Annotated in this window: 41 protein-coding genes; 16 read left to right on the top strand and 25 right to left on the bottom strand. The window is 54.8% G+C overall.

Translation table 11 applies throughout. From position 1 onward, the window contains the following. Positions 1–197: 197 nt before the first annotated feature. Positions 198–1,349 carry a glycosyltransferase family 4 protein gene (locus tag VAE57_RS18105; RefSeq protein ID WP_322823226.1) on the bottom strand — a complete coding sequence of 384 codons (1,152 nt, stop codon included), beginning with the start codon at positions 1,347–1,349 and terminating at the stop codon, positions 198–200. Next, positions 1,349–2,737 carry an FAD-dependent oxidoreductase gene (locus VAE57_RS18100; RefSeq protein ID WP_322823225.1) on the bottom strand — a complete coding sequence of 463 codons (1,389 nt, stop codon included), beginning with the start codon at positions 2,735–2,737 and terminating at the stop codon, positions 1,349–1,351. Before VAE57_RS18100 ends, VAE57_RS18105 begins: the two co-directional genes overlap by 1 nt. Before the next feature lie 1,576 nt (positions 2,738–4,313). Between VAE57_RS18100 and VAE57_RS18095 the strand changes: the two genes are divergently transcribed. Then, a complete protein-coding gene (locus VAE57_RS18095; protein ID WP_322823224.1) occupies positions 4,314–4,796 on the top strand; it encodes a hypothetical protein in 483 nt (160 codons plus the stop codon). A 464-nt stretch (positions 4,797–5,260) separates the two neighbouring features. On the opposite strand, the gene malZ is transcribed toward VAE57_RS18095, so the two are convergent. From malZ to VAE57_RS18075, 4 genes are all read right to left on the bottom strand, one after another. Beyond that, positions 5,261–7,123: a maltodextrin glucosidase gene (gene malZ, locus VAE57_RS18090; RefSeq protein ID WP_322823223.1), complete on the bottom strand. Its 1,863-nt coding sequence runs from the start codon at positions 7,121–7,123 to the stop codon at positions 5,261–5,263. Next, positions 7,120–8,631: a glutamate--tRNA ligase gene (gltX, locus tag VAE57_RS18085; RefSeq protein WP_322823222.1), complete on the bottom strand. Its 1,512-nt coding sequence runs from the start codon at positions 8,629–8,631 to the stop codon at positions 7,120–7,122. The genes malZ and gltX overlap by 4 nt, the downstream gene beginning before the upstream one ends. A 121-nt stretch (positions 8,632–8,752) precedes the next feature. Then, positions 8,753–9,859, bottom strand: coding sequence for a glutamate 5-kinase (gene proB / locus VAE57_RS18080; protein WP_322823221.1), 1,107 nt, complete (start codon positions 9,857–9,859; stop codon positions 8,753–8,755). A 134-nt stretch (positions 9,860–9,993) separates the two neighbouring features. Then, a complete protein-coding gene (locus VAE57_RS18075; RefSeq protein ID WP_322823220.1) occupies positions 9,994–11,787 on the bottom strand; it encodes an aldehyde ferredoxin oxidoreductase C-terminal domain-containing protein in 1,794 nt (597 codons plus the stop codon). 117 nt (positions 11,788–11,904) lie between these two features. Here VAE57_RS18075 and VAE57_RS18070 point away from each other — a divergent pair, with 117 nt between their 5' ends. Further along, positions 11,905–13,338, top strand: a complete 1,434-nt coding sequence (locus tag VAE57_RS18070; protein ID WP_322823219.1) for a cyclic nucleotide-binding domain-containing protein — start codon at positions 11,905–11,907, stop codon at positions 13,336–13,338. 15 nt (positions 13,339–13,353) lie between these two features. On the opposite strand, the gene VAE57_RS18065 is transcribed toward VAE57_RS18070, so the two are convergent. The 9 genes from VAE57_RS18065 to VAE57_RS18025 form a co-directional block, all read right to left on the bottom strand. Beyond that, entirely contained in the window at positions 13,354–14,469 is a 1,116-nt protein-coding gene (locus VAE57_RS18065; protein ID WP_322823218.1) for an MraY family glycosyltransferase, read from the bottom strand. A gap of 108 nt (positions 14,470–14,577) precedes the next feature. Continuing rightward, on the bottom strand, positions 14,578–15,207 hold the full coding sequence (gene upp, locus VAE57_RS18060; protein WP_287158446.1) for a uracil phosphoribosyltransferase: 630 nt from the start codon (positions 15,205–15,207) through the stop codon (positions 14,578–14,580). A gap of 65 nt (positions 15,208–15,272) precedes the next feature. Next, the gene (locus VAE57_RS18055; protein WP_416208477.1) at positions 15,273–16,010 is read right to left on the bottom strand and encodes a response regulator transcription factor; all 738 of its coding nucleotides are present in this window, start codon (positions 16,008–16,010) and stop codon (positions 15,273–15,275) included. 69 nt (positions 16,011–16,079) lie between these two features. Next, on the bottom strand, positions 16,080–17,369 hold the full coding sequence (gene clpX / locus VAE57_RS18050) for an ATP-dependent Clp protease ATP-binding subunit ClpX (RefSeq protein WP_322823216.1): 1,290 nt from the start codon (positions 17,367–17,369) through the stop codon (positions 16,080–16,082). A gap of 55 nt (positions 17,370–17,424) precedes the next feature. Next, entirely contained in the window at positions 17,425–18,090 is a 666-nt protein-coding gene (locus VAE57_RS18045) for an ATP-dependent Clp protease proteolytic subunit (protein WP_322823215.1), read from the bottom strand. A gap of 10 nt (positions 18,091–18,100) precedes the next feature. Further along, the gene (locus tag VAE57_RS18040) at positions 18,101–19,564 is read right to left on the bottom strand and encodes a trigger factor (RefSeq protein WP_322823214.1); all 1,464 of its coding nucleotides are present in this window, start codon (positions 19,562–19,564) and stop codon (positions 18,101–18,103) included. A 161-nt stretch (positions 19,565–19,725) separates the two neighbouring features. Beyond that, positions 19,726–20,166 (bottom strand): NUDIX hydrolase, encoded by a 441-nt coding sequence (locus VAE57_RS18035; protein WP_322823213.1) that lies wholly within the window; start codon positions 20,164–20,166, stop codon positions 19,726–19,728. A 7-nt stretch (positions 20,167–20,173) separates the two neighbouring features. Beyond that, the gene (locus VAE57_RS18030) at positions 20,174–21,097 is read right to left on the bottom strand and encodes a cytochrome c biogenesis CcdA family protein (protein WP_322823212.1); all 924 of its coding nucleotides are present in this window, start codon (positions 21,095–21,097) and stop codon (positions 20,174–20,176) included. After that, positions 21,094–21,396: a hypothetical protein gene (locus tag VAE57_RS18025; protein WP_322823211.1), complete on the bottom strand. Its 303-nt coding sequence runs from the start codon at positions 21,394–21,396 to the stop codon at positions 21,094–21,096. Before VAE57_RS18025 ends, VAE57_RS18030 begins: the two co-directional genes overlap by 4 nt. 716 nt (positions 21,397–22,112) lie before the next feature. Between VAE57_RS18025 and VAE57_RS18020 the strand changes: the two genes are divergently transcribed. Beyond that, a complete protein-coding gene (locus VAE57_RS18020) occupies positions 22,113–23,252 on the top strand; it encodes a glycosyltransferase family 1 protein (RefSeq protein WP_322823210.1) in 1,140 nt (379 codons plus the stop codon). A gap of 12 nt (positions 23,253–23,264) precedes the next feature. Here the strand turns inward: VAE57_RS18020 and VAE57_RS18015 are convergent, their stop codons facing one another. Both VAE57_RS18015 and VAE57_RS18010 read right to left on the bottom strand, forming a co-directional pair. Next, positions 23,265–23,855 carry a hypothetical protein gene (locus VAE57_RS18015; protein ID WP_322823209.1) on the bottom strand — a complete coding sequence of 197 codons (591 nt, stop codon included), beginning with the start codon at positions 23,853–23,855 and terminating at the stop codon, positions 23,265–23,267. After that, on the bottom strand, positions 23,845–24,438 hold the full coding sequence (locus VAE57_RS18010; protein WP_322823208.1) for a PH domain-containing protein: 594 nt from the start codon (positions 24,436–24,438) through the stop codon (positions 23,845–23,847). Before VAE57_RS18010 ends, VAE57_RS18015 begins: the two co-directional genes overlap by 11 nt. Before the next feature lie 531 nt (positions 24,439–24,969). On the opposite strand from VAE57_RS18010, the gene VAE57_RS18005 reads away from it, so the two are divergent. Together VAE57_RS18005 and VAE57_RS18000 are read left to right on the top strand one after the other, a co-directional pair. Continuing rightward, positions 24,970–25,827, top strand: coding sequence for an alpha/beta hydrolase (locus tag VAE57_RS18005; RefSeq protein ID WP_322823207.1), 858 nt, complete (start codon positions 24,970–24,972; stop codon positions 25,825–25,827). A 305-nt stretch (positions 25,828–26,132) separates the two neighbouring features. Then, complete coding sequence (locus VAE57_RS18000) at positions 26,133–28,988, top strand: helicase C-terminal domain-containing protein (protein WP_322823206.1); 2,856 nt, start codon at positions 26,133–26,135, stop codon at positions 28,986–28,988. A gap of 490 nt (positions 28,989–29,478) precedes the next feature. On the opposite strand, the gene VAE57_RS17995 is transcribed toward VAE57_RS18000, so the two are convergent. Together VAE57_RS17995 and VAE57_RS17990 are read right to left on the bottom strand one after the other, a co-directional pair. Next, a complete protein-coding gene (locus VAE57_RS17995; RefSeq protein ID WP_322823205.1) occupies positions 29,479–30,219 on the bottom strand; it encodes a response regulator transcription factor in 741 nt (246 codons plus the stop codon). After that, entirely contained in the window at positions 30,201–30,938 is a 738-nt protein-coding gene (locus VAE57_RS17990; protein ID WP_322823204.1) for a Maf family protein, read from the bottom strand. Before VAE57_RS17990 ends, VAE57_RS17995 begins: the two co-directional genes overlap by 19 nt. 413 nt (positions 30,939–31,351) lie before the next feature. Here VAE57_RS17990 and VAE57_RS17985 point away from each other — a divergent pair, with 413 nt between their 5' ends. From VAE57_RS17985 to VAE57_RS17955, 7 genes are all read left to right on the top strand, one after another. Further along, on the top strand, positions 31,352–33,253 hold the full coding sequence (locus VAE57_RS17985) for an ABC transporter substrate-binding protein (RefSeq protein ID WP_322823203.1): 1,902 nt from the start codon (positions 31,352–31,354) through the stop codon (positions 33,251–33,253). A 131-nt stretch (positions 33,254–33,384) separates the two neighbouring features. Next, positions 33,385–34,578, top strand: coding sequence for an ABC transporter permease (locus VAE57_RS17980; RefSeq protein ID WP_322823202.1), 1,194 nt, complete (start codon positions 33,385–33,387; stop codon positions 34,576–34,578). A 74-nt stretch (positions 34,579–34,652) separates the two neighbouring features. Further along, positions 34,653–35,645 carry an ABC transporter permease gene (locus VAE57_RS17975; RefSeq protein WP_322823201.1) on the top strand — a complete coding sequence of 331 codons (993 nt, stop codon included), beginning with the start codon at positions 34,653–34,655 and terminating at the stop codon, positions 35,643–35,645. A gap of 44 nt (positions 35,646–35,689) precedes the next feature. Then, the gene (locus VAE57_RS17970) at positions 35,690–36,703 is read left to right on the top strand and encodes an ABC transporter ATP-binding protein (protein WP_322823200.1); all 1,014 of its coding nucleotides are present in this window, start codon (positions 35,690–35,692) and stop codon (positions 36,701–36,703) included. Positions 36,704–36,757: 54 nt separating this feature from the next. Continuing rightward, positions 36,758–37,756, top strand: a complete 999-nt coding sequence (locus VAE57_RS17965) for a dipeptide ABC transporter ATP-binding protein (protein ID WP_322823199.1) — start codon at positions 36,758–36,760, stop codon at positions 37,754–37,756. A gap of 437 nt (positions 37,757–38,193) precedes the next feature. Further along, positions 38,194–39,420: an exonuclease SbcCD subunit D gene (locus tag VAE57_RS17960; protein ID WP_322823198.1), complete on the top strand. Its 1,227-nt coding sequence runs from the start codon at positions 38,194–38,196 to the stop codon at positions 39,418–39,420. 721 nt (positions 39,421–40,141) lie between these two features. Beyond that, entirely contained in the window at positions 40,142–41,044 is a 903-nt protein-coding gene (locus VAE57_RS17955) for a glycosyltransferase family 2 protein (protein ID WP_322823197.1), read from the top strand. 66 nt (positions 41,045–41,110) lie between these two features. Here the strand turns inward: VAE57_RS17955 and VAE57_RS17950 are convergent, their stop codons facing one another. Then, positions 41,111–42,223, bottom strand: coding sequence for a glycosyl hydrolase (locus VAE57_RS17950; protein ID WP_322823196.1), 1,113 nt, complete (start codon positions 42,221–42,223; stop codon positions 41,111–41,113). Between the two features lie 419 nt (positions 42,224–42,642). Between VAE57_RS17950 and VAE57_RS17945 the strand changes: the two genes are divergently transcribed. From VAE57_RS17945 to VAE57_RS17930, 4 genes are read left to right on the top strand one after another with little or no spacing between them, the layout of a single operon-like run. Further along, positions 42,643–43,185, top strand: a complete 543-nt coding sequence (locus VAE57_RS17945) for an acyltransferase (protein ID WP_322823195.1) — start codon at positions 42,643–42,645, stop codon at positions 43,183–43,185. 4 nt (positions 43,186–43,189) lie between these two features. Beyond that, positions 43,190–44,194 carry an exopolysaccharide biosynthesis glycosyltransferase EpsD gene (epsD, locus tag VAE57_RS17940; RefSeq protein ID WP_322823194.1) on the top strand — a complete coding sequence of 335 codons (1,005 nt, stop codon included), beginning with the start codon at positions 43,190–43,192 and terminating at the stop codon, positions 44,192–44,194. 11 nt (positions 44,195–44,205) lie between these two features. Beyond that, positions 44,206–44,787, top strand: a complete 582-nt coding sequence (locus VAE57_RS17935) for a serine O-acetyltransferase (RefSeq protein ID WP_322823193.1) — start codon at positions 44,206–44,208, stop codon at positions 44,785–44,787. Positions 44,788–44,799: 12 nt separating this feature from the next. Then, positions 44,800–45,900 (top strand): glycosyltransferase family 4 protein, encoded by a 1,101-nt coding sequence (locus tag VAE57_RS17930; RefSeq protein ID WP_322823192.1) that lies wholly within the window; start codon positions 44,800–44,802, stop codon positions 45,898–45,900. 302 nt (positions 45,901–46,202) lie between these two features. Here the strand turns inward: VAE57_RS17930 and VAE57_RS17925 are convergent, their stop codons facing one another. From VAE57_RS17925 to accD, 5 genes are all read right to left on the bottom strand, one after another. Further along, positions 46,203–47,423, bottom strand: coding sequence for a hypothetical protein (locus VAE57_RS17925; protein ID WP_322823191.1), 1,221 nt, complete (start codon positions 47,421–47,423; stop codon positions 46,203–46,205). 195 nt (positions 47,424–47,618) lie between these two features. Further along, a complete protein-coding gene (locus VAE57_RS17920; protein WP_322823190.1) occupies positions 47,619–48,869 on the bottom strand; it encodes a hypothetical protein in 1,251 nt (416 codons plus the stop codon). A gap of 116 nt (positions 48,870–48,985) precedes the next feature. Next, complete coding sequence (locus VAE57_RS17915) at positions 48,986–50,173, bottom strand: PatB family C-S lyase (protein WP_322823189.1); 1,188 nt, start codon at positions 50,171–50,173, stop codon at positions 48,986–48,988. Positions 50,174–50,254: 81 nt separating this feature from the next. Further along, positions 50,255–51,103 (bottom strand): acetyl-CoA carboxylase carboxyltransferase subunit alpha, encoded by an 849-nt coding sequence (locus tag VAE57_RS17910; protein ID WP_322823188.1) that lies wholly within the window; start codon positions 51,101–51,103, stop codon positions 50,255–50,257. Positions 51,104–51,121: 18 nt separating this feature from the next. Then, positions 51,122–52,039 carry an acetyl-CoA carboxylase, carboxyltransferase subunit beta gene (gene accD, locus VAE57_RS17905; protein WP_322823187.1) on the bottom strand — a complete coding sequence of 306 codons (918 nt, stop codon included), beginning with the start codon at positions 52,037–52,039 and terminating at the stop codon, positions 51,122–51,124. Between the last annotated feature and the right edge of the window lie 164 nt (positions 52,040–52,203).

Raw genomic sequence — 52,203 nt, 5'->3', positions numbered from 1 at the left:
CGCATCCAGCCCCTGCTGCTCCGCCCTGAACCGTTCACCCCTGCCCCCAGCGGAGTTGGGAGCGGGTTAGAACTCCTGGGCGTGTGCGCTTCCGGCGCACTTATCATCTACCGTCCCTGAACAGTGGTAATGTAGCGACGCACTGCCTTGCGCTTCTGCTCGTGATCTGCAAGTGTGTGTCAGGAGAACAGTGCCGCTCATCGCAACACCGATTGAGCAACAGCATACCTGTATGCCTGCTCGGCAATTGGTGCCAGGTTCTCCCAGCGTAGCCGTTGGGCAGCGGCCAGGGCAGCCATCCGCAAACGTGTGCGTGCTGCCTCATCAGTCAGCAAATGAAGCGTAGCCGCCGCCAGTGCAGATGCATCACCCGGAGGGACGAGCAACCCTGCATTAGGCGCAAGATAATCGCGGGCAGTTCCGACATCACTCGCTACGATTGGCAACCCGGCTGCCAGCAGTTCGACCAGTTTCGCCATCCCACGCGCCCGGTTGATCAGCGTGTCATGAATTGGGGCCAACGCCACATCAGCCCCAGCCAGAATGGCTGGAATAGCCGTTGGCTCTTGCCAGCCCCGATAATCGATCATATCGGCCCACCCCTGATCGGTGGCAAGTGCCAGGAGTTGCTGTTCTTCACCCCGTTCTCCCTTGCCGATCAGTACCAGACGGGCGTCAGGCCGGCTACGCTGAATCAGCGCCAGCGCTGTTGCCACTTCCGCCAGATCGAGTTCCCAAAAACGGGTGTAGAGGATAATGGTTGGTTGCGATGATGGTGATCGGGCAGGGGTCTCAAAATGCGGTGCGCCGTTCGGCAGGTAGAAGACACGTTCGGGTGGTACGCCCATTGCCCAAATCAATGTCTCCAATGTGTGAGACACAACCGTGACTGCATTCGCTCGTCGCGGTAGATCGCGCTCTTGCCATGCGAAGAGGGCTTTAGCTGGTGGTGGATAGGGTAGCAGATCATTCCAACCCCCTGGACCTTCCCAATCGTCACAATCAACCACCAGGGGAATGCGACCACGCGCCAGAACCGCTAAGCCGCCGAACCCCTTGGGCTTGAAAAGATGCATCACATCGGGTTGAGTCCGTCTTGCCCATTGCCACAGGGCCACGGTGTGCCAGATGGCTGCCGCCAGACCGCCAATCGGTGGGGTCGCGGTATGCACAACCATCACGTCACCGGCATAACGCGCTGTACCACCATCGGCAGGGTTGTGGATCGGGGGCGCGACAATCGTAACGATGTGCCCGCGTTGCTGCAAAGCCTGAGCGAGAGGCAGCATGCGGGCAAGTAATGTGCCCTTCGGCCTGATGCCGAAGGGCGCAATCATAGTGACTCGCATTAGCGACCAGCGCGAATAATGTCCATCATCTCGTTGACGCGCGTGACCTTAACCCGTGGTCGGCCCTGGGCTGCCCCCTGTGCCGTCTCGTAAGCATCGAGCCGCTGCCAGTCGGCGTAGGTCACGAAGTCAACACCGCGTGAACGAAGCAAATCGGTAATATCATCATGTTGCGGCGCACCGGGCAGAGCGGGAAGATCGGCCAGCATGCTATTGACGGTTGCTACTGCGTCAGGCTTATTGGTGCCGATGACCCCTGACGGCCCGCGTTTAATCCAACCGACCACATACTCACCGGGAACCGGCTCACCGTTTGGTCCATTCAGCACGCGCCCATCGCGATTAGGGATCGTACCACTTGCTTCATCAAATGGCACATCAGGGAGTGGTTCACCACGATAACCAACCGAACGCAATACCATCCCGCAGCTCAATTCCTCGGTCACGCCGGTTCCTTTCGGGCGCAGACTGCCATCAGCAGCCTGTACCAGGCGGTTGCGCTCGATAGTGACACCTGTTACCCGTCCATCAACACCGTGAATTGCAATTGGTGAAACCAGGAAGCGCATCACAATCCGGCGCGGTGCACCGGTATCGCCACGAGCTGCATATGCGCACAGCAACTCAACATTCTTTGCCGCAGTCTTGTCCTCGGCCAGTGCCGCTTCACTCAGGGGATCGAGTTCGAGGTCTGCGGGATCGACAATCACGTCTACCCCACGCAACTCGCCAAACTCTTTCAGTTCGGGATTGGTGAATGCGGCTTGCGCCGGGCCGCGCCGACCGAGCATGACCACTTCGCGCACCTTGCTCTGGCGCAGTGCTGCCAGCGCATGATCGGCAATGTCAGTCTTCGCCAGATCATCGGGATCGCTGACCAGAATGCGGGTTACGTCCATCGCCACATTCCCATTGCCGACGACAACGACCCGCTCGACGTTCAAATCTACTTTCAGATCGCGATAATCGGGGCGTCCGTTGTACCAACCGACAAACGCCGTTGCCGGCATACTGCCAAACAGGTCTTCGCCGGGAATGCCCATCCGCCGATCTGATTGGGCGCCGACTGCATACACGATTTGATCGTAACGGGCACGCAGATCGGCACGGGTAATATCCACGCCGAAGGTCACATTACCAAAGTAGCGCACGCTGCTATGCGCTGCCAGTTTATCGTAGATGCGGGTTACCGCTTTAATGGACTGGTGATCAGGAGCCACTCCCTCACGTACCAGACCGTAAGGGGTGGGAAAGCGGTTAAAGATATCGATCTGGCAAACGAGATTTTTTTGTTTGAGTAGCGCTTCAACGGTGTAGAAACCGGCAGGACCGGCGCCGATAATTGCAACACGCAGTGGGCGCTGGGCGCTTCCCAAGGGTTCACTCACGGTGCACTCCTTTGCTGTCGTTTTGGTTTGCCTGATAATCCGTTTGTGATTTACAGCACAGATTGACCGAAATGTACCATGCCTGTTGCGTTGTGTCAAACAGTTATAGTGAGTGCATGCAGCCCAGTGATAACGGTGATAACGGTTGTGCTGCTCGTTCTACTCACACGAGATGAGCGATTCTAAAGGGTAAGATTTCTACACACGCGGACATGCGTATGCAATGGGAAGATACAGTGTAGTTTATTATTCAGGTCAGGATGTTCAGATCAAATCTCGATAGATCATATCATGACAGTTGAGGCTTCCCGGATGCCCTGCAACAGCCGGTATCGTTCCTTCAGCGTGTCTCACTGCGTGATGTCAAATCTGGTTTAGTCATGGCACGCGGTCTTCCGTCACGCTCATGCTGAACCCTTGAGTGATCTATCGTGGTAGACAAGCCTGGAAGCGCACATCTCCGGCTCGCAGGCACCAGCCATATGGTGCCTGCGTCCTGCGAGGTGTCGTACCCCCAGACCATTGCACGACAGCGGGAGACATCCGACATCAGCGGTTCCCGCCCCAGCGAGGACGGGTGAGGATGGGGGAACGGCACACTGCTAAATGCAGCGCCCGAACGTGACTGACCGTGAACGTTCGGGTGCCTCTGGTGACCAACCAGCAGCCTGCCTGTAGTATGTGTAGGGTTTCTGCACCAGTCTGACAATCTGAATCATGCACAGTGTCGATCAAGATTTGATATGACACCCTCATCCATTGCGTAGTGTGCATATACGATTGTCAGTCTAACCCAAGTTGCTACCCACGCTGTGAGCAAGCTACGTAGCTGACTGCCATGATGAACAGCACGACGCTGTACACAATACCATGCAGCGTACCTGTATGAACCATGTGGATAGCAGTCAGTTCCCATCGACGCACTACATCACGCCTCAAGGTGGCAGCTTGGGTTATACCCGTCCTCTTTGTCCTCCGTGCCTCTGTGGTGATTAAAGGTGGCAACTTTGGTGTTAGTCTATCAATGAAGATTGTAGAACCTATTTCAAAAAGCACTAGAAGTCATCTCATTCATTGCCGTGATCGTGATAAGCACCCACAACATCCCCGTGTCTAGCCGGGTCAACGGTATGACCCGCGCCGGTTGTGAGCACGGCTGGTGCGGCAGCCATGCTGCCGCACTCCACACCCTGCACCACGCGCATGATAGGCGAGTAAGGCACGCCATCCCACGAGTGATGGTCCTGGCGATGGTCGTCAGTCCTTCGCGCTTCTCATGGCATACCGCTCTTCGATGTGCTATCATTTTCTGGAAACCCGTTTGGTATGTAGACCGTATATCATGTCGAAATGAGTGCTTCGGGTAGGATTAGAAATACGTCCTGAGTTCAGCAGGTTGCCGTTCCCAAAGTGACGAGGTGCACGCTGAGCGAGCCAACGACATTGCTGTTCATTTGTTCCAGGGCTGTACGGTTGTTGGCTAAGAACGAGCAGGTTGTTGTATCCGGTTTGTTGCCTGTCGAATTGCTTCGTCTATTCGTTGATAGTCTCACCATAACAGAAAGGACAACTGGTGATGAATGATCCACAACGCCCGGACGAGTACGGTAGCTATCAACCTGGTCAGCCACCCTACCAGCAGCAGCCCTATCAACCCTATCAGCTTCAATACCAGCAAGTACCTGGAGCACAGGAACATCCCTCTGAGGTCATGGTCATTGCGATCATGGCAATTGTGGATGCGGTGATCAGCGGTCTGGCTGGTGTGGGCTGGATATTCACTCTTTGCGGGATTCCACTCGGTATCTATTCAATTGTCGTAGCGGTGATAGCCGGTATGTATGCCTACAGGTTGCTGAGTCGTCCGTTACAGCCGGTGCAGCCGAACAAGACGCTGGCGATTATGCAAATTGTCAATATTATCACCGGTAATATCTTCTCGCTGGCATTTGGGATCATTAGCCTGGTGTTGTATAGTCAGCCGAAAGTACAGGCCTATTTTGCCCATCGAAACGGGCAGCCAGTCCCACCGCAGCAATACCAGCCGCCATCATTTTAGACCTTATTAAAGCTGTGCTGTCGTGTTCCCATCTTGTCGCCCAGGCGCATGAACGCTTGCCAATCACCGACGACGGCCTACCCGGCTCCTGGTGTTGGTAGAGCGCAGCTCCAGTCTTACCATCACGCGCCGGATAGGTTGCCTTGCCCGCTCGTCATACACGTGTCGCGGTGTTTGGCGTGCGGCTGCCATGCTGCCGCACGTCGCCGTGCTCACGATCCGGCGCATAGCACGCCGTTGACCCTGCTGGGATCGCGGATGCCGGGTGTGCTCGTCACGAGCATAGTCTCTGCCGGGAATGAACGAGATTACTTTAGGAGATGTTTTTTTAAATAGGTGAGTTCGAGGTGTTCGTCTCGTGTAGCTGGCGTGCGGCAGCCACGCTGCCGCACCTACCTGCCGTCCTCATTACCCAGAGCGCAGGGTCAGCGTTTACCCGTTGCTGATCGCTGCCTGTCGGTCCCTTAAAACACGTCGTCTTTGTCTGTGGTTTGCCAGATTTGAGCACCGGTAGCCGGCAAATTTCCAATATCCAGCATCCCGTTGCGCACAACCGTCTCGGTACCGCTAAAGAGTTCCCGCAGGTGAACACCATCAGCCAGCCCACCATGACGCACCGGCAGCAGGCGTTGCCCATCATCACTCCGCCGTACCACGATGATCATGCGCTCCTCGGGTGCTTCGCGTTGGAAGGCAATCGTTTCCCCGTTTGCGTAGAGCTGCTGAAAACCGCCCCAACGCAATGCCGGTGACTGACGCCGTAAGTGCGCCAGCCGCTGCACAAATGCCCGTAGGTCGTGATCCCACTCTCGTTCGTCCCACGGCATCGGTCGCCGACAATCAGGATCACCGCCGCCCGTCAGCCCAATTTCGTCACCGTAGTAGATACACGGCACCCCCGGATAACAGAAGAGTAACGTCATCGCTACCCGCACTCGCGCCAGATCGTCTCCCACGATTGACCGCAGACGCGGGGTGTCATGACTTCCCAACAGGTTGAATTGCTGACTGGCGATCTGCCATGGTATCGCTGCCCGAAATGCCGTCCATTGTGCAACAACCGTCTCGGTTGCAATCGGTCGTGGATCGGCTTCAGGCCGTTGTGGATTGAACTCAAACCCTCCCAACCAGCGCCAGATGGGAAAGGTAAAGCCTTGATAGTTCATTGTGGCATCCAGCTCTTCACCTTGCAGATGGGGAGTACCATCAAAGAAGTGTTCACCGAGCAGATAAGCTTCTGGTTGTTCTGACTTCACTGCCCGCCGAATCCCACGTCCAATCTTGTGTCCAAGGTTGTCTGTTCCCAACCGCCCCAGCATATTGGCAACATCGATCCGCCAGCCGTCGATCCGGTAGGGTGGCCGCAACCAGTAGCGCATAATCGCATCCTGGCCTGCATACATTGCTTCGCGGAGGCGGACACTACGGTAATTGAGTTTAGGCAGGGTCTTGACCCCCAGCCAGCTTTCGTAGTCGTCGGGATGACGACGAAACATGAAGAACTCGGCGGTGGGTGCTCGTGGATTAGCCTGGGCGGCTACAAACCATGGATGGGTCACCCCACAATGGTTCGGTACGATGTCAAGCACCAGCTTCATCGCTCGCTCGTCAAGCACCTCGCGTAAGAGGAGTAACCCTGCTTCACCTCCTAGGTGTGGATCGATGCTGGTATAGTCTTCGACATCGTATTTGTGGTTCGACGGTGCTCGAAAGATAGGATTGAGATACAGCGCCGAGACACCCAGATCAGTCAGATAATCGATGCGCTGCGCGATCCCTTGCAAATCGCCACCGTAGAACTCTATCGATCCGGTCGCACGGTTGGGTCGTTCATCCCAGTGGCGTGCGACAACCGGTTGCCCGTGGTAGAGATACGCTCCATTGCGGACATTATTTGTCGGGTCACCATCGGCAAACCGATCCGGAAAAATCTGGTAGAAGACCGCATCACGCACCCAGGCTGGCGCATGATAGTTGGCCAGTACCACGAAATCATTTGCGTCAGTGGGGTAGTGACGGGTGATGCCGCCGGCACTGTACCAGCGTGAACAGTCGTCGGCGCGGATCAGGAAGCGGTAATTGGTGCGAAGCATGCGGATTGGTAGCTCACCTTCCCACCATCGGCATACCCCGCGCACTCCCAGATCGCGTAGTGGCGTAAAATGCTGTTCTCCATCCGGGCATGTGCGGAGGAAGACCCCTCTGACCGGTGCGTCTGCGGCCATACGGAGCCGAAATACCGCTGTGTCACCCGCTCGGCCACTGAAGCGCAGATATGTTGGTGATCCGTCGTGATGAATACTGGCTTCCCAGTGTACGGTGCTCATGCCGGGTTCTCCAGTGCGGCAATCGCCGCTGCTAGTCGCGAGAGACTCCGTTCGCGTCCTACATCGGCGAGCGTATCAAATAGTGGTGGTGCCACACTGCGCCCGGTAATGGCGACGCGAATCGCCCCAAAGAGCGGCCCTGGCTTGACCTGTAATTGTTCGCAAAGGGCGCGCAGAGTTGTCTCCAGCGCGGGTGGTGTCCAATCGGTTTGCTGACTCAGGGCTTCGTGCGCAGCCCGCAGCAAGACGATGGTTTGTACCGCGTCGTGCTTCTTCGGAATCAGATCGGCAGGGTTGTACGTCTCGCCGGGTACCACATCCTGGTAGAAGAAGGACAGCAGATCAGGTGCTTCCTGCAACTCTTCCAGCCGCTCGTGAATCAACGGGATCAACCTGATGAGGTATGCGCGTTCTGTCTCGCTTGCCGGATCGCCGATCAGACCTGCTCGTTGCATGAACGGCAGTACACGCTCGGCCAACTGCTCTGTGGTCAGTTTACGGATGTAGATACCGTTCATGTCGCGCAGCTTCTCAGGGTTCCAGCGTGCCGGCGAGGGTTGTATTCGCTCAAGCGTGAAACGCGCAATCAGCTCGTCACGGGTCATAATTTCGGTTACGCCGTCGTAGCTCCATCCCTGCAAGGCGAGATAGTTGAAGATGGTCTCCGGCAGGTAGCCACGCTCACGGAATCGCTGTGTTGCCACATCGTCTTTGCGCTTCGACAGCTTGCCTCGACCATCTTGCCGCAGAATTGCCGGCAGATGGGCAAAGACCGGGCGCGGCCAGCCGAAGAAGTCGTAGAGCAGAACGTGGTATGGGGTACTGGGAACCCACTCTTCACCACGCATAACGTGAGTGATCTTCATCAAGTGATCATCAACCAGATGGGCAAAGTGATAAACCGGCATTCCGGTTGATTTGATTAACACAATGTCTTGCAACTGATTATTCTGCACCACAATCTCGTCACCACCACGGATCAGATCGCGAAAGCGAGTTTCGCCGTCGAGTGGCGTCTTGAGACGAATGGTATAAGGCTTACCGCTGGCCGCCTCTTCACGCTGGCGCTCAAGCGGCCAGTCACGCTCAGGTCCACGGAAGCGAAATGCTTTGATCCCGGCAGCTTCCGCTGCGGCCCGCATCTGGGCCAGTTCTTCTTCGGTGGTAAACGACATGTACGCAAGACCGGCTTCCAGAAGCTGGTTGATAAATGGCTGATAAATCCCCTGCTCAAACCGTTCTGATTGCACGTAAGGGCCGTAAGGGCCACCCACATCTGGCCCTTCGTCCCAATCGATACCCACCCAGCGCAGTGAGGTGCTAATGTCGTCAGCCGCGCCCGGTACGAAACGCTTTTCGTCGGTATCTTCGATCCGTAGAATAAATTGCCCCCCGTAGTGGCGGGCACAGAGCCAGTTGAAGAGGGCAGTGCGTACACCGCCAATGTGCAAACTACCGGTTGGGCTGGGCGCAAAGCGCACCCGCACCGGCCCTTCGATGGAACTCATGGACTGCTCCTTGTTGTGATAGGTTAGCTCTCTGCGTTGTATGTGCTGTGGTGTCTGTGATCAATGTTTGTTTCTGATTTATCAGCCAATATGCTCTCAATGATACTGCTTGCGTAGACTCCTATCCACTCAGCACAACCATATCGTCGCGATGGACGACCTCCGGCCCATAATCATACCCTAAAACAGAAACGATCTGTGATGAACGGAGACCGGCAATCATGCGCAGATCGCTGGATCGGTACTGGGTCAAGCCACGCGCTATCTCACGTCCATCGCGGGCAAAGATGCGCACAGTTTGCCCGCGGTCAAACTCACCACTCACCTCGCAGATACCCGCGGCCAGCAGACTCTTGCCGTGTCGGGTCAGCGCGGTTGTTGCGCCTTCATCCACCACAACGCGCGAATGTCGAACTGTTTCGGCCAGAATCCACCGCTGTCTTGCATCGGGGTGGGTTGTGCTAGCCGGGAAGAAGGTACCGATACGTTCACCATTCGCTACCCGTACAATCACATCTGGCTCGTGGCCGGCTGCAATCACCACGGCTACGCCCGAACGGGTAGCCAGATCGGCAGCCTGAATCTTCGTCTGCATGCCGCCGGTGCCACGGTGGGTGCCGCTGCCACCGGCTATCGCCCAGACACGTTCGTCAATAACCGGTATTTCGCGGATCAGTTCCGCGTTTGGATCACTGCGTGGATCGGCGCTGTACACTCCAGCAATGTCGGTCAAAATTAAGAGCAGGTCAGCGTCGATCAAGCCGGCCACCAGCGCAGAGAGGTTATCGTTGTCGCCCACTCGAATCTCGGCAGTGACGACAGCATCGTTTTCATTGATGATTGGCACGATCCCCTGCTCCAGGCAAAGGGTAAGCGTATTACGGGCGTTGAGGTAGCGCCGCCGGTCGCGCAGGTCATCACGGGTGAGCAGGGCTTGCGCAACCTGCAAACCGTACAGCTCAAAAATCTGCTCGTAAAGGTGCATCAGACGACTCTGACCAACTGCGGCAAAGACCTGCTTCAGGGGAATATTGCTGCGGTGATGAGGATTAACCCCAAGTCGTTCTTTGCCTGCCGCAACAGCACCTGATGAGACAAGGACTACGTCGTGACCGGCATCTTTCAGACGAACGATTTGGCGGGCCAGTTCGACAAAGTAAGGGCGGTGGAGGCGATCTGTGCCGGCCGTTAAGACGCTTGTGCCTAGTTTGACAACGAATCGGCTCATAGTCTGTACTGCTCTACATTCGCTGGTTTGTAACAATGAGGGCGAGTTCATACTCGCCCCGTTGCATGCCTGAAGGTTGTGTAGCTTTTGTTTCCTGCCGGTATCGGATGTAACCGGCGTGCGCAACGATGCTCTTATACCGCTATGCCTAGCTCGGCCAGTCGGGCTGGCGTCGGATCGCCGGCTGCATCCCAGCCATGACGGGCATAATATTCGGCCAGGAGCTGTGCCAGCGGTGGGGTGTGGCCGGCAGTTGGGCCACTACTCAATGCCTCGCGCAAATAACGATCAGGGAGCGTATCCTGACTGTTGCTGGCGTAGCGACGGGTGAAGAGCCGGTCGAGAGTGACGATCCGCTCCCCAATCCGTACCAGATCAGCGCCAGATATGGTGTGACCGCTGACTGCGCCGAGGAGAGCAATCAGTTCGCCAGGCGTAATCTGATAGGCCATCAGGCCGAGGCGACGGCAAAACCCGCTCGCATCAAGCGCAGCCGCAAACCGTTCGTGCCAGATCAAGCGTAACGCCTTGCCTTCGCTTTCGCGCGGCCCGCTGGCCGGTGGCGGTAGCCATGCCGGTGGGTCGGTGACCAACTCTTCAAACGCCATGGCATAGCGATAATCGCCCCCGATTGGGCTGGTTGCCATTGCCAGCCCGATCTCGGTGAGTGCTCGCGGATCAAGGGCCGGCATTGCCAGTCCTTTAACCTGGGGAGCAAACGCTGCCGATCCCCAAACGGCCTCTTGCATCTCACCCACACCGAGCGAGAGAATGTCACGCTTCTCCTGGCGCTGACTGATACGATCAAGGGCAGCAATGACGGCTGCACCATCACCCCAATTGAGGGTACGCTGACGTACCAGCCCCTCGTCTTGCGCTTCGGTCATGAAGGTAATCGCTGCCGCAGTTGCTGCCGGGTCAAGCCCCAGGCGCAGACAGCGGTCGGCAATGGCCAGCATTGCATCGGCGTCGGTGATACCAACCCGTGCTGCAAAACCGGCAATCAGCTCAAGCCCTGGCAGCGGATGGGTCTCGCCGCTCTTTGTGCGCAAGTCGATGTAACACGGTAACGGACATTGTGCACACCCGCGCTCCAGCCTGCCTCCCCGCCGGGCAATGTCGCTAAACATGCGGGCAATTGTGACACCGTCAGCCGGCACTCGCGCATCACGACTGGTCAATGCTCCGAGTTTAATCGCTGACGGCAGCAGCCCGGCGCTGCCAATCATCCGAATTGCATTTGCGGTCTGGTTTTGCTCGCCGCGTTGACGGATCGATTGGAGAATACTTTGCACACGGGTTGGATCGACTGCCGGTAATGGTGCACGATCCCGCACGACAATCGCCTTGAGCTTTTTGTCGGCCATGACAGCGCCAGTACCGGCCGGTTCAACCAGATACTGGCCTTCAGCGACAATACTGGCATATGCAACACCCGCTTCGCCGGCTGGCCCGATTGCCAGAATCCGCACATCATTGCCCAGCTCATTATTAAGGGTGGCAGTTGTTGCTATCGTATCACGCCCGACCAGATGGCGAGCCGAACGTAGCCGCACAGTATCGCCATCAATGAGCAGGTAGCACCAATCGGGTGCTTCACCACGGACTACCAGCACATCAATCCCATTCCGCCGCAGAGCGGCTCCCCAATGCCCCGGTGCCCAGCCGTAGCCGATGCCGCCAGTGAGCGGCGAACGGGTGCCGACCGTAAAGCCTCCCGTGGCAAACACTGCACTTCCGGCAAGCGGGCCGGCTGCAAAGATCAGAAGATTGTCTGCCGACAGTGGTGGTGTGTCGGGTTCGAGCTGGTGCCAGAGTAACCACGCAATGGCGCCACGACCTCCGAGGTAGTCTCGTTCGACTTCATCAGGTAAGGTCTGGCGGGCGTGGCCGCGAGCAAGATCAACGGTAAGACTACGCAACGGCATGCGATTATCCTGTATTGGTGCGATTTTCGCCGTTCTATTATACTGCTCTTGAACGATCAGTATGATACAATGTAGCTTAATAAATCTTCACACCCGTATTGTACCGCAGAGCTGCATATGTCGTCGTTGAAGCGCCCCCTGCACAATCACCTCGATCAGCTACGTGCTGCTCAGTATCAACAGCGCCGGCAAGATGCGATTGCTGCACTAGCGGCACTCGATTGTTTGCGGGGCGTTTCTCCAACCGAACTCGCTGTCTTGTACGAGCGTGGTGTGTTTCGTGCCTTCCCGCCTGGGGCGACAGTGATAGGCCAGCGACGCGGTTTTCGTTATCTCTTCTTTCTGCTACGCGGTTCATTACAGTTACGACTACGTGACAAGGATGGTCACGAGGTATTGATGGGGGTGTTGGGGCAGGGCGATTGTTTCGGTGAAGGGCCGCTCTTTGGTAAGTTCTTTCGCCATATGAGTGCGCTCACCCAAACGGCCTGCTATCTGTTGCAGATTGAGATTGCAACGCTGCGTGATGATCTGGCCTCACTCCCCCTGCTGACGACGGCACTCCGCCAGGTGTATCGCCGTCGGATGATCGAGGCAACACTGGCCCGAATGCCGGTGCTGAGTCAGTTGCTTCCGCTAGAGCGAATTGCTATTGCCTCGCGCCTGCAACCCCGTCACGTCCCGCGGGGTACGCTCGTGGTCAGTCAGGGTGAACCAGCCGACTCGCTCTACCTTATTGAGAGTGGTCAAGTCGTTATCGAGCATAATGGTCAGACAATTGCCAGTCTAAGCGAAGGTGATCTGTTTGGTGAAATTTCGTTGTTAACCGGAGATACGCATCGGGCGAATGCACGGACGTTAACGACGACCGATCTGTTGGTTTTGCCCGGTACCGATTTCTATCGGCTGCTGCAACAATACCCGGCGCTGGAGTCTGATCTCCGTGCTATTGCCGAGCGCCGGCTCAAACATCTCTCCGCAGTGCGCAGTGATGCGGCCCGGGTCCGTGATATCGAGATGGCCGTCAATCACGGTCTGCTGCGCACTCCCCACGTCCTGGTGCGCGACCCGGCGCGTTGTCCGCCTGGTTGTCGGTTGTGTGAAGCCGGTTGTGCTACCCGCCACGGTCACACACGCCTTCATCTCAATGGTACCCCGATTGATCGCTTCGATGTGCTCGACCATTGCCGGCAGTGTAGTGTAGGTGCCGAATGCGTCGAAGTTTGTCCTGAAGATGCCATCGAGCGTGTTGATACCGGTGCCCTGCGCATCACCAACCGCTGTACCGGTTGTGGTGAATGTGTGAGTGCGTGCCCTTACGATGCCGTAACTTCGGTGCCGCGTACCAGGCACTCTACCGGTCCGCTCTGGGAACTCTTTCGTCGTGTACAGCAACGGGTACGACCGTCTATCCCCTTGACTCCCACAACCCCAACCCACCGTGCCGATAAATGTGATCTGTGCTTTGGATATACCGATCTGGCCTGTGTGAGTGCCTGTCCGATTGGGAATCTCCGCCTCGCTCCGGTGGAAGAGATTGTGCCCCTGTAATATCTTCTGTTCGGCTCAGGCTGTCCGGGTTCTGGGTTGCAAGAAGAGGAGAACGATCAAGATCGATCCACCCAGGACGAGCAATGCGATAAGTTTGAACAACGGCGTGAAAAAGTCGAGCAGGCCAATCGAGCCGAACACAATGCTTAATGCGTAGTAGCAACCAACAACTTGACGCTGGTCTAGCCCCAGGTCGAGCAGACGGTGATGAAGATGATCGCGTCCCGCCTGAGCAGCAGAACGACCGCGTAAGGTGCGTGAAAGGATCAGCCAGGCCATATCGACCAGGGGTACTCCCATCACGAGCAGGGCCGTTGCCAGTTTGGCGCCTCCGATAATTGCACAGATGCCGAGAGTGTACCCAATGGTCATTGCACCGACATCACCCATGAAGATGCGTGCCGGGTGCGTATTGTAGAGGAGAAATGCTGCACAGGCACCGCTGAGGGCTAATGGCAAGAGGGCTACTGTCAGTTGCGGTGGATCGAGGGTGAGGGTGTGAATGGCAAGTACCATGCCCGCAATAAAGGTCACTCCGGCAGCCAGACCGTCAAGACCGTCGATCCAGTTTACCATATTCTGCATGCCGACAATCCAAAGCACTGTCGCTGCAATCGCCAGCCAGGGGCTGAGGTTGTGCAGATGAATCTGATCGACAAAGGGAAAGTTGAATGCGGTGAGAATAATCCCCCGCGCTTCAGTCGGTTGACCAAGCACATCGGAGTAGAGTGTGTGATCCCACAGATACGGTCCTACCGCAATCAGTGCGGCAATCATATGCACACCTAAACGCGGTAAAGCCGGGAGATCATAGAGATCATCAAGGAAGCTGACCAGGGCGATGATTGAGATACCGATCAGCAACAGACCAATGCGTAACTGCTCAAATGTCGAACGACGCAATGCCGGATCGATCTGCTCGAAACCTGCACTCAGTACGATTGCTCCAACCAGACCGGCAATCATCGCCAGCCCACCCACAACTGGCGTCGGCTCGCGATGCACATGGCGCGGGCCAGGTTTGGCAACCCATCCCTCACGGCGAGCCAGGGTGATAAGTGGTGGAACAAGCAGCGCAGTGATCGCAAAGGCAATCAGAAATGTGCCTGAGATAGCAAGGATGGTTAGCATAGTGATGGTGCTACTGTTTCCGCTGGTACCGTAGCACCGGCAAGCGCCTGTGCCCGCCTTCGGAACCTATCTCTCTGTAAACCCGCTCCCTTCGTGGGGTATGATTCTTTACCCCGTTCCGAACTGGCGATCACCGGCGTCTCCCAACCCTGGCACAATATAGCCCCGCTCGTTGAGATGACTGTCAATGGCGGCCAGATGGATCGCAACATCAGGATGGGCTTCGGTCAGTGCCCGAACCCCTTCCGGAGCAGCAATCAGGCCCAGAAACTTGATGCGCTGCGCACCCCACTGCTTGAGAATGTCTACCGCAGCAACCGCCGAACCACCGGTTGCCAGCATTGGATCGACAATAATCGTCAGATCGATGTCCGGCTTGCTCGGTAGCTTGTTATAGTACGTTACCGGTTGCAGGGTCTCGTGGTCTCGATACAGACCGAGATGCCATACATGAACGGTCGGTAAAATCTCGACAATCGCCTCTGCCATTCCCAAACCGGCACGTAGAATCGGGATGATCCCGATGCGTTCAGCTACTTCATAGCCGGCGCAGGTCGCTAGTGGTGTTTCAACCGTTAATGGTGCCAGTGCCAGGTCCTGCGTGGCTTCGTAGAACAACAGTTGCGCAATTTCACGTACCAGTTCGCGAAATTTCTTCGGTTCAGTCCATTTACTGCGCAAGAGGGCCAGTTTGTGCTGAACCAGTGGATGACGTGATACAAATACTGCTGAAGACATATTCCTACCTTGCGGTGCCCAGAACCGCGCTCGACGCTTGTGGCGTTGATCGGGTGATTATCGGCCTAAAGCCGTTCAAGTTTGTACCCTACCCCGCGCACGGTTGTAATGATTTTTGGTTTTGATGGCTCAACTTCAACTTTTTCACGCAGACGACGTACACAAACATCAACCAGATTTGTTTCGCCAACGTACTCGTATCCCCAAACCTCGCGAAATAATACTTCACGGGTAAAGACCTGGCCGGCATTTGCTGCCAGAAAGTAGAGGAGTTCAAACTCCATTGGTGTTAATTTGACGTCTTTGCCGCGTACTGCTACTTTATGCGCTGCCGCATCGATAGCCAGTTCTCCTACTTGTACGAAGGTTGGGGCAGTACGCGCCTTCTGCATATCTACCCGTCGCAAGATAGCCTCAACGCGGGCCACAAATTCGGCAACTTTAAAAGGTTTGGTGATGTATTCGTCGGCGCCACGCCGAAAGCCCTGCACAATATCATCGGTACCATCGCGTGCCGTAATGATCACAATCGGTACGTCACTCTTGGCGCGAATGCGCTCGCACGCATCGAAGCCATCGACGAAAGGCATCATCACATCGAGAAAGATTAGATCGTAGGTCTCACGTTCAAATGCCTCTAGCGCCTCAAGCCCATTAGCCACCACCGTTGTTTCATATTGCTGGGTAGGGAGTGCAGTTTGAATCAGGCGGCCAATGGAAGGATCGTCATCAGCTACCAGGATGCGCCGCTTCGGTGGTGGTTGATCAACAGCCCGTTGTGACGTGCGATGAAAAAGTGGCATAGGCATGTGTTAACAACTTACAACTGACCTATTTGTTCACGAAACGCACTGCTACCGTTGTCTGTACGGTTACACTGCTTCATCAAGCCGCCGACGGTAATCGGCACGCGGCACCAGGATAGGACGCCCCCGACCTTGAATGACTTCCGCCGTAACAATGCAGCGCCCGATGTGTTCTTGCGACGGCAATTCAAACATGACATCGAGCAGAACCTCTTCCACGATACTCCGCAGGGCACGGGCACCGGTACGGGCCGCCATCGCGCGATCAACAATCGCTTCGAGACTGTCAGGTGTAAATTCCAATTCACAGTGATCAAGCGCGAAGAGCTTTTGATACTGCTTGATGATCGCATTACGCGGTTCGGTCAGGATGCGCAGCATGGCTTCGCGACTGAGTGGTTCGAGTGCAACAATTACCGGCAGGCGACCAACGAACTCCGGGATGAAGCCAAAGTGCATCAGATCATCAGGTGTGATCTGGGCCAACAACGCGCCTTCTTCTTCAACCGGATTGACCGGATTGCTGCCAAAGCCGATTAATTGTTTTCCACGCAGCCGCCTGGCAATAATGTTGGTGATCCCCTCAAACGCTCCGCCACAGATGAAGAGTACATTTGTGGTGTCAAACGGAATATATTCTTGTTGTGGATGTTTACGTCCGGGGAGGGGCGGGACGTGGGCAACGCCTCCTTCCAGGATTTTGAGTAACGCCTGCTGAACCCCTTCACCAGAGACATCGCGCGTGATCGAGGGGTTATCAGCCTTACGAGCAATTTTGTCAATCTCGTCGATATAGATAATGCCCGTTTGTGCCCGTTCCAGATCACCATCGGCAGCCTGAATCAGGCGAAGCAGGATATTTTCCACATCTTCGCCAACATACCCGGCTTCGGTGAGGGCAGTAGCATCGGCAATCGCGAAAGGCACATCGAGCAGACGCGCCATTGTTTGCGCCAGTAACGTCTTACCACTGCCGGTTGGCCCGATCAATAGGATGTTGCTCTTACTGATCTCAACATCATCGATCCTGGCACCAGCCCGTACTCGCTTGTAGTGATTGTAAACCGCTACCGCCAGCGCAATCTTTGCCCGATCCTGCCCGATTACGTACTGGTCGAGTCGTTCGCGCAGTTTGCGAGGGGTGGGTAACCGGGTCGGGCCTGGAGGGGTACTACGACGGGCGCTTGGTGCCTTCTGATCGCTCTCTTCGGCGATGATGGCACTGCAAAGCGCAACACATTCGTCGCAGATAAAGACGTTACCAGGGCCAGCGATCAGGCGTTGTACTTCATCCTGTCCGCGCCCACAAAACGAGCAGGCATACGGATCACGACCAGAATTGCGCGTTCGACTCATGGGGGTTTCTCCAGACGAGCGGGTGGGCGCGATGCGGACACCCACCCGGGCGTCATTACTTCTTTACTTCCTCACGGGTGAGGATTTCATCGATAATACCGTACTCTTTTGCCTGTTCGGGTGTCATGAAGAGATCGCGGTCAAAATCTTTCGCGATCCGTTCAATGGGCTGGCCGGTATCCTTCGCCAGCAGCTCTCGTACCAGTTGTTGGAGCCGAAGCAACTCACGGGCCATGATCTCGACATCAGGAGCGTAGCCACGCGCTCCACCACCAGCCGGGTGCATGTGAATTGTCGAATGCGGCAGGCTATACCGCTTGCCTTTGGCACCACCGGCCAGGATAGGAGTAGCCATGCTGCCAGCCATACCCACGCAGACGGTTGCTACGTCGGGACGAATGTGGTGCATCGTATCGTAGATACCGAGACCGGCGGTAACCGATCCTCCCGGACTGTTGATGTAGAGCCAGATGTCGCGATCAGGGTCTTCGCTCTCCAGGAAAAGTAATTGAGCCACGATCAGATTCGCAATCTGATCGTCAATCGGTGTGCCCAGAATGACAATCCGCTCTTTCAACAGCCGTGAATAGATATCGAAAGCGCGCTCACCGCGACTCGTACTCTCGACAACCATCGGGATGAGCAATTCTGGTCGCTGCGAGAGCCATTCCGGTCCCGGTATACTGCGCCAATCGTGACTGTAACGAGACGACCAATTCATACGACACTCCTCATGCTTCGTTCGATGAACGACTCACCGGTTCATCGGAATTTGTAACATCAGTTGCACCTTCTCCGTCGGGAGCGGCAGGGCTGGAATCGGAGGTGTCTGTTGAATTGCCGCTCGCAATTGCATTGAGACGGGCACGTAGCTTTTTATCAAGGACAACATTTGCTACCGACGAGCGCAACTGGCTGCGCAGGGTTCTCTCGACTTGTGGCCGTTGGTTCTCGTCGTAGCTTTCCAGAATCGTCTGTATTTCGGCCTCGATCTCATCCTCGCTGACCGTAATTCCCTCTTGCTTGATCACTTCACTGAGCGCCAGTGTGACCTTGACTTGCTTCTCGGCTTCAGGAATAAGCTCTTCAACTGCCTGGTCGTGGGTCACACCGCGATATTGCAGTACCTGATCAAGCGAGATGCCGTAACGTGCGAACTGTTGCTCTTGCTCATGGAGCATCGAGTGCGCAACATCGCGAATCATCACATCGGGAATATCAAACGTGGTCTGCTCCACGAGCCGCTCGATGTACGCATTGAGCTGCTCTTGCTCGGCACGTTTGCGCTCTTGATTGGCGAGGTTCTCACGTACATGCGCACGAAACTCCTCAAATGTGCCGTTGAAACCCTCAAGCGCCGGCAACTCTTCCCACGCCGGGACGATCCGCTGTTTGATATCGAGTATCTCGACGTCGAACGTTATCTTTTTACCACGCAGCGACTCTTCATGGTGATCTTCAGGTAAAACAGCAACGATAGTTTTCTTCTCACCGACGCTCGCGCCGATCAAACCTTCATACAGTTCAGGGACGAGGCGATTCGGTTCGAGCGGGAGTGTCTCTTCACTACCTGCCTCCTCGTCATCTGTCTGATCGGTTTCGACCTCAGCTTCAGTTTCAGAATCATCAGCAGTGTCTTCAGACTGCTCTTCCGTTTTTTTCTCTTCTTCCCCCTCAACCACGGTCTTCAAACGCACCTGTAGCTGATCACCTTGCTGAGCCGGTCGTGGTTCATCAAGTTCTTGCAACGTGAGGTGTTTTTCACGAATCTGTTCTAAAGCCGCTTCGACCATCTCGTCGGTGATCGGTTCTACGTCTAGTGGTACATGAATGCTCTGGTAATCGGGCAACGTAACCGTGGGAGGTACCGGCACATGAACAGTGAAGACAAATGGTTCGATGGAATGAATTTTGTCAAGATTTGGCGGACCAACGACTTCGATGTTTTCTTGCTTGATGGCCTTGCGATAGCCGGTGTTAATCAGCTCTTCCGTTGCTTCTTCAATCAATGCTTCGCGCCCGAAGGTGCGTTCAATGATAAAACGAGGTGCCTTGCCGGGGCGGAAGCCCTGGATCGGAAACTTTTGTGATAGCCGACGTGCCGCCTGATCAAGACTGCGCTCGAACTGATCGCGGTCGATCTCAATCTGCAATGCGATCAGGCTCTTTGGTAGTTTCTCGGTAGTAACTTTCACTGTTGTATCCTTAAACACAATACCGCTTCGCGCCATTAGAAGTGGCTTATTGCTTGCTCGAAAATACGCACACATCGGTGCGCTGTATGGTGCATTATAGCACGTCTATCTGGTCTATGCGAAGAGATTACGCGGCGATGTACAAAAGCTGCGGTCGGGGACTATTGCGAATTGGCTCTGTTCGAACCAAGTCGTCGTGCAACGCGCTGGAGCAGATTGCGGATCTGTCGGTAGATGATTTTGGGTGGCGCTTCGTCAAGGGGCACCCAGGCTGCGGTGCGAATCCCTTCATCAACGGCAGGTGTTGGTGGTTCAGGTGCAGCACTGGCGAGAAAAAAGGTAACCTGTTTGTCTTGCCAGCGTCCACGGTGGTAGATGGGATAGGTGATCCGTTCAAGTCGTTCAGCAATCGTGCAGTGAATCCCGGTCTCTTCGGTCACTTCACGCACTGCGGCCTCTTCGTCACTTTCTCCTTCATCAACATGACCCTTCGGGAGTGTCCATATCCCTCGCCGATCCTGGATCAATAAGACAAGAAGCCGGCCCGTTGGATCACGGGCCAGCACAACACAACCAGCGGCACGAATGGGGTTACTGGTCATACAATCCTCAAAGTCCAAACAGACGACCAATGGCAGCTTCAATCTCGACCCACCACTGGGCCATTGGGGTGGCGTTGGCTTGCTGCGAAATCCATTCGAGCCGACCCGTGGCGAGCAAGAGTCCCATCGCAACCATTAAGGCACCGCTGGCCAGGCTGGTCGAATGCAGAAATAGTTCACGCCCAAAGAGACGGACGGTAAAGCCGCGTCCACGCAAGAGACGCCACACCCGCGATCCGGTACCTAGCCGGTGAAAGAAGGTCGCGATCAGGATGAGAGGCAGGCCCAACCCAAGCGAATAAATGAAGGCCAGGACTGCCCCCTGAATGATGGCAACATCACTGGTTGCCGCCAGGAGAGTTAAGAGTGCGCCCAGTATCGGACCAACACAGGCTGTCCAGCCCAACGCAAAGGTGGCTCCGTAGATGTAAGAGCCGGTAAAGGTGGCTGCTGGACGTTCTTGCAGTTGGGGGCCGGCAAATCCCTTGCCAAGCATGCCCATGATCCCAAAGCCAATGATGATCAGACCGCCCCAAAAGGTAAGTGCACTGCGATTGGCAAAGAGCAGGCCGCTGAGCGCAGTAGCACTTGCTCCCAGCAGGGTCATGGTCGTTGCCAGACCAAGGAAAAATGCGATGCCCATTATTGCGATGCGTGCTTTACCTTGCCCGCCGGCCTGGAAGGTGAAGGCGAAGTAGGCCGGTAGAATGGGAAGCGTGCAGGGTGAGAGAAAGCTGAGCACGCCGGCGATGAATGCCGGTAGGGCCAGTACCAGTACACTCCCCCCACCGGTAATAAACCGGGCCTGCTCGCCAGGGTCTAAGCTTAGTGCAAAGAGGATCAGAAGAGCCAGAATACTGATTATCGCTATGGCTACTACGCTGCGCTTGCCAAAGCGACGCGGTGCCGGGTCTATCGATTGTGATTTCATGCGGCCCTCGCTGGTGATGGTGAGATTGTCGGTAAACGGGGTGCGGTGCGGCGGATGCGTGTAGCTTCTTCCTCGCTTACCGGGGTGGCACCCATAAAGAATAGTGCCTCACTCAGTGTATCATAACGGTAGCGCCGCCGCTCCCATTGTCCAAATTCGTTGCGACAAAGTAGCGTTATGCGGCAAAGCATATCGTCTTCACGATGCTCCTCTGCTTCAATCCAGACCAGTTCCCTGGCTGGAAAGAGGGTTCGCAGTCGCTGATAGCATGCGTCGTGGCGATTTGTTGCGTTCGTCATATCTGCAAACTCCACTTGCCAATTCGTGTGTTGAAGCTTAGGTGTAATGCCAGGCCGCACGACTCCATGCTGCTTTATTCATCAGATGGTGCAAATGAGTTTACTCGCTAATCATTATACTCCATTGTTGTTACGATTGATTGTGCATTAGCTCACATTCCTGGTCGTTTCCTTAACCTGGCTTAACCGGGAACAAAGTGCGGTGGTTGTCTCTCGCTCATGCTGAACATCATTGAATGCCAGAACTTATTTCATAAAAGCTGTGCTATCGTGCTATCAGACTGTCGCGCAGGCGCCTGAACGCTTGCCAACCACTAATGACAGTCTATCCTGCTCTCAGTCTGCCCGTATGGAAGCGAGCAGTGCTGCCGACCATCTCCAGTGCAGTCACTCGTTGGATTGGTTGCTTTGCCCACTTGTCATCCGCGTGTCTCGGCGTTTGGAGTGCGGCAGCCATGCTGCCGCACCAGCCGCGCTCACGATCCGGTGCGTGTTATACCGTTTACTCTGCTAGTCGCGGGGATGCTGGGTGTGCTCGCCACGATTATGGAGTTTGTGAGTAGTCAAGGCTCCTTTTCCGTAAAGGGCCGGTTATCGACAACTCCAGGCTTAGTCAATCATTAGTCAGTCTTTAACGCCATTTGCATATCGCCTTAATATCTCTCCTGTATTGTAAACAGAGGAGAAAAGAACCAGGCGGTGGGAGCTGTAAGCAGATGCGTATCGCGTTGATTTGCGAAACCTTTCTCCCAGATGTTAACGGCGTGACGACGACCCTCTGTCGGCTACTTGAGTATTTGCAGTATCAGAGGCACGACGTGCTCTTATTTGCCCCCCATGGTGCGCCCGCCAGTTATGCCGGTGCGGAGATTGTGCCCCTCAACGGTATGCCATTGCCACTCTACCCGGAAGTAAAGCTTACCCCTCCACAGCCAGGATTAACCGCTCGCTTGCAACGGTTTCAACCTGATCTGGTGCATCTGGTTGGCCCGGTAGTGTTGGGGGCTATCGTGCCTGGTATTGTGCGTCGGCTCGGCTTGCCATTGATTGCTTCGTACCATACCGATTTTGGCGCGTATAGTCAGCATTACGGGTTGGGCTTTCTCAAACACGGTGTCAATGCCTGGTTGCGCTGGATTCATAATCGCTGTCGGATTAATCTCTGCCCTTCGCGCTTCACGATGAACGTGCTGCGTGCCGCTGGTTTTCGCCGCTTGCGCATCTGGGGCCGTGGTGTCGATATTGAACGTTTTCATCCCCGTTATCGCAGCGAGTCCTGGCGGGCTGCGGTCGGTGTGCAGCCCGGTGAGCGAGTTGTGCTCTATGTGGGACGAGTAGCTGCCGAAAAGCGGGTGAATCTGTTGCCAGAGGCAATTCGTGGGCTGCCGAACACCCGTCTGGTGATCGTTGGTGATGGGCCATTTCGAGCCGAATTACAACGCCGTTGTGCCGGTCTGCCAGTTCATTTTACCGGCTATCTCAAAGGAGACGATCTGGCAACAGCTTATGCCAGCGCCGACGTATTTGTGTTTCCGTCTGATACCGACACCTTTGGTCAGGTAGTGCAGGAGGCGATGGCTTCGGCTCTGCCGGTGGTTGCTGCGCGGGCTGGCGGTGCGCTTGATCTCATCCATCACGGTCAGAATGGCTACCTGTTCACCCCCGGTGTTGTGAGTGATCTGCGATCCCGGCTCCGCGAAGTCCTTGCCAGTGATGAACGACGTCTGGCGCAGGGTACGGCTGGACGAGGTATTGCTGAACAGCGGTCATGGCCGCGGGTGATGCAAGAGTTGATGGGGTACTACGCGCAGGTGTTACGACCACGTAGAGTCGGGTCTCTGTATCCAACCCGGTAACTGCCTTTACGGTTAATGCAGGCCCGTTGATTGTACAGGTTCGGTACAATCGGCTTCAAGAGCAAGAATATCGATCCGGGATCGCTGAATTTCTATCCAGTGACCGGCATGCAATTGAGCGCAACCTATCAAATCGGCTATCCGCGGAGCACTGAGTGTTGTGCGCAGTCCGATTATCGCCCGTTCGCTCAGCCTGATCACTAATTCGGTATACAGGGTCTCGAACGGTAGATGTTCACGCTGCACTTCCCAGGTCAGTACCTCGACAACCTGACCGTAGATGATCGGCTCACTTAGCGGAGCAGTGGCAGTTTCGGTTGGTGATGAGCTAAAACCTGCTCGTAACGGTGGAACTTGCATCCTGATACTGCTGAGTGCACACAGTAGTCGCACATTGATGATGTGGCCTACGAGCGTTGGATCAACCCGATGATGCCGGTCAACCAGCCAGAGTCTCGTTCCTGCAGCCGTATCTGCACCGGCATCCAGCGGTGTCACCACAATCTGCGGCAAATAGCGCCGACCGTCTTCGTGCAATGCCCCTGGAATAAACTGGTCGTAACGACAGCGCAGATAGAGCCGATCCAGCGCCTTAAACCGCATGCTGTACCTCCACAACCTCCCGCTCTTCCATCTGGCGGGTCGCGGCTACGAGTCGCTGCTCATTAAGGGCAGCAATAAAATCTCGTGGTCGATCAGGGCTGATGATTACTACCGAAGCATCGTAGCGGGCGATGGCAACCAGCCGATGGCGATTGGTGGCAAAGAGGGCAACTTGCCCGTATGGGTCAAGCCGAAATGGCCCCTGATACCCGAAGACACCGGGGTTGAACGCAAAACGCAATCCGAAGCGTGGCATATCTGCTAACCCGGTAGCCAGCGAGACCCCGCTAATCTGATCAAACGGGATAATCATTGCCGGTGCCCAACGCCGTTCGATAACCAGTGCATTGGCATCAATCCGGTACGCCCGTGGCTGAAAGGCATAACTCAGCAACAGGAAGAGTGCCAGCGCGGCTGCCAGTCCCAGTGGTATCTGTAAGCCGTTCCAGCGGATATTGGCAAGGTAGGCAAAAAATTGTGGTAGTACCAGCAACCCACCAAGATACGCCAGGCCATACGTAATCTTGACCGCATATTCATCAAGTGGTGCCGGCATAAAGCGGTTAGGTTGAGATTGAGTCATGCTACCTTCCTTTGCTCCTTTGCTTTGCATTGTTAACGTTACTTCATTATAGCGCGAAGTGTCTGTCAGTAACGGGGCTGGTGTTTTTCCGGTTCAGTTCATAGTACCCGCTACGTCGAAATCCTGCGCTGGTATAGAAACCGTTTTACGTGCGGTGACGCACGTGTCGCCTTGTTTGATGTGCAGAAGTCTGGCTTCCCTTCTTCCCGTAATCGATACCAGATGGTAAGTCAGCCCATGTGCTCGCTTCCGATAGTGTAATCGCATGGTGACGACCATCCGGTAATATGTGCAATCCCTTCACTACCACACAGTCTTCGCCAGGTGATGGTTGTGATTTTGCATATATAACAAGTTATTGCATTTCATTTGATGTTATTGCATAATCTATAGTGTGGTTGTGGCTGTTCATACGTCACTGCCATTCAGGTGAGCAGCAATGGCGCTACCGTGCAAGTGTGGCGTGCTTGCTATCGGTGGCAGGGATACAGTCTGAAACCCCTGCTCTACGTACATCACCCAGGATACAGTATGGTTGCTGCATCGCCTTTACCACTCTTACCGATATCGCCCGACTATATCACATGGCGTGGTTTGCCGATTGCCGTCTACCGGGCCGGTACCGGTCAACCCGTCCTGCTTATTCATAGCATTAATGCCGCCGCATCGGTGTTTGAGATGCGCGAACCATTTCAACGCTTGAGCCAGCATTTTGCCGTCCATGCAGTCGATCTGCCTGGATACGGCAATTCGGCGCGCCCACCCTGGCGGTATCGGGCTGCGGTGTATATCGACCTGATCACGACCATACTGGAACGGATCGGTCAGCCTGCTGCCCTGGTAGCCAGTTCATTAGGCGCGGCGTATGCGGTAATGGCTACTGTTCGCCGCCCCGACCTGGTCAATCGCCTGGTGCTGATCTGTCCTACCGGTATTGGTCAACTGGATCGTCCGCCCGGTGTAGCAGCGTACACCGTCTACCAAATCCTCCGCAGCCCGATAGGTCGTCTGCTGTATCGATTACTTACCACTCAGGCCAGTATTCGCCTTTTTCTCTCCAGTCAGGCATACGCCGATCCGGCAAATGTCACTGCCGAACGTCTGTACGGTTTCTATCAAACCTGCCGTCGCCCTGGCTCGTATTATGCGCCGATCTGTTTTCTTAGCGGCCTGCTTAACTGTAACATTGCCTCAGCCTTTGCGACCCTGAGCCAACCGACACTTCTGGTTTGGGGGAGTGATGCCACGACCACACCTTTGCGATTGGCTGTCGGTTTCGTTCAGATTCGGGTAGCCACAAAAGTGGCAGTGATTGATCGTGCCAGTTTGCTGGTGCAAGATGAACAACCAGAAGCGTTCATAGCACAGGTTATGCCGTTTCTTTCCTGATCGTCAAACATCGGAACGATTGGTATCGGCGGGAGGGCGATGTTATGTCTTCCCGGTTTTGATACATTTGTGCTCTCCCGAAACTCGCCTGGAGGAATGTATACAGGTGTGCGTGTTACCTGGTAGCGAAGCATACGCAACAGCGTGGTACAATTGTCTCGTGCCGATTGGCAACGATCTACGGTACCGTTAAGCGGGTGTGCCTGATAACTATTGACCTGACGATGGGAACTCCACAGCAGGACTTTGAGCCGTCAGGCTGGATCAAAAGCAGAAAGATGCTGTAACTCGCCGGCAAAGAGAGCATGAATAATCGCATTTACGTTGCTATTGATGTCGAGACCACCGGGTTGCAGAGTGGCCTCGATGAAATTATTGAAGTCGCTGCCGTAACTTTCCGCGGGCACGAGATTCTCGACCGCTTCGAGCAACTGGTACGTCCCCGGCAGGCAGTACCGCTCAAGATTACCCGTCTGACCGGGATCGATCCGGCGGCGCTGGCACAGGCTCCCCGTTTTAATGAGATCGGTGCTGATTTGGCCCGCTTTATCGGAAACCGGCCAATTGTCGGGCACTCGATAGGTTTCGATCTGACGATGCTGCGTGCCCAGGGTATGCAATTTAATCAGCCCGTCTACGATACCTTTGAACTGGCTACGCTCCTGTTGCCCCAGGCCAGCAGCTACAAACTCTCGGCACTGGCTGCTCACCTCGGTATTCCCCATCCTGATGCCCATCGTGCCCTCAATGATGCGGAAGTGACGGCACGGCTGTTCGCTATGCTGAGCGAGCGGATGCTGCAACTTGATCTGGCGACGTTGAGCGAAATGGTTCGCTTGATGGGCAAAATCGGCACACCGCTACGTGAGTTGTTTGAAGAGGCGCTGCGTCAGAAGGCGCGCAATGCTTTTCGCGATCCAATTATCGCACAGCAGTCAACTGGTACAATCAGCGCCGAGCCAACACTATTCTCGTCTACACCTGATACCGGTAATCCTGAGTTACCCCCTCTGCGTCCTACCGGCGATACCCGGCCTCTTGATCTTGACCAGATTGCAGATTTTTTCAGCCCGGAAGGCGTGTTTGGTCGAGCGTTTCCCGGCTACGAACCACGTCCGCCGCAGATCGAGATGGCCCGGTCAGTTGCCACGGCCTTCAATCACAGTGAGTCGTTAATTGTCGAGGCCGGCACCGGTACCGGCAAGAGTATGGCCTATCTGGTACCGGCCACGCTGTACGCAGCCCAACGCGGCGAGCGGGTCGTGATCTCGACCAATACCATCAATCTGCAAGATCAGCTCTACAATAAGGATATTCCCGATTTACAGCGTATCTTTGCCGAAGCCGGTCTGCCCCCGTTTCGCGCCGCGCTCTTGAAAGGTCGCAGTAATTATCTCTGTCTTAAACGCTACCACGAGCTACGTCGACTTGAGAACCTGACCACCGAGGAAGTGCGGGCGTTGTTGAAGATTCAACTCTGGTTGCCGACTACAACCAGTGGCGACCGTACCGAACTGCCGCTGGTTGATCGCGAGCAATCGGCCTGGAATCGAGTGAATGTCTCGGTCGAGACCTGCACAGGTGCTCGCTGTCCACATTTCCGCGAATGCTACTTCTTCCGGGCCCGTCGTGCAGCCGAGTCGGCACATCTGGTCGTGGTCAATCATGCCTTGCTGATCGCTGATCTGGCTGCGGCGTCCCAGGTCTTGCCACCCTATGATCATCTTGTCATTGATGAAGCGCACAACCTCGAAGACGTTGCGACCGATCAGCTCAGCTTCAATCTCGACCAGGCCGGCTTACTCAAGTTTCTCGATGATCTGTTCCAGACCGGTGGTGCGCAGGTCGTGAGTGGTCTGCTCAGTGAATTGCCAGCAGTGCTCAGCGAGATTGGTGGTGGCGGTACTGCCGGTGAACGAATCACTGCTGCGATTGAGCGGATGCGTCCGGCCCTAATCCGGGCACGCACGGCAGTGTATGAGTGCTTCAATCTACTCACCCGCTTCGTACAGCTCGATCCTGAGTCTGGTGGTCAGTATGACACCCGCCTGCGTTTGACCAAAGGAGTACGCCAGCGTCCAGAATGGCAGGAGATTGAGCTGACTTGGCAGAACTTGAATGATATTCTGGCCTTAATCGGCAATGAATTGGCAGTTATCGAAGAACAGCTCCACGAGCTGGAAGAAGCGGCGGGTGGTCTTGACGATTTGTTGTTGCGCACAGAGGTATTACGTCGTTTCGCGACCGATGCGCGGGTGCGTAGCGGGCATGTGATCTTTGGTGATGATGACAGTATCTGCTGGCTGACCTATGATCGCCAGCGTGATGTGCTAACCCTTACCGCAGCACCGCTTAGTGTTGCCGAGATTTTGCAGAGCCAGCTCTTTGCACAAAAACAGACCAGTATCCTCGCGTCGGCAACATTGAGTATTGCCGGCACCTTCGATTTTGTGAAGAGTCGGATCGGGCTGGAAGATTGTCAGGAACTCATGCTCGATTCGCCGTTTGACTACGCCCAGCAGGCATTGGTCTACATTCCCAACGACATTCCCGAACCGAATCAGCGTGGCTATCAGCCAATGATCGAGCAGGCGATCATCGATCTGGCAATTGCATCGGGTGGACGCATGCTCGCGCTCTTCACCGCGTCAAATGCCTTACGTCAGACCTACACTGCCATTCAGGAAGTTCTGGAAGATCACGGTATTGGCGTCATGGCACAGGGTATTGATGGTTCGCGCAAAGCACTGGTTGATCGCCTGAAAGAATTTCCGCGTTCGGTGCTGCTCGGCACCAACAGCTTTTGGGAAGGGGTTGATGTTGTTGGTGATGCCCTGTCGGTATTGGTCATTACCAAACTACCGTTTGCGGTACCGACCGATCCGATTGTAGCCGCACGGAGTGAACTGTTTGCCGACCCGTTCAACGAATACAGCGTCCCTCAGAGTATTCTGCGCTTCAAACAAGGGTTTGGGCGCCTGATCCGTTCACGTGAGGATAGAGGCATCGTGGTCGTGCTTGATCGCCGGTTACTGAGCAAAAAATACGGTCAGCAATTCCTTGACTCACTGCCACCCACGCGGGTACGTACCGGCACCCTGGCGAGTCTCCCCGGTCTGGTTGCACGGTTTTTGCAGAAAGTCAATGGCTCGTCGGGATAGGAGTAGCCGTACACATTCATGTCTGCTATTACACCTGACGGTAGGGGCGACGCATGCGTTGCCCTAATCGCTGGTAGCATACCTGAACGATGGACATTGTTGAGCAAGATTTGGCACAACACGCTTCATCTCCCTGGTGTCATACCTCTGGGTATTAAGATAGGGCATGCCCCTGGGAGCACGAGCCTCTGTCTCGCCAATCACCTGGAACTGCACGCCATGCTGATCCCGATGCACCGTTCACTACCGTTCTCAACGGGGTTGTGCAAACTTGAACCGGCGCACGACGGTGGAGACGCTCTGTATTGATCGCATCCCGCCTCAAGCGAGGACGGTTTAGGTTGGGGACGTGTCTTACATCAACTCTGAGAGAATGTGCTCCATTATCGTCTCCCTGGTGTTGCACCTGGATGCGGATGCACTGAACCAGAGTATCTACGCGAGTGATGGCCAAAGATTGAAGGAGGATCAGATTTCCGGCCTGTCACAATCAATCTTCCTCGCCGGTACCGGGTTGAATCTGCTGCGGCGTCTCGATCCAGCCGCGGCGCAGCGCAAAAATCACCGCCTGGGTACGATCATTAAGCGACAGCTTGCGCAAAATTGAGGAGATATGATTCTTCACCGTTTGTGTACTGATCCCCAGGGCATCGGCAATCTCTTTATTGCTGTTACCGGCTGCGATCCGTTCAAGCACTTCGATCTCGCGCTCACTCAGTGGCGTGAAGACCTGTATGGAGGGATCGCCGACCAACATCTGCACTTCCGGCAAATTGCGAAATTGCGACAGAATGCGACTCGCCACTCGTGGCTCTTCCAGCAAGACATCATTAATCACGTACTCGCCGTGGGCTACTCGTCGCAGAATATCGGCCAGGGCAGCAGGTTTAATATCCTTTGAGCGATAGGCAGCAGCACCGGCGCGCAAAGCATTAAAGGCGGCCTCATCATTCTCGTGCATGCTCAACATCACCACAGCGATACTCGTGTACTGCCGACGAATCTGGCGTGTCAACTCCAACCCACTCATTCCCGGCAAATTCAGATCAACCAGCATCACATTTGGCTCAGAACTGGCATCAACCTGGGCTAGCCAACGCAATGCCTCTTCACCATTGGCTGCTTCACCGACAATCTGAATGCCCGGTTCATTCGATAGTGCCCACCGCACTCCTTGCCGGAAGAGCGGATGGTCATCGACGATCAACAGCTTTACGGTTGGGTTGGCCATGGCGCCGGTTCCTTTCCCTGACTGCGTAACCATTCGTCGTATGCTTTAATCGGGTCAACGGGTGGTTCAATGCCGACAGTGCGTAAGAGCCGGGCCACTGCCGGTAAGGGTAATCCTACCACATTGGTGTAACTTCCTTCAATCCTGGTAATGAGTGCTCCACCACCACTTTGCAAACCGTAGCCACCGGCTTTATCCAGCGACTCACCCTGGGCAACATACGCAGTAATCTGCTCGTCACTTAGTGGTCGCATATGTACCTGACTGGCCACAAGATCGAAGCGGACTCGTTTCCCATCATAGAGAAAACCGCCCGTATGAACTGAAGGCGGCGTCACGAGACAAAGCCCGGTGAGCACAGTATGTGCCCGCCCAACCAACCGGCGAAGCATCTCGTGCGCATGTGCTTCATCGCGAGGCTTTCCCAAGACCATCCCATCAATTGCCACCTCGGTATCGGCAGCGAGAACAATGGCATCGGGGTGTTGGTTGCTAATATCACTGGCCTTGCGCCAGGCAACCAGCGTTGGGTGAGATTCTATCGGTAACGGGACGGGCAATGATGGCAGATAACTCAATAACTCAGCCGGCGGGGGGAGCGGCTGCTCTTCAGCCTGACTGGTCACACAGTGGTACAACACACCAAGCCGGGCCAATAATTCACGTCGGCGTGGTGATGCTGAAGCTAGAATAAATGGATGGGTAGTTGCTGAAACCATAACTCTCCGCAAACACGTTGCTGTCGGCCCATCGATCATAGCATGCTCGATAATGACGCGCAAGTCAAACATTTCTGAACTAATTTTCTAAGAATAGGGATATTTTTCGGTTGACAGTAACCATCACAACAGGTATAATCCCGCCTAACGATATACAGTCTCTCGTAGTCCTTAAACAGTCGCCGTCGCACCACGCCTCATGCGATTTCGTCCACAAATACAGGTTTGTATTGTCTCAACCTAAGCTTATTGGTAGGTTGATAGTGCAATCGGACAGACAGCGTGTGGGCACTGGAAAGGGGGTGATGCGGCGAAGGACAAACGCAATGGCGCGGCCCGACTGTTTGAGCATTCGTCAGAGGCTGAAAGTCGTTGGTTTCGTTGCCCTCAAGTATTAAGGAGGACACAGACAGATGGCTGGTTTTACCAAGCGAGTCGTTGCCGCTCTGATGGCAATGACGATGATCATTCCGATTCTGGCAGCTTGTGGTGGTGGCGCTGCTCAACCACAGGTGATCCGCGAAACGGTTGTTGAGACCGTTGTGGTGACGGAGGCGGTTGCGGCTGAGCAGTACACTACTCCCCATCCTATTCTGAGCGACCTGCGGGTACGCCAGGCAATCGCTTACTGCACCAATCGCCCTGAGCTGATTGCTTCGGTGTATCCGTTCCTGACCCCAGAGCAGCAGCAGAACTTGCTCATGGATACCTTCCTGCCCAAGGCGCACTGGGCGGCAGCGAAGGATAACATCACCGTTTATCCGTTTGATCCTGAAAAGGGCAAGGCGCTGCTCGAAGAGGCTGGTTGGACAGGTGAGCCGATCCGCCGCAATGCCAACGGTGAGCCGCTATCACTGAGCTTCACGACCACTAATGCGCAGTTCCGCCAGACCTGGTCGGCCGTCTTCATCCGCCAGATGGCTGCATGTGGTATCCAGATTATCCCGACCTACGCCCCGGCTTCATGGTGGTTCGGTAGCAGCACTGGTCTGAGCCGCCGCGACTTCGAGCTGGGCGCCTTCGCCTGGGTTGGTCAGGCCGATCCGGGTGGTCAGACCCTCTACTCCTGTAATCAGATTCCGCTGCCTTCCAACAACTGGGAAGGTCAGAACTACATGGGCTGGTGTAACGATCGGGCAAGCCGGGCCATCATTGCGGCGAATAATACACTCGACCGCGCTGAGCGTATCCGCCAGTATGCCATCGTTCAGGAAGAGTTCACCAAGGATATGGTGAGCCTGCCGCTCTTCAACCGCCTTGAGGCGTATGCGGCCAGCAACCGGCTGGTGAACTTCAAGCCGAATCCCACCGAGTACTACACGGCCAACGCCGATGAGTGGGAGCTGACCGATGGTGGCGATACACTGGTGCTCGGCTTCACTCAGGAGCCGCAGACTATGTGGAGCCTGATCGAGAGCGCAGCAGTGCAGCGGGTGGCTGTGAACCTGCTCGGTGTTCCGGCAGCCACTACGTACGACTACGACTATCAGCCGGTTGGGCTTGATGGCCTGTCGAACATTGAGAGTGGCCGGGCAACGAATGCCGATGTCGAGGTAAAAGAGGGTGACATCGTCTGGAATACCAATGGTGAGGCAGTGCCGCTGGCACCTGGCGTCGAGATCGTGAACGCTGCTGGTGAGACGATCACCTATCAGGGTGGCACGGTCACCATGAAGCAACTGACCGTGACCGACAAGTGGATATCAGGTATCACCTGGGAAGATGGTGAGCCGCTCAAGAAGGCTGACTTCGAGCTGGCGTATAAGATCAACTGTGATCCTGAGTCTGGTGCAGTTTCGTTGACCTACTGCAACTCGATTGCCAAGATCGATTTCACCAGTGACACCGAGTACACTGTGACCTTCCACCCCGGTGTGCAGTGGCCGACCTACTTCGCCGGCGCCGGTCTGGGTGCCTATCCGTCGCACCAGGTGCTGAGCGATGGTCGCCGGCTAGCCGATGTTCCGGCGGCTGAGTGGCAGACCCTGCCCGAAATCATCGAGCGCCCGCTGAGCAATGGCCCCTACGTGCTCAAGGAGTGGGTCAAGGGCCAGAGCATGACCTTCGAGGCCAACCCGAACTACTACAAGGGTGAGGTCAAGATCAAGACGGTCATCATCAAGTTCATTGCCGATACCAACCAGGCTGTGGCTCAGTTGCTGACCGGTGAAGTTGATGTGCTGGGCAGCGAGACCCTGGGTGCCGGCGCTGAGGTGCAGACCGTGATCGAGGCCGGTAACCGCGGCGAAATTCAGGCCTTCGTGGTTGCCAGCCCGACCTGGGAGCACATTGATATGAACCTCTTCACCAAGTAAGCAGGTTCAGTTTGCCGGTAAACGGCACGGCGATGGGCAAACTCGCTCATCGCCGCCTCTTCTGTCTTTGTAGCGCTGACCTCACGCTGTAAATCGCGATAGGTCATTCCCCACTGTCGAGGAGCATAGCTATGGCAGGTTATCTTGCCCGCCGCTTTATACAAATGTTTTTAGTGGCATTAGTAGCTGCAATCTGTGCCTATGGCATGCTGTACCTGGTGCCTGGAGGGCCGATTGATCAGTTGCTGGCTGAACGCCAGAATGCCGGTCAAAATCGTATTTCAGAAGATGATATCCGCCGTGTGCGCGAGCGTTTTGAATTAGATATCTATTTGCCATTTCGCTTCACACGCTGGTTAATCGGCTGGCCGGCTGGACCATTGCCCGGTGGCCTGGGAGCCGATTGGCAGGTAGGTTGTGCTGTTCCAGGGCAGGTGCGTCTGCGCTATCCCGATGGCCGGGTGGAGGTAGTTGAAGAAGGGTGTGAAGTACCGGTGACAATGGCCGATCTCGAAGGTCGCAAGGTGAGTCGGGGCATTGTCTTCGGTGATTTTGGTATTTCGCAGGTGATGTTGCGCGGCCGACCGGTAACTGACCTGATCATGACTCGTCTCCCCTATACGATTTACCTGATGGGGGCATCGATTCTGTTGTCAATATTGATCGCTGTTCCTATTGGGGTCTACTCGGCGGTACGTCAGTATTCTCGATTCGACTACATTATGACGACGCTTACCTTTATCGGTGCTTCACTGCCGAGTTTTGTCTTCGGTATCTTCGCGATTTTGCTCTTCTCGGTGCTGGCAAAGAATGCCGGCTTGCCTTATCTGCCACCTGGCGATGCGGTTGGTGTGCGCGATTATACGGTGCCACTGCTTGGTACGGTGGAAGCCGGTTCTTTCCTTGATCGATTTTTGCGCTTCCTGATGCCGTGTGGTGTGCTGACCTTCATTAATATCGCCGGCTGGAGCCGCTTTGTGCGCGGTAGTATGTTAGAGGTGCTCAGCCTCGACTATGTGCGTACCGCACGTGCCAAAGGGGTTGCAGAGCGGGTTGTGATTTTGAAGCATGCGCTGCGTAACTCACTGATTCCGTTTGTTACCCTGCTGGCCGGTATTCTGGTTGCGCTCTTCAGTGGTGCTCTGATTACCGAAACTGTGTTTAACTGGCCGGGTATTGGTCGTCTGTTTATTGATGCCCTCGGTCGCAATGACTATAATGTGGTAATGGCACTGCTCATCATTAATGTTGTGCTGTTACTGATCGGTATTCTGATCACGGATATTCTATACACGGTTGTTGATCCGCGTATTCGACTAACATAAAGTGCGTTATCATTATGATATGGCGACCGACAATGGCGCCGGTCGTATGCAAGCATTTCACGAGGAGAGGTTTGATGGCCACCAGCACGACTGCCGTGCCGCTTGAAGAGGCCGCACCCCGCCGGTCGGAGGGGCAATGGGCGATTGTCTTTCGCCGTTTTCGCCGCCACCGTCTGGCGATGTTTTGTGTCGGCCTCCTGACAGTGTTACTTCTGTTGTCGGCGATAGCGCCGTTAATTGCTCCCTATCCACGCGATGAGCCTAATCTGGGTGGTCGTTTCTTGACCCCAATGGGTGTTGATGCTGATGGCGGTGTTCACATTCTCGGCACCGATCACCTGGGCCGTGACTATGCCACTCGTTTGCTCTATGCATCACGGGTTTCGCTCGGTACGGCCTTCCTGGCTACTGCTGTTGCCTCGACTATCGGTATTTTGTTGGGGATGCTGGCTGGTTATTTCGGCGGTTGGGTTGATACCCTCATCAGTCGTTTTCTCGAAATCGTGGCGACCTTCCCTACCCTGCTGCTCCTGCTTATTCTGGCCTCAATTCTGGTGCAGAATATCAATGCTATACCAATTCCTGACTGGCTGGCATCATTTCTGGCCTTTGTGTTTGCCGTCTCAGAACGGGAAGCCCGCATTATCATTGCCGTGATTCTGGTGCTGGCTTTTTTTGGGTGGACGGGAACAGCCCGTTTGATGCGCGGTATGGTACTCTCGGTACGCGAGAACGTCTATATCGAGTCGGCGCGTGCTCTGGGTGCCAGTAATGCACGCATCCTGTTTCGCCACGTCTTCCCCAATGCCCTGCCACCGATGATTGTTGACTTTACCCTCGGCGTCAACGGTACGCTGGTGGCAGAGTCGGCGCTCAGTTTTCTGGGCTTTGGTATTCAAGACCCGACGCCAACCTGGGGTAATATGCTAGGCTATGCCCAGAGCTATATGTTTCAATATCCTTGGATGCCGCTGATTCCGGCACTTCCAATTCTGATTGCTTCGATTGCAATCAACTATATTGGTGATGGGTTGCGTGATGCGCTCGATCCGCGTCAACGCGGCTAGGGAACACGGCGCAAACGCTTGAGGAATAAAGATACGGAGCAACTGTGGCAACCGAGTCTCGTGTTGTAGCGGGTGCAGAGCGTCCAACCGCCCGCCGTGGCGCTGAATTGCTACGTGTGGAAGGTTTGAAAACCTATTTCTTCACTGAAGAAGGCGTTGTCCAGGCCGTTGATGGCGTCGATTTTACGCTACGCCGTGGTGAGACGCTGGGGATTGTCGGCGAGTCAGGTTCTGGCAAGAGTGTGACATCGCTCTCCATTTTGCGTCTGGTTAGCCCGCCTGGTCGGGTTGTTGAAGGGAAGATTATTTTCGATGGTACCGATCTGCTGACGCTTGATACGGAAGTGATGCGAAAAATTCGTGGTGATCGCATCGCGATGATCTTCCAGCAGCCGACGACAGCGTTGAATCCGGTGTTTCGGATCGGCGATCAAATTATCGAGACCCTGGAAATTCATCAGGGTCTCAAGGGTGAAGAGGCAGCCAAACGCTGTATTGAATTGCTGTCGATGGTCGGTTTGCCCGATCCGCAGCGCCGAATGCGTCAGTATCCCCACGAGCTGTCGGGTGGTCAGTGCCAGCGGGTGATGATTGCCATGGCGCTGGCATGCAATCCTGAGTTGTTGATTGCCGATGAACCTACGACTGCACTTGACGTTACCATTCAGGCGCAGATTCTCGATCTCATGCGCGAGCTACGTGAAAAGATCGAAACGGCCATTATGCTGATCACCCACGATATGGGTGTCATTGCGGAAATGGCCGATAGCGTCGTGGTTATGTACGCTGGTCGGGTCGTAGAGTACGCTGATGTGCAATCACTCTTTAGTGACCCGAAGCATCCGTACACCAGAGGTTTGCTCAATTCGATGCCGGTGCTCGGTGATACCAGGGAAGAGCTGGAGGTCATTCCCGGCACGGTGCCAAGCCTGATTAATCCACCAAAGGGCTGCCGGTTCGCTTCACGTTGTAGCAAACGGTTTGAGAAATGTGATCAACCGCCGCCAATGGTGGAGTTGGGTGCTAACCGACGAGTGCGCTGCTGGCTGTATGAATGAGTATGGTAGCAGGCGAAAGTCTGCTACCTGACTTGCGATATATGGAGTATGAGCATGACTTCTCCGGTGCTACAACCGGTAAATGACACCTTACTTGAGGTGCGTAACCTCAAAAAGTATTTCCCCATCAAGGGGGGATTTCTACGCCGCACGATTGCTGAAGTGCGGGCTGTTGATGATGTGAGCTTCACCGTCAAACGCGGTGAGACGCTGGGGCTGGTCGGTGAGAGCGGCTGCGGCAAGACTACGACCGGTCGTACTGTGCTGCGCCTCGAACGTGCGACTGCGGGAGAAGTGATTTTTGAAGGTCAGGATGTGATGCGGGCCAGTGGCCGAACGATGAAAGCCCTGCGCCGTGACATGCAGATCATCTTTCAAGACCCGTATGCGTCACTCGATCCGCGGATCACGATTGGTGAGAGCGTAGCTGAAGGGTTGGTGATCCACGGCATTGGCACTCCCGCTGAGCGGCGGGAACGGGTGCGTGAAGTGCTGGCAAAAGTCGGTCTGAGTGCATCGCATATGAGCCGCTTTCCACACGAATTTTCCGGTGGGCAGCGGCAGCGCATCGGCATTGCCCGTGCGTTGATTATGGAGCCAAAGCTTATTGTGTGCGACGAGCCGGTCTCTGCACTTGATGTGTCCATCCAGTCGCAGGTGCTCAATCTCTTGCGTTCACTTCAGCGCGAATTCGGCCTGACCTATCTCTTCATCGCGCACAATCTGGCCGTGGTCGAGCATATCTCGGATCGCGTGGGCGTGATGTACCTTGGTAAGATGGTCGAATTGACGACCAGTGAGGAGCTGTTCCGCGAACCGCTGCATCCCTACACCAAAGCGCTCATTTCAGCGATTCCGAATCCCAATCCGTTTGCCAAACGCGAACGGATTGTGTTGCAGGGTGATGTGCCAAGCCCAATCAATCCACCCAGTGGTTGCCGCTTCCACCCACGCTGCTGGATTGCGAGAAGCATTTGTAAAGAGCAAGAGCCGGTGTTTGAAGAGAAGCGTAAAGGTCACTGGGTGGCATGTCATTTTGCCGGCCAGTTTTAGCCGGAATGCGCATAGAGGTAACGGGCAACTTCAACCAGTTGCCCGTTTTTGTTTTGGTGAATGTATCTTGACATACGCGATGTGATGAACGTAATGCTTTGACAGAGTCACCATATCATAATGGTAACTCGAGTTGCTACCTATGCTGTGTACAAACCACGGAGGCGGACGATCAGGATGAACAGCACGACGTCGCGTGCAACACCGTATGGCGAACCGCACGAATGATGTGGGGCGCAGTCAGTTCCCATGGACGTGCTACGTCACACGGTAGCAACCGGGTTATCCCTATCCTCTGTCTCCTCCGTATCTCTGTGGTGAAAAGGGTAGTAACTTAGGTTAATGGTAATGCTTTTCAGCTACAATACTCTCCGCACCGGGCAGATAAGCTCCGTTTATAATCTGCGGTTATGCTTCGCTGGCAGAACGAGGTTGCTATGATCCGCATGTTGCACCTGGCCGATCTTCATCTTGGGGTTGAAAATTACGGTGCTCTTGACCCAAGACGCGGGTTGCATTCACGATTGATAGATTATCTCGACCGGCTCGATGAGGCGATTACTATCGGTCTCGATCATCAAATCGATCTTTGTCTGATCGCCGGTGATGTGTACAAAAACCGCTCGCCGAATCCAACCGTGCAGCGTGAATTTGCCACCCGGATTCGCCGCCTGCGTGAAGCAGGGGTCGCTGTCGTTATTCTAACCGGTAACCACGATATTTCGCCAGCGCAGGGTCGTGCGCATTCAGTCGAGATCTTTGCCACTCTGGCGTTAGAAGGGGTAACGGTGGCTGATCGACCACGGATGCATCGCATCGAGACACGCAGCGGGCCGCTCCAACTGATTGCAGTACCCTGGGTCACCCGCCAGATGTTGTTAACCCGCGATGAGATGGTTGGGGCGTCGTTTGCGACTATCGAATATGAGATACGTCGTCGGCTTGAACAATTCATCGAACGCTCGGTTGAACAACGTGATCCTGCGCTTCCCACTGTGCTGGCGTTTCATGGCACCGTCGAAGGCGCACAACTTGGTGCCGAACGTGCGATGATTCTCGGCCATGATCTGAGTCTTCCCAGTTCAGTCCTGGCGCAACCGGGGATTGATTACGTTGCACTGGGTCATATCCATCGCCATCAGGTGATTACCAGACAGCCACCAATGGTTTACCCGGGCAGCATCGAGCGGGTTGATTTTGGTGAACGTGACGAACCAAAGGGGTGTGTTCTGGTCGAACTGGCGCCCGGCCAGGCAGACTGGCGATTTGTACCGTTAGCAGTGCGCCCCTTTGTCAGTATCGAACGCGATCTGCGACGGAGTAGCGATCCGGTGCAGGCATTGCAAACCGCCATTGAACGCCATGACCTGCGTGATGCCGTGGTGCGGGTAGAGGTTGAACTGACGCGCGAGCAGGCAGCCCTGTTGCGCGAAGAACAGGTACGCGAGTGGCTGCGGGCAGCCGATGCTGCGGTTATCGCAGCGATTGTGTTCAATATTGAACGACCGGCCCGGCAGCGCTTCGGCAACACCGGCGAAGCGCTGGGTGAAGGACTAACACCACTCAAAGCCTTAGAACTCTACCTCAAAAGTAAACAGGTGCCACCGCAGCGGATTACTCAATTGTTAGCTGCTGCTCAGGAGTTGATGGATGGCGTTGAGTAGAGAACTTATCTCATAAAGCTGTGATGCCATGCTACCAAGGCCGTCGCCCATGTGCGTAAACGGTTGCCAATCGTCAGCAATAGGATATTCTGCTCCCAGGCTGCCGGAATGACACGAGAAGGGCTAATGACCATCTTCGGTACCATCACGCACCGAATTGGGTTGTCTTCCCCGCTCATCATACGCACGTCGCGGCGTTTGGCGTGTGACAGCCATGTTGCTGCACCAGCCGTGCTCACGATCCGGTGCGTGGTTGGCCGTTGACCCTACTGGTCATGGGAAGGCCGAATGTGCTCGTTACGGTCATGGATTTGGTCAGGAATGAATGAGATACTTTCTAGTAAGTGTTTTTGAAACAGGTTCAAGTGTACCCAGATTACTGCCATCAGGCGTGAAGAAGCATGTCTGCGGGAACGCTGCCACAGTCGGTGAGGAACCTGCGGACATTCACACGTAGTATTTCATGTCTCTACGACAACGTGTGAACAGCGATGCACTACTGCAAGAATCCGCAACAGCATATGATCGATGCTGACGTCATGACGACGCACTACGTTGCAAGTAACATTGTGCTGTTCATCCTGGTATTCAATTTCCGTGGTCTGTTCAGGGCACGGACGGCAATTTGGGTTATATAATACGTTCATAATGTAAACCGGAAAACTACCGTCCGATCTTTGTTCTGGTCAATGCTCTCAGATTCAGTGCAGAAGGCTCAACTATGTCGCTCCCTACTATAAGCGTGGTCATCTGTACGAGTGATCGTGGTGGGACTGTTGCGGACACCGTCGCGAGTATTCTCGCAAATGATCATCCGGCCTTTGAGGTGTTCGTGATCGATCAGAGCAGTGATGCAGGCACCGCTCATGCATTACAACAGTTTCATCATGATCGACGCTTTCACTACCTGCCTGTACGCTTCAAGGGTTGGGCGAAAGGTCACAATCTCGGTCTGCGTATCGCACGTTCGCCATTGATTGCAATCGCCGATGATGATTGTGTGGTACCACCAGATTGGTTGCGAATACTGGAAACCGAGCTGGAGGCTGAGCCGCACGCAGCCGTGCTCTACTGTAACGTTTTGCCAGGTCCCCACGACCCCAGTGCCGGGTTTGTCCCTGGCTTTCAATGCCCCAGACGTGTCGTCGTCAATACTCTGCGCGAGAAATGGTATGTACGGGGAATTGGTGCGGGTATGGCGCTTCGTCGGGAACGTATTCTGGCGATAGGTGGTTTTGACGAGTGTCTGGGGCCGGGTGGCACGTTTAAGTCGGCGGCTGATGTCGATATTGCCATTCGCGCTATCCTGGCCGGCTGGTCTGTAGTCGGAACACCGGCGACAGCGGTCATTCACTACGGGTTTCGTACCTGGCAAGAGGGGCGACGTCTAACAGCGCACAATTGGGAAGGGTTAGGCGCGGCGTTTGTCAAACCTGTAAAAGCCGGTTACTTTGAGGCCGGTATATTGCTCTGGTATGAGTTGCAGCCGGTATTGATTGAGCCGCTGTTATCGCTCTCGCATTTGCAGCGGCCTCACGGTTTAGGGCGCTTTGTCGCCTTTATGAGAGGGTGTCTGCGCGGATTACTGCATCACATAGATCGGAAACGATTGGTTTATCTATAGCCAAAACTAAAATGATTAAGACTGTCGAATATCTAGTCGATCAGTTTGTGTAATCAGGTCTTTATCTCATTCATCATAAGCAATGAATGTCACTGCAAAGATTGCGTCAGCAGCCACCGGTATCTTGCTTGCGGTTGCCGTTGTACTGGTGGGAATAAGAGAGCTGGTGGTCTGAGTCAGTGTTACCTCCGTTGCAGCCGGCATATCGCGCAGTGTAAGGGTTAGTGGATGGGCTGTGGCGTTGCGTCCGATGATGTGAATCGCTCCGGTGACCGGATCGCGAAAGGCGACCAGCGGTAAGGCTGTATCGGCTGAAACCCCTATCTGTACTACTCCCGGTGTGACGAAGCGAGCAATCTGAGCAATGGCTGCAAAGCGTGGCCGGATCTGAAACTCGCCATTCGTCGGATTGTAGGCCAGGGCACCCCAATAGTCGAACGTGCCATGGTGGGTGTAGAAGCCATCAACGCCATCGTAGAGGAGTGCTGCGTGTACGCTCTGCCGCAGGTAACGGATCAGAAATTCAGCGCTATCGGCACCAAATGACCATTCGTTACTGCGGGTTGGTTCTTCATAGCATGCGGTGCACCATTGTGAAAATTCAGTCACCCAGATGTCTGGCGCGGATGCCGGCCAAGTGGTCAGAGCTGGACGTATATCACTCAATTGTCCGGCATAGTCGTGCATGGCAACTGCTCTTAGCATCTGGGTTATTGTCGGTTTGGTTTTCAGTGCACGCAGGTAGGCATCGGTAGCGCTGCTAAAGGCGGTTTCCGGTCCGATCAGGCCAATGTCACCATAACCATTGGCTTGCAACTGAACTGCTAATTGTTCCATCACCTCCGCATACCGGTCTGGGGTAAGTTTTGGTCCTTCGGGTGGTCCGTAATCAATCTCGTTGAGCGGCGAGAACCATTGCAATGACACTCCATGCCGACGACCGGCTGCAATCAGGTTATTCATGGTCTCAACCCATCGTTCAGTGAGTTCGGGATTTGCCTGACTGATGTCCATCCATGCCGGTGGCTCACCCATGACACTCAAAATTACGTGGGTGGCGGGTTTCTGCTCCAGATAGTGCATAATTGCCCATATGCTATCGAATGGTGGCATGCGATAATCAATCGGTGGTGGTGTTGCGGCCGTAAGGTCGCCCCACGCACTCGTTTCGACAATCACGCGAAAGATGCGAGCACCCAGCTCGTTGTAGAGCGTATCGAGGGCGGGAGCAAATGTACCGTCATGCCAGTAGGCGCCATTGATATTGACCCCAATGCCGGTGATTGGTTGTCCGATATCGGTGGTATCAATTCTGGTAACGTTGGTGTAGGAATTGGTTGCCCGAAATCACTCTGGTTGGGCTGGCGGATCCAGTTGCAGCCGCTGGTTACGATGATGAGGAGCCAAAAGAGAGAGACAAGACGGGATAGCGGCATATATACTCCACAACTACATAAACTCTCGACTCTACCGTATCGGAGCACTGAGATGCAGACAAGAATTCAGCAACGAAACTGTCAGCTTGCCAGAGCAGTTTGTTTAGAATCCGTTCATCTCAGTTGGGTAATGTAGACATGGCAGAATAGGGAGGAACAGCTATGCCATCACGTCCACTAACCGACATTGTGAGCGATATTCTGGCTGTGTTGCGGGCACGCTGGTATCTCCGCAGCGCGAGATTGGGGCCACGAGTACGGTTATGGGGGCGTCCGGCAATCAGTAATTACGGCCAGCTCATCATCGGCGAGCGAGCGCGATTGGTTTCAACGATTGTACCACTCGAACTGGCAGTAGCTCATGGGGCGCGGTTGGAGATTGGTCAGGGGACGTTTATCAACTACGGTTGTTCGATTGCGGCAACTGAACTGGTACGTATCGGGCCGCATTGTAATATCGGTACCTATGCCATGATTATGGACAACGACTTCCACCGTCTGGAGCCGGAGCGGCGCCAGGAACGACCGCCATCAGCTCCAATCATTCTGGAAGAGAATGTCTGGCTCGGTGGTCGAGTAACGGTATTGAGTGGTGTGACGATTGGTGCTGGTAGTGTGATCGGTGCCGGTAGTGTGGTAACCAAAAGCATCCCGCCGCGTTCATTGGCAGCAGGAGTTCCGGCTCGGGTCATTAGACAGTTATAAGCGTATGAATCAGAGATCTGCACTCAGTATCAGTATTGTTATTCCAACGTACAATCGGTTAGCTCGCTTGCAGCGGGTGCTGGCGGCTGTTAGCAGTCAGCGTTATCCGCACGATCAGTTTGAAGTAATTGTTGTCTCGGATGGATCAACCGATGGGACTGCCGAGTATGCGCAGCGAGCGCACTTTCCGTTCAAATTTACCTTCATTCAACAAGACAATGCCGGTCCGGCAGCGGCACGGAATCGCGGTGTGGCAGCGGCCAGTAGCCCTCTGATCCTGTTTCTGGATGATGATGTCGTACCGGTGCCGGATTTGCTCAACGAACATCTATGCCTGCATGCCGGACATCCCAATCGTGTTGTCCTGGGCACGATGATCACACCGCCCGATGCCCGTTTGTTGCCCTGGGTGGCATGGGAGCAGGCGATGTTGGAGAAACAGTATCGGGCGATGACCAGTGGGGTCTGGCCGGCAACGGCACGACAATTTTACACGGGCAATACATCATTGGCTCGTCAATTGATCCTGGATGTGGGCGGGTTTGATGAGCGATTTCGCCGTGCCGAAGATATTGAGCTGGCATACCGGCTGGCGAAGTTAGGGGTTGAGTTTGTCTTTGCACCGCAGGCAACCGGCTATCACTACGCCGAGCGTAGTTTTGCTTCGTGGCTGGCCACACCGTACACGTATGGACGTAACGACATTATTTTCGGTCGTGAGCAGCAGGTTGATCTGATCGATTTCGTGCGCCGTGAATTTGCGCAGCGTAAGCGGCTTACCCGCTGGCTGGTACATGCATTGCTTGATCGCCCACGGGCCAGTGCCGTGGCACTAGCTGTGATGCCGCGAATAGCACTCCTGGCGCACCGTCTGCTAGGAGAACGAGGAAGTCGTCCGATCTACAGCGCCATATTCAACCTCCGTTACTACCAGGGCGTGGCCGATGAGTTAGGTGGACGTGATCATTTGTTAACAGCACGACGAGTGATGAAAACGGCTCAAACCTGAAGGAGCGACCGATGATCGATCTCTTTTTGCAAGATGTACGACGTTGGGTGATTCCTGGACAGATTAGCACAGAACCGCTGCGCCTGCGCCAGATTTTGCGTCTGTTGCTTACTCATCTTCCTCTACGGGCAATGCTCTGGTTTCGTTTCGGTTCGTGGTGTAAGCAGCGTGGAATTCCGTTCATTCCCGGCTATGTTCAGCGTCGCATCTATCGACGATACGGGTTGGAGATTGTGGTTGGGGCCGACATTGGGGGTGGTTTATACATCGCTCACCCGGTAGGCACCGTTATCGCGCCGCAGCGGATGGGGCGCAATTGTTCGGTCATCGCTGCCGTGACAATTGGGATGCGTAATGAGTGGAAGTTTCCTGTCATTGGCGATGAGGTCTTCATTGGTGCCGGTGCCCGGGTGCTGGGAGGGATCACCGTCGGGGATAGGGCGCAGATTGGGGCAAATGCCGTCGTGATTCGTGATGTGCCGGCCGGTGCAACCGTCGTTGGCATTCCAGCGCGAGTGGTGAAGAGTGGTGCTGAAGTGGTCAACGGTACGGTGTCTGATCAGGCGCCTCTTCGGTCGCAATTAATGCTATAGGATTGTTTTAGTATGATACGTAGCCTCTTCGTCCTGGAACAGCATCTTGGTCATCAAACATACGCCGAGAATCTGCGCTTTGGCCTGACCTATCAGGCGCAAATTGTTCCCTGCTGGACGGCAATAACGTATGCAGGGAATGGCTGGCTTGAGCGTCTGCCGTTGCCACAACATTTACGAGGGACATTGCGCGGGCGACAACAGGTTCGGCACATACTCCGCACCACCGAGTATGACGTTGCCCTGTTCAATACCCAGGTCCCGGCAGTGCTGGCCGGGAAGATGGTAACGCAACGACCGTATGTAATCGCAACCGATATTACACCACGGCAATATGATGCGATGGCATCGTTCTATCACCATCGTGCTGATCGCCCAGGTCTCATTGCTGCCCTCAAACATCATCTGAATGTCCAGGTATTTCAACGGGCAGCATGGGTTTTACCCTGGTCGCAATGGGTGCGTGATTCTCTCATTCGTGATTATCGTGTGGCTCCAGAACGTATTCGGGTAATCCCCCCCGGTATCGATTTGTCACGATGGCAGCCTCGTCGCGAGCGAGCGGTTGGACCTCTGCGCATCCTTTTCGTGGGTGGCGATTTCGTGCGTAAAGGCGGGCCAACGCTACTGGCTGCGGTCAAACAGGTAACTACACCGGTGGAGCTGCATATCGTGACGCGCAGCCCGCTCGATCCGGCAGAAGGTGTCTTTGTGTATCGCGATGTAACGCCGAATTCACCACGTTTGATAGAGTTATACCAACAGGCTGATCTGTTTGTTTTTCCAACTCAGGCTGAAGCGTTTGGGATTGCGGCATTAGAGGCGATAGCCTCTGGATTGCCAGTGATCACAACGCCCGTTGGTGGTCTGCCCGATATTGTGCGGGATGGGGTCAATGGTTTTCTGGTTCCACCTGATGACCCAGGAATGCTGGCTGCACGTTTGCAGTTACTGATTGATCAGACAGAATTGCGCTTGCGCATGGCAGCAGCAGCACGGCGTCACGCCGAAATCTATTTCAACGCAATTAAGAATGCATCCCAAATTGCCGAATTGATGGTGCAGACAGTAGCACCGTCCAGAAGGGTTTGGGCTACCCATCCTGGTAGATGAAGTCGGTATCGAGCCAGGATCGTTACCTCAATCCATGCTTCCGCTGCGTGCGTGTCTAACCGTGTCTCGCACAACGTGTACCGTTAGTAGCAGATCACCAGGGCTTGCGACACTATCTGCGAACATCCGCCATCTCCGCGTCCATCCGTGTTCCGCAGGTACTCACCACGGATATTCGTGGATGGCGCGGATATGCGCGGATTACGCCATGGCTAATGCCATTCCATAATGTCCAGTATCTCTCAGGTGCCGGAGCGGAAGAGCGGTCTGATCGTAGATGCCTGTAAAACCCTCACTCAGCACTACGGCAATGCCCATACACTGATCCCGCGCACGTGCCAGTCTGCGCCCCACCAGCGATCACCACGAAATTCGATCTGCGTGACCCCGGCTGGAACAGGCATCCAGAAGTTGCGAAAGTGTTCATCTTTGAAATAACGGCTGTCTTGAGCCTGTAAGCGCGCCGGTTGCCAGGCACCACCATTGAAACGGACTTGAAGATTCGGACCGATACCACTGAAGCGCAGGTAGGCATTGGCAGGTGCCGGTGCCGATAGCGTGACCGATGGATTGGCACGATCAACATAGCGACGATTGGCAGCGATCATTGTAAATGGTCGACTCGGGCTGATGGTGACGTTATCCCAGTGCCAGGTGCCCGGTCGGCAGGGGGATGTACAATCTTTGAGTGGGTTGTATGAATGATGACCGAACTGCACGACTCCCTGATCCCAACCCAGATCGGCAATGCTGGCATCCACCCAGTAGAAATTGTAGGCCGGCATGCCAAACTTGATCCTGGTACGCGAAATCTGAAGCTCAAAGGTGTCGCGGCGAGTCGGACTTGGTTCCAGGAAGCGATCATACGGAATAGCAACGCCCTGGATAACCGTGGGCTGGAAATTCCGGTAGATGATCACATCAAAGAAGTTGCCACTGAGGTCCATCCGTACCTGCACACCATTACGTGGCGGCCCGCTTAAATCAACTTCCATATCAAAGGGCAGTTGCAGGTGATCATTGTACGGACTGATCCAGAGATCGATCCAGTCGCGCAGACTGGTGCGTAGTGTGGAGACATCGAAACGGATGGTCGCGTTACCACCACTGAAATCAACCAGATGGTTAGGGGTGAGATAGATCATGCCATAGCCGCTGGCTTTGATCGCCGTCATAATGTGGTTGCGGCACTGGTAAACAGCATCTTCGTAACGATTGATAGTATGGGTTGCCGGGGCTGGTGCACAATCAGGGCCGTGTTCGGCGGACATGGCCTCAAGCTGATACCAGGTATTAACATCGCGAGAGTGGACAGCGACATCCCAGTGATCGGGGTTCCAGCTTTGCGGTTGCGCCGGCTCGCCGGTGAATGTTTCAGTAAATATCGATGGCTTCACAATGATAGGGATAAATTGACGACGGCTTCCGTTTGCAACAACGGTCAGGGAAGGTTGCCAGGTCAACCAGAGCAGACCACTCATCAGGCAGATGGTCGAAACAATCAGCCAGTATCTTCGCGGCATCAAAACCTCCGTCTACATCACCAACAATGCCCTATTGATGTTTCAGCAAGGCCTGCATTGTGGTGGTGACAGGTAGTGAAGCCCGGTATCAGAGGGGGAGGGTGGATGATACCGGTGCATCACTACCAATTTCTATGTCGCAGCTAACGATTATAAGTAACGGCCATAACCGAAATGTATCCGAATGATCCTTGATCATCGTATGGTTAAAGGAATGTAGACGCGCACCGGTAGGGTTGGACTCGAACGCTGAATCTGCACCTCGTGTGGTACAGCGTTGCTCAGACTGCGCACCGCTGCCTGAGCGTCAGACCATTGTCCGGTGCCATCGTTCACGTTGAAATACGGCCATACCCAGGCGCCGGCGTAGCAATTCGCATGGAGTTCGGTCAAGAGTTGAGCAGGAGTGCGATTCGTTCCGCCCGCATTGGCCGGTAGCTCACCAACGACGACCGGTTTGTCGAAGCCCGCCTCGTACCAGTCGTTGAAGAGAGGCGAGTAACTCCAATACCGCTCATCACCGTTCATCCAGCCATAGTAATGAATCTGGTAAAAGTCGAGATACCCTTGCGGGTCATATACGGTCAGCACTGCATCACGCCAGAAATTACCGCTGGCGCCGAGGGCCGTGCTGCTGTTCCATTTCATCGATGCACTACCGACTGTTGTTAACTGGTTTGAATTGCGGTGAATAGCGCCGGAAATCTCGGCGATAAATCGCTGCATTTGGGCCAGCGTCACCGGTTGCGCAACCTCGCCGGACGGTGTGAAATGTGGCGGTTCGCTAATGCCAAATTCTGGCTCATTGAAAATATCCCACGCCAGCACATTTGGATGGGTGCCTATCGTATAACCACTGTTGCCAACCGGGTAGCGCAGCATCGGCAATAGCGCGTTGTTGATAAAAGAGGCACGCTTGGCACTGTCCACGATCAGATCGCGATGACCACCTGCATGCTCGCCACGTGCAGTAGCCGTTGAGTCGGCGAAGAGCATATCAAAGCTCCAGAGATTGAACACAAGATAGATATTCTCTTCAGCCGCAATTTGTATCGCGCTGGCCAGGCTGGGGAGAAAGGTAGCGTCAAAACCGGTGACGGCACCACCGCTACTGGCATTAAACTCAGGTGCACCACGGCCATCAGCAAAGAGCCACCAGCGTACTGTGTTTGCCCCTTGTTGCCGGAGGGTTCGGAACATGGCACGGGTGGCGTTGGCGTCGTAGGTGTGTTGCCCCCATTCTTCCACGGTGCCGAAATCAGCACTGTAGCCACCGTTGAGCCATGGGACATTTGCGCCTAGTAAAAACCAGCGACCGCCAAAACGCGGAACCAGATGGGAACGATCAACCGGACAGTTAGCTGGTGTGGCAGTAGCGGTTGGGATATGCGACAAGACACTCAAGATAAAGAACGTGCAAAGTGCTAATCGGAGTATGCGGGCCATGTGAGCCTTTCCGTGATGCTCGAGTCACACTCATCTGTATGTCCACAGCCAGATTAGCACTTGATGAATAAAATGTCATTATGTCGTGACTAGGTATGTAGTACTAAAAACATCGCTCATGTGTTTGCATGAGTGTTGGCCAGTCGCTGTAAAGCGGCAGCCACCCGATCCAACGCCTCATCGAGTTGGGCACGTGGGCAGCCAAAGTTGATGCGAATAAAGCCTTCACCACCAGGGCCGAATGCCGCGCCATCAGAGAAGGCTACCCGTGCTTCATTAAGGAAAAAGCGATACGGGCTGATTGACAGAGGCAATTCGCGGCAATCAATCCAGCCGAGATAGGTTGCCTGGGGGATAGTGCAGCGAAGCGGGGCCAGTTCGGTGGTAACGCGCTTGACATAGTGATCGCGATTCGTGGTCAGATACTGCAATAATGCAGCCAGCCATTCAGCACCGTGCTCGTAGGCCGCCAGTGCGCCGGCAAAGCCAAACACATTCACGTGCGGCACAATTCCGGCTGCGGCCCGACTCACCTGACGGCGCAGTTCGGGATTGGGAATGATCGCCATACTGCAACCAAGTCCGGGTAAGTTGAACGTCTTGCTGGGTGCCATGAGGGTGATAGTGCGGTCGGCGATGGCTGGATCGAGTGCTGCCAGTGGGGTGTGGCGTGTTTCACCGAGCAACAAATCGCAGTGAATCTCATCGGAACAGATGATAACGTTACGGTCGAGACATATCTCGGCCAACCGGCGCAGGGTTGGTGGATCGTATTCGAGGCCAACCGGATTGTGTGGATGGCTGAGCAGCAAGAGTCGGGTGCGCTCATGAATTGCCGCCCGAAAAGCGTCGAAATCGATAGTATAGGAAAGAATAGAACCAGAAATGCTGAGTGACAATTCACAGGTGTCGATCTGTCGTTGTTGATTACGGGGTGCACTCAGGAAGGGTGGATAGGCTGGAGTGAGGGTCAGTACGCTATCACCGGGTTCCCCGAAAGCCCGGCAGAGGACATTAATCGCCGAGACCAATCCGGGTGTGAAAAGGATGTGTTCAGGTTGAATATACCAGTGGTACAGATGAGCCATGCGCTCACAAATAACCTCAGCCAGGCGTTCTGGATGAGCAGGGTATCCAAACACTGCATGCGCAGCTCGTTCGTGAAGCGCAGCGACCACGGCTGGCGGCGAGGCAAAATCCATGTCGGCGACCCACATCGGCAAAACATCAGCCGGATACTGTTCCCACTTAATACTCCCGGTGCCACGGCGAGGAATGATCTGATCGAAGTTGAAGCTGTTCACTGTTAAGATCCTCTTGCAACAAAAGGCGCGTGGCAGCCAAACGTTCAGGCCACGCGCCAGACAGCCATCACCTGTACATTACTACACTCGACCAAAGAAATCCATTTGTTGTTCCTGGTACTGACCCATCGAGCGATACTTTCGATAGCGTTCGTGCAACAGGGTGTCAATATCGCGTTGTTGTAGATCAGCCAGATGCACACGCAGACGTTCGCCAACAGTGGTAATCGCGGTTAGGCGATCGGTATGGGCACCGCCCGGCGGTTCGGGGATGACCTCATCAATGATCCGTAAATCGTAGAGATCGGCGGCAGTTAGCTTCAATGCCCGCGCTGCTTCGGGTGCTTTCGCGGCATCGCGCCACAGGATCGAGGCGGCTGCCTCTGGCGGAGCCACAGAATAAATGGCATTCTCTTGCATCAAAATACGGTCAGCGACACTGATAGCCAATGCGCCACCACTACCACCTTCACCGATAACAACCGCGATGCTCGGAACACGTAGCGTTGTCATCAACATAATGCTTTCAGCAATCGCATTTGCCTGACCACGCTCTTCTGAACTCTTAGTGGGGTCGGCAGCCGGTGTATCGACAAAACAGATAACCGGCAGACCAAACTTCTCGGCGTGGCGCATCAAGCGTTGAGCTTTGCGATAGCCTTCGGGATGGGGCATCCCGAAGTTGCGCCGCATATTTTCGCGGGTATCGTTACCCTTTTGATGTCCGATGACCATCACCGTTTGACCGGCAAAGGTTGCCATACCACCGACCATCGCCGGGTCATCGCCAAAGCGGCGATCACCATGCAATTCGACAAAATCCTCACACAGAGCAGCAATGTAATCCAGCGTGTGTGGCCGTTGTGGATGGCGAGCCAGTTGTACGCGATCCCAGGGTGTCAGCGATTGAGGGATAGCCGTTTCTTCCATTGTATGCCTCACACGCAATTACATAATCGGTTGCGGTAACGTTGCTCGTCGACCGGCAAGCTCAGCTTTAGTGGGTGGTGTTGAGCGCTGGTGGTAGAGACGGAGAATACGGGATAATGTGTCACGCATCTCGCTTCGCGGTACCACCATATCGATCATGCCATGTTCGAGCATAAACTCGGCGGTCTGGAAGCCGGCTGGTAGCTTTTGGCGCATGATCTGCTCGATTAAACGCTTGCCGGCAAAACCAATGTTGGCTCCTGGTTCAGCGATGATAATATCGGCCACCGATGGATACGAAGCGGTCACACCACCGTAACAGGGATCAACCAGCAACGCAATATGGGGTTGACCGGCAGCCGCTAACCGGGTGAGAGCCATTGTTACCTTGGCCATCTGCATCAGCCCAATCACCCCCTCTTGCTGACGAGCACCACCGGATGTATTGATGGTGAGTAGAGGGACACCCAGTTCAACTGCCCGTTCGGCGGAGCGGGCCATCTTTTCGCCGTAGACACTGCCCATTGACGCGCCCATGAAGGAGAAATCAGCCACTGCGACGCAGATCTGAATGTTGCTGATTGCACCGATGCCGGCAATCACTGCATCCGCCATGCCGGTGCGTTGTTGAGTTTTCGTCAGCTTGGCCGCGTAACTCTCCTCGTCGGCGACGAAACCAAGGGGATCGGTCGGCAATAGATTGGCATCCATTTCGCGGAACGAACCGACATCGAGGAGACCGAGCCACTCGTGGGCACTCAGGCGCATGTGATGACCGCATTTGGGGCAGACCTTCAGGTTATCGTTGAGCTGTTTTTTGTAGATAAGCTCACGACAGGAACTGCATTTCACCCACAGATCATCGGGGATTTGGGCGCTGTCTTGATCCTCACGCCCGGTAAACCCTTTTCGACTTAGGCGGAAGAATTCTTTCACGGTTCCCTGCGCTTTCACTTGGCGCGTATATGCGCGTCTGCTGGTAATTTTATTCACAGTGAGTTCATTGTTATCTATTATAGCATGAGCCGCAAAGGAGTATCGAGATAGAGACTGGAGTTCGCTTTTTTGATACTTCCGTATCAGGTGCCATTGGCGTTACG

The sequence above is a fragment of the Chloroflexus sp. genome, assembly GCF_034434295.1.
Classification (GTDB): domain Bacteria; phylum Chloroflexota; class Chloroflexia; order Chloroflexales; family Chloroflexaceae; genus Chloroflexus.
Note: the sequence above shows the minus strand (reverse complement) of the source record. Positions and strands in the feature narration are given on the sequence as shown.

Coding starts and splice junctions, on each gene's coding strand:
- VAE57_RS18105 (WP_322823226.1), bottom strand. CDS start 1,349: ATGCGAGTCACTATGATTGCGCCCTTCGGCATCAGGCCGAAGGGCACA.
- VAE57_RS18095 (WP_322823224.1), top strand. CDS start 4,314: ATGAATGATCCACAACGCCCGGACGAGTACGGTAGCTATCAACCTGGT.
- malZ (WP_322823223.1), bottom strand. CDS start 7,123: ATGAGCACCGTACACTGGGAAGCCAGTATTCATCACGACGGATCACCA.
- gltX (WP_322823222.1), bottom strand. CDS start 8,631: ATGAGTTCCATCGAAGGGCCGGTGCGGGTGCGCTTTGCGCCCAGCCCA.
- proB (WP_322823221.1), bottom strand. CDS start 9,859: ATGAGCCGATTCGTTGTCAAACTAGGCACAAGCGTCTTAACGGCCGGC.
- VAE57_RS18075 (WP_322823220.1), bottom strand. CDS start 11,787: ATGCCGTTGCGTAGTCTTACCGTTGATCTTGCTCGCGGCCACGCCCGC.
- VAE57_RS18070 (WP_322823219.1), top strand. CDS start 11,905: ATGTCGTCGTTGAAGCGCCCCCTGCACAATCACCTCGATCAGCTACGT.
- VAE57_RS18065 (WP_322823218.1), bottom strand. CDS start 14,469: ATGCTAACCATCCTTGCTATCTCAGGCACATTTCTGATTGCCTTTGCG.
- upp (WP_287158446.1), bottom strand. CDS start 15,207: ATGTCTTCAGCAGTATTTGTATCACGTCATCCACTGGTTCAGCACAAA.
- VAE57_RS18055 (WP_416208477.1), bottom strand. CDS start 16,010: ATGCCACTTTTTCATCGCACGTCACAACGGGCTGTTGATCAACCACCA.
- clpX (WP_322823216.1), bottom strand. CDS start 17,369: ATGAGTCGAACGCGCAATTCTGGTCGTGATCCGTATGCCTGCTCGTTT.
- VAE57_RS18045 (WP_322823215.1), bottom strand. CDS start 18,090: ATGAATTGGTCGTCTCGTTACAGTCACGATTGGCGCAGTATACCGGGA.
- VAE57_RS18035 (WP_322823213.1), bottom strand. CDS start 20,166: ATGACCAGTAACCCCATTCGTGCCGCTGGTTGTGTTGTGCTGGCCCGT.
- VAE57_RS18030 (WP_322823212.1), bottom strand. CDS start 21,097: ATGAAATCACAATCGATAGACCCGGCACCGCGTCGCTTTGGCAAGCGC.
- VAE57_RS18025 (WP_322823211.1), bottom strand. CDS start 21,396: ATGACGAACGCAACAAATCGCCACGACGCATGCTATCAGCGACTGCGA.
- VAE57_RS18020 (WP_322823210.1), top strand. CDS start 22,113: ATGCGTATCGCGTTGATTTGCGAAACCTTTCTCCCAGATGTTAACGGC.
- VAE57_RS18015 (WP_322823209.1), bottom strand. CDS start 23,855: ATGCGGTTTAAGGCGCTGGATCGGCTCTATCTGCGCTGTCGTTACGAC.
- VAE57_RS18010 (WP_322823208.1), bottom strand. CDS start 24,438: ATGACTCAATCTCAACCTAACCGCTTTATGCCGGCACCACTTGATGAA.
- VAE57_RS18005 (WP_322823207.1), top strand. CDS start 24,970: ATGGTTGCTGCATCGCCTTTACCACTCTTACCGATATCGCCCGACTAT.
- VAE57_RS18000 (WP_322823206.1), top strand. CDS start 26,133: ATGAATAATCGCATTTACGTTGCTATTGATGTCGAGACCACCGGGTTG.
- VAE57_RS17995 (WP_322823205.1), bottom strand. CDS start 30,219: ATGGCCAACCCAACCGTAAAGCTGTTGATCGTCGATGACCATCCGCTC.
- VAE57_RS17990 (WP_322823204.1), bottom strand. CDS start 30,938: ATGGTTTCAGCAACTACCCATCCATTTATTCTAGCTTCAGCATCACCA.
- VAE57_RS17985 (WP_322823203.1), top strand. CDS start 31,352: ATGGCTGGTTTTACCAAGCGAGTCGTTGCCGCTCTGATGGCAATGACG.
- VAE57_RS17980 (WP_322823202.1), top strand. CDS start 33,385: ATGGCAGGTTATCTTGCCCGCCGCTTTATACAAATGTTTTTAGTGGCA.
- VAE57_RS17975 (WP_322823201.1), top strand. CDS start 34,653: ATGGCCACCAGCACGACTGCCGTGCCGCTTGAAGAGGCCGCACCCCGC.
- VAE57_RS17965 (WP_322823199.1), top strand. CDS start 36,758: ATGACTTCTCCGGTGCTACAACCGGTAAATGACACCTTACTTGAGGTG.
- VAE57_RS17960 (WP_322823198.1), top strand. CDS start 38,194: ATGATCCGCATGTTGCACCTGGCCGATCTTCATCTTGGGGTTGAAAAT.
- VAE57_RS17955 (WP_322823197.1), top strand. CDS start 40,142: ATGTCGCTCCCTACTATAAGCGTGGTCATCTGTACGAGTGATCGTGGT.
- VAE57_RS17945 (WP_322823195.1), top strand. CDS start 42,643: ATGCCATCACGTCCACTAACCGACATTGTGAGCGATATTCTGGCTGTG.
- epsD (WP_322823194.1), top strand. CDS start 43,190: ATGAATCAGAGATCTGCACTCAGTATCAGTATTGTTATTCCAACGTAC.
- VAE57_RS17935 (WP_322823193.1), top strand. CDS start 44,206: ATGATCGATCTCTTTTTGCAAGATGTACGACGTTGGGTGATTCCTGGA.
- VAE57_RS17930 (WP_322823192.1), top strand. CDS start 44,800: ATGATACGTAGCCTCTTCGTCCTGGAACAGCATCTTGGTCATCAAACA.
- VAE57_RS17925 (WP_322823191.1), bottom strand. CDS start 47,423: ATGCCGCGAAGATACTGGCTGATTGTTTCGACCATCTGCCTGATGAGT.
- VAE57_RS17920 (WP_322823190.1), bottom strand. CDS start 48,869: ATGGCCCGCATACTCCGATTAGCACTTTGCACGTTCTTTATCTTGAGT.
- VAE57_RS17910 (WP_322823188.1), bottom strand. CDS start 51,103: ATGGAAGAAACGGCTATCCCTCAATCGCTGACACCCTGGGATCGCGTA.